The following is a 57,671-nucleotide window of genomic DNA, read 5'->3' on the forward strand; positions in this document are numbered from 1 at the left end:
CCGCCAGCGTTCGTCCTGAGCCAGGATCAAACTCTCTTTAAAAGTTCGTTTGAATACTTATTCAACACCGTGAATAAGATCCTTGCGTCAAATTGACTTCGCTAGCAAATAATTTTACTAGTTGTTTGTTTGGAAATAGCTTTCTATTTCCGCCCTGCGATTCTTACCTGAAAACATTGCTGTTTTCTTAGTTTTATCTTTGTTTTTTGTTCAGTTTTCAAAGGTCGACAGATGCTGTTCAACACAACTTTTATATCATATCATACTAGAAGTTAGCGTGTCAACAACATATTTCAAATTATTTTTTGTGCTCTCAAGCGAGAACTTTCTAAGTATATAACACTTATCTTTAAAAAAGCAACCATTTTGTTTTAATTCATTAAAATTGTATATTGCATTCATTTTCAAGTTCTTTTAAATAGCTTTCTAGCACCTTATGTCTTCTGATTGCTATCTTCTTTGCTGCGCTTGTTTGTATTTTATCTTTTATTTGTAGGAGTTTATCATGGAAGTGTTGTATCGTTGTACCTTCTTTGTGGTTAGGATTGTATATGGGCCTTTGCATAGCTGCGCCGTATGTTAAGCATCTAGCTATCCCAATTGCTCCTATTGCATCCAAACGATCTGCATCTTGCACAATTTGCATTTCTATATTTAATGGGACTTTTTTGCCTTTACTAAATGAGACGCAATCAATGACATCTATGATTCGCTTTACATCCTCTTCTAATACTCCGTATTGGTATAGGCAATCTTTCATTTGTAACTCAGCTTCATCTGGATTTACTTTAAGTTTGCTATCTGTAAAATCATGAAACAAGGCCGCAAGCTGTATAATGCCTTTATTACCACCTTCAATACTTTGAAGCTCCATAGCCATTTTATATACTCTTTCAATATGGTACCAGTCGTGACCGGTTTTCTCGTCTTTGAAATGTTCTTGAATAAACAATTCTGCCTTATCAACAATCGCTTGGCTTATCAACAGGATTGCCTCCTTTATGTTTTCAAATTTTCTAACTTTTGTGTAAAATAGTATTAAGTTCATCAGCTAGGAGGAGATTCTTTTGTTTGAATTCGAAAATGTTTCATTGAATCGTAATGGTAACTTATTGCTACAGAATATTGATTGGAAAGTTAACGATAAAGAGAACTGGGCTGTGCTCGGATTGAATGGGTCCGGGAAAACTACCTTACTGAAATTATTAAATGGCTATCTTTGGCCCTCTTCTGGTTCGCTTTCTGTGCTAGGGCATCGATTTGGTCAAACTTCATTGCCTGAGCTCAGAAAATCTATTGGTTGGGTCAGTTCTTCCTTGCAACAGCAATTAAAAGAATATGATTTAGCAGAGAGCATTGTTGTAAGCGGAAAGTTTGCGAGCATTGGTTTGTATCAAAAAACCACATTAGAAGAACGGGAATTAGCCAAGTCTATTTTATCAGAATGTGGTGGAACTAACTTGATAGGCAGACCATATCATATCTTATCTCAAGGGGAGCGACAAATTGTACTTATCGCAAGAGCGCTTATGGCCAAACCACAGTTGCTGATTCTCGATGAACCATGTAATGGGCTTGATATATTTGCTAAAAAACGCTTATTAGAGCGGATTGATATTATATCCAATAGGCCTGACGCACCAACCATGCTATACGTTACACACCATACTGAAGAGATATTGCCTTGCTTTGGACGCACCCTGCTACTTAAAGACGGGAAGAAATACGCGGACGGAAAAACGGAAGATATGTTAACCGAGGAAATACTCTCGCCTTTCTATAGTCATCCTATTGAAGTTGTGACTTTGGAGAACGGGCAATTATCTATCTTTCCGAAATAAGAATCACGCGCTTGTAGCATTTTGAGAACCATAATGTTTCAAGCGCGTTTCTGTATGCTTATGCTTCTTCTTCAAATAAGCGAGCAATCTCTATAATAACTTGTGTCGCCTTTATCATACTATCAACAGATACATATTCAAATTTGCCATGGTAATTCTCGCCACCAGTAAAAATGTTAGGTGTTGGTAAGCCTTTAAATGATAGTTGTGATCCATCAGTTCCACCACGAATTGGTCGAATGTCTGGCTCGATATCAAGATTCTTCATTGCTTTATAAGCCATATCGACAATTTCTTTCACTGGTTCAATCTTTTCACGCATATTGTAGTACTGATCGGTCAAGTCTAGAATGATCTTATCCTCGCCATATTTCTTTTGCAGATTTCTTACAATCATAGAAACTGTTTCTTTTCTTGCTATAAAAGCATCGTGGTCGAAATCACGAATAATATAATATGCTTCTGATTGTTCGACTTCACCTTGTAATGAGATTAAGTGATAAAAGCCTTCATAGCCATCTGTGAGCTCTGGAACTTCCGTTTCTGGAAGCTGTGCGTGAAACTCCATCGCCATTTTGTTGGCATTCACCATTTTATCTTTAGCAGTGCCAGGGTGTACGCTGTTTCCTTTGAATGTGATGCGTGCGGCGGCCGCATTAAAGCTTTCGTATTCTAATTCTCCAAGTGGTCCACCATCCATTGTATAAGCAAAATCTGCACCGAATGCTGGTACATCAAAATGATGCGGCCCACGCCCTATTTCTTCATCTGGTGTGAATGCTACTCTGACTCGGCCATGTTTTATTTCTGGATGAGTAATCAAATGGTGCATGGCTACCATGATTTCGGTCATCCCTGCCTTGTCGTCTGCACCTAACAGCGTTGTACCATCGGTCGTAATGATTGTCTGACCTTTGTATGTAGGGAGTTCTGGAAATGCTTCTGGTGAGAGAACTACATCTAGTTCTTTATTTAATACAATGGCATTACCATCAAAGTTCTCATGAATTTGTGGTGATACATTCTTGCCAGTTAAATCTGTTGCTGTGTCTATATGTGCTAAGAAACCGATTGTAGGTACTGCTTTACTTGTATTGCTTGGGAGTGTTGCCATTACATATCCGTTGTCATCCATCGTTACTTCTTCCATACCTATTGCTTTTAGTTCCTCTACTAACACCTTGCCCAATTCTAATTGTCCAGGAGTTGTTGGAACTGTTTGGCTTGCTTCGCTTGATTGTGTATCGATTTTGACGTATTTGATAAAACGTTCGATTAGCTCATTTCTCATTGGATACTTACCTCCGTGTTTTATTTGCTTTTCTCTTGCATTGCCGTTATTGTTCGCCAGTTTCTGGCAGTTGCTTTAACGTGTAATACTCGTTCTACTAGTTTATTTGAATAGATGCTATCAGAAACACCTGCTGACAAAAAAACATATAAAAACCGGCCCGTAATCTCACATTTATCCTGTTGATCCTTGCCGAGCTCTTTTAAGATGCCTAAATCTACCGCTTCTGGGACTTGGTTTAAGAAATGAACCATTATCTTCTCCCCTTCGAAAGGCTTCTGCAAAACACCTTGGACATATTCATCCAACGGGAAAACAATTGCTGGTACGTTAAAACCAAAAGCCTCTCCAATAAGTGTCGCTATATTCTCTTGAACCCATTCATAACTAGTATCAGCATGTTCTGCGATGATATTACCTGATTGAATGTAGGTCGTAACATTCTTATAAGCATTCGCCGTAAGAATTTCTCTTAAATCAAGCATCTTTATTTTGCGATTACCGCCAACATTGATTGCACGTAAGAAAATAATATATTTCATAGGCTTCCTCCTCCTTCATATTATACCTAATAATTATTGTAAGGTATAATAATACTAATTAAAGGAGTGATAAAATTGAAATTAATCTCGTGGAACGTGAATGGACTTAGAGCTGCTGAAAAGAAGGGCTTCATGGAGTATTTCCAAACTGTAAATGCTGATATATTCTGTGTACAAGAGACTAAACTACAGGAAGGCCAAATTGACTTAGACCTGTCCGGGTATCATGATTACTGGAATTATGCCGTAAAAAAGGGCTACTCTGGCACAGCCATATTCTCAAAAATTGAACCCCTCATGGTAACTTATGGGTTAGATATCGAAGAACATGACCAAGAAGGCCGCATCATTACACTAGAATTTCCAGCATTCTATATGGTAACGGTTTATACGCCAAATTCTCAAAATGAATTAAAACGTCTTGATTACCGAATGAGTTGGGAAGATGCATTCTTAAATCATTTAGAGGAATTAGATGCTGTAAAGCCGGTTGTGGTATGTGGCGACCTTAATGTTGCGCATCAAGAAATCGACTTAAAAAATCCTAAAACGAATCGTAAAAATGCTGGATTCTCTGATGAAGAGCGAGGGAGATTCTCTGATCTACTAGCCGCTGGATTTACAGACTCGTTCCGCCATTTGTATCCCGAACTAGAAGGTGCCTATTCCTGGTGGTCTTATCGGATGAACGCACGTGCCAGAAATACCGGATGGCGGATTGATTATTTCGTCGTCTCTAATCGAATTGCGCCGAAAATAACAGAAGCGGCTATTCATGCAGATGTTCTTGGTTCCGATCACTGCCCTGTAGAACTTGATATAACATTTTAATCGCTTATAGTATATATATTCGACAAAGTTTTGAAAAATCCTCTAAATAAAAAAATCTCGCGGCTCATTTTTTAAGCGCGCGAGATTTTTTCTATTTTATTTTAACATTGGTGCTTCGACCCAACCTAGTCGTTGTGTTCCGTCATTTACGCGATACCAGATTTTATCGTTTACAACTGCTTGGCTGTCAACGTGGACTTCGTTTAGTCCTGCAAGCGTTCCTTTGAACGTGCTAGTATCAATGACTGGGAATGCATAAATTTGACCGTTTGAATTTTCTACACCTCTGATTAAGTTTACTTCTTGTTCCATGGACGTTTTGTAAATAAGGTTTAGGTTCTCTTCGTTCATCCAGCCAATGTTTTGACCGTTAATGGACGCTTCATACCATGTGGAGCCATTACTTACTTTCACGCGATTCATCAATCGTAAATCTTTACCTTTGTAATGGTTTAAAGAAGCTTTTTTAGTTGCGCCTTTTAAGGTGTCTGGTGTGCTCCAAACCGTACCAGTTGCTCCGCCTCGTATTTCGCCGTATGCGTAGATTTTTGTTTTCTCGGTGATTTTGTCATAGACTTGATCGTACTTCGCTAAACCGTAAGTTTCTACTGTACTGATGAGTTCTTGGGCATAATTGGGTGCTGTTGCGTAGCCGCCGTCCTCAATTATTTTTGCTGCTTGTCGGTAATCTTCCTCACCAATAAGATTTGCATAGTTATTTCCACCCCATGAAGGACCGTTGACGAACAATAGTGCATGATCTTCTAGTGACTCGTAGTAGCTTGGATACGCACGGAATCTAGCATCTATTGTTGTCCAGTTGTTGTCATAGAACTCTTTAGTGTTCATCGTGACGGACTGACCTTCATAACTACCTTTCATACCGAATAAATTATTAGCTTGTTGTGTTAAACCACTGTTTCCCCAACCTGATTCTAAAATGGCTTGAGCAATCGTGACACTTGTTAAAATACCATGTTCGCGTTGTAATTTCTGGGCATCAGGGACTATTTTATTAAGAAAATTCTGCTGAGAATCGGTGTAGCTTACATGTGTATTCATTTCGCTCTCTGCGGCAAATGCGCTAACAGGAAGTACCATCGAGCCCATCATCATTCCGATAGTTCCTAGTATAGCCAAATTGCGCTTGACTGATTTTTTCATACGACTTTTTCTACACTTCTTTCTGATTTTTTTATAGTTTTTTTACTTTCTAGTCTCTTCTTCAAATCAACAGGGTTCATTCTAGCAAAATTAGTGTTGCATTTAGGTTACAGGAACGTGTCATTTCTGTTTATAATGTTACAGAAATTGTATAGACCGCTATCTTATGCGTGTTGACAAACGTGAATTTTTTTTTGACCACATCAAAAAAAAACGCTATATTTTCATAGCGTTTTAATCTGAATTATATTATTTTTTACCCAACCTAATGTCTTTTTATCTTGTTTTATTTGGTACCATATTCCATTTCCAACTTGCATTTCTTGCACTATTTTTAATTTTTCAGCGCCGTATTTTGCTAAATCATCAATAGGTTTGGCATTTTTTGTTCTTGGCGGGCTAGACCAAATTCTCGTATCTTTTGCCAATTTTGCTGTTCCCATATCGTCAACTTGCTTGACATAGCGAATCGGGTCGTAAATTTGATCATATGCTTGCAAATTTCTTTGTTCAATTAGCTCGATTAATTTCTCAGCATATCCAGGATCTGTTGCATAGCCTGCTTTTTGTAATGCATTGGCCGCCGTTTTATAATCTTTCGCTTTGATGACATCTTTGTATTTTGTTTTATCCCAAGAAGTGCCTTTTAAAAATAGCGCTGCGTGGTCATCTAGTGATTCAAACCAAGTAGGATATTTTCTGAAAGCTGCGTCAATCGTAATCCATTCGTTGTTCTCGAATTCTTGTGTTGGCATCGTAACGGAGTCTTTCTGGTATTCACCTTTTATCCCGAACAAATTGCGGCCTTCTGTGGCTAGCTTACTTTCTCCCCAATTGGACTCCAAAATCGCTTGCGCCAATGTAATACTTGTTAAAATGCCTTTCTGGTCTTGTATTTGTTGGGCGTGGTCTGCTAATAAATTAATGAACTCTTGTTGTGGATCAACGCGTGTGATTTCGACAGGCTCTTCTTGTTGAAAAAATAGTTTATCGATGGCAATGAAAGCTATTGTGCCCAGCACGATAGCCGATAGCAAAATCCCGATAAGTAGTGTTGACTTCTTTTTATGCATTTAATTGTAACCTACTTTCTGTCATCTGATTGCCCTTTTTATCCCATATCCTTTATTGTAACCGACATGTATCACAGCTTACAACCAACTTAAGACTGAGTTATGATTGCAATTCCCTCTTTTGTATCTTTTATTTTTGCTCTTTTGGGCGCTCCAGCAACAATTTTCATCGCGTATAAGTCTGACATGCAAAAGCCTGAATGGGCTGCGATTAATGCGTATATAGCGACGAGATACACTGGAAATTCTAATGCTAAAATAACTAGAATGAGTGTTAACAAAATACATGGCCCGATATTGATTATTTGAAACTGCCATTTTGAAAATAGTTGCTTCGGACAGTTAACATAGAGAAATCCCTTTTTAAAGCCAAAATGCAGCTTGGTGTTGCCAAATACCCAGAAAAGTAATCCGTGAATTAATTCATGTAAGGCAAATAAAATGTAAAATGCTACACAAAATAAAACAATTCCTTCTATTGTAAAGTTGATTGGCACTGATTCTCGTAATGCTAAAACAAGTCCTACAATTAACATCACTGTCATGAGAACAGTTGCCATGATTTTAATAGTTTGCATGCTTTTTTTTGTCGTTAAGAATATTATACTTTTTCGACAATGCTTCTGTTTTCATAACGAATTACGACCTCATTTCTTTTAACACTTGCTAACATACCACGAAGTCTTTTCCCTTGCTCCATTATAGTATGAAATTTAGGCGGAATACAATTATTTTGTAGAAATAGGGTTAAAAAATTCTTCTTTCTTCTATATAAAAAACCTTTCTCATCAACAGGTCATTAACGGGAAAAGTTTTTTAAAATTATTTATATTTTATTTCGAATCGTAGTGTTGTTTTTAATTTATCTGGTGCAACTTTGTTCACGTCACTTAAGTAGATTTCTTTGTGGCTTTTGCTAAGACGAATTAAGTTATTTTGTCCGCAGAAGGTTTCCATTTGAGCGAAGGTTGCCGGCTCATCATCAAAGCTACCAATATGTAGCATCTGCAAGTTGAGCCCTTCTGTAATTTCTTCTAATTTTAATAGGTCGCGATTTTCGGGTGATACTTTTTTGATGATAGTTTCTTTGGCGTAATCAAACAATTCTGGAGTGATAAAATCGGGTTGGCGAATCATAATTTTGAAGATTAGTCGCTCTTTGTCTAATGCTTTGCTACCTGGTTCTAGTGTCCAGAAACCTTCTAAAGGGAACACGGTGTAATCGTAATAGCCTTCTGGTGCCGCTACTTTTTTAGGCATCATTTTCACTGCGTAAGATGCGGCATACAATGTTTTGATCAGTTCTGAAAACGCCGGGGAATTGGGGTTTCCTTTGCCGCTAATTGTGAAGTATTTCATAGTCGGTACGTCGATGATTTCGGGTGCTTGTTTTGGTAAGTAGATTGATTTGTCTTGTTTGCGCCATTCATATTTCACTGGTCTGCTCCTTTATTGGGAAACAGGCTTCGGTTACCCAGTTTTGTGGATTTGATTCGGTCGCGATGGACACGTGATACATATTGAACATCGGGCCGTTTAGCTGATAATGATGATTTTCTAGCCACATGGCTATGGTCTCGGTCACGGCTGTCATTTGTTCATAATTTCCTGTGATAATGACAGATGCGACTTGGACTGCGGGTGCTTCTTTAAAAGTAATTTCGGTATTTGGATGACTCATTTGAACTGCGACTTGCACTTCAACATCTACATTGCTTTCTTGGTAAGAATCATCATGAAAAATAGCCAAGTTATACGGTTCTTTAGCAAAAGTAATGTTATTCATCATCAGAATTTGATAAAGCTTCTCCCATAATACCCCTTCATTAGAATAGTTCGGGATGACATCGCGAATGCTTGCTACATAGCGCTTTGGTATTTCTTTTTGAATGACATGGTAGTTTAGTTTCTTGCTATCTTCTTTTAAAAAGAGACGCGAATTCTCTAAAATTTGGTTTTGTTGCTTGATTTTTTGAAGCTCTTCGTTGAGTTCTAGTTCGCGAATGGCTAAGTGTGATTGAATTGTTGTAGCTTCGTCGTTTGATGTGAGAATTTCTTTGATAACAGTTAAACTAAGACCGACTTCTTTTAATTTTTGGATTTTGTTGATGGTTTGTAGTTGTTGTGCCGAGTAGTTGCGGTAATTGGTTTCTTTGTTGATTTGTTCTGGGATGAGCAGGCCGATTTTATCGTAATGTCGCAATGCTCGGATGCTAACGTTTGCAAGTTTAGAAAATTCACCGATTTTGAACATGTACGTTCCTCCTTCTTTTGTCTTATTAGCTTTAGTTTAAACGATGACGTAGGTGGAGAGTCAAGCGGAACCAAGGTACGTCTAGTAATCTTTAAAATGGCTATTTTTCTATTGGGAATTTTTGCGGAAAGCTTGGTAAGACAACTATCGCAATTGTACAAAGCCGTTCAAAAAAGGAATGATTCCACATTATGGAATTTATCAAAAAAATAGTAAAGGTCCAGATTACTGTGAAAACCGTTGATTATTAGGCCAGACAAAAAGAGGTCTTCGTTTTCAAGATCCCCTTTGCTTGTTCAATATCCAGTTGCCTAGTGCCCCGACTAGTAAAATTGCGAGCGACGGAATGGAGTAATCAGTAAATATGGTTGTGAATGGAATATTTAAGGCGTGTAACCCGAATGATACGAGCCGTGCTGCTAGTAAAATAAGCCCTATAACAACAAGTGCATCAAAAAATATTTTTAGAAAACGCATGTATTATCCTCCTCTTACGTACCATGTTATAATTTAATAGAAGAAAGTTCAAGTTTAGGAGTGATAATATGACGTATCCGCGTGAATTGATTGACCCGATTATTGCTAAAAACAACGAATTTAACTTGGAAGGGTTTGTGTTTGGAAATGGGGATTTCTCGCCTGAAATTATGTTGATTGGGGAGGCTCCGGGCGAGGTGGAAATTCGGACTGGGGTTCCGTTTACCGGTCGTGCTGGGAAAGAACTCGATAAAACGCTTGCTATCGCGGGTTTGACGCGGGATCAAGTCTACATTACGAGCGTCGTTCGCAGTCGCCCTTTTGGTCATAAAACAAAGATTGATAGAGCCGGGCACACGGTTCAAAAATACCCAAATCGCTTGCCAAAACCTCAAGAAATTCTGTTGCATGCGCCGCTACTTGACTATGAAATTTCTCAAGTGAAGCCAAAACTAATTGTCGCACTTGGCGGTTGTGCATTAAAACGGCTGATTGATAATAAAATGACGATTTCGGCGTCTCACGGAAGGCTTTGGCGAGGCCCGATTAAACAATTGGGTGTTGCTGGGAAATATGAAGCGTCTCCGCAAGACTATACGATTTTTCCGACGTTCCATCCCGCCGCAATTTTTTATAATCGTAAAATTGAATCTGAGCTCATTGCGGACTGGGAACAACTCAAAGAAATTCTTGCGTCAAAGTCATATTGAAGGACTTCTGGTCGTTTTTCTTCTATAATAAGACTATTGTTGAAAAGGGGGACGTTTTGGAATGACTTTATTGCTTATGTTAGCTGGGCTGATGGCGGGCATGACGATTCCTGTGCAAACAGCTGTGAACTCGCGACTGCGCGGCTATACGAAATCACCATTTATCGCCTCATGGGTGTCTTTTTTAATTGGGACACTAATTTTAATTGTGTTGGCACTTGTTTTAGAACATGGTTGGACATTTGATTTACATACGCTAGCTGTGAATCCTTGGTGGATTTGGTTTGGCGGCGGCGCACTTGGGGTGTTCTTTTTGACATCCAATATTTTATTGATGCCGCGACTCGGTTCTGCTTTGACCGTTGTGATTACGCTATGCGGGCAAATGTCGATGGCACTTTTGATTGATAATTTCGGTTGGTTTGGTGTTCCAATTCATGAATTTAATATACCGCGATTGATTGGTATTGCACTGATGTTTTTCGGGGTTATTTTGATGCAACGATTTTAGGGAGGGATTTGTATGACTACTAAAAGATCTAAGTCTATGATTGCGTTTATGTGTATGGGGCTTATGGCTGGAATGATGTCGCCGATTCAGACATCGATCAACAGTCGGCTTCGGATTGCGGTAGATTCACCGATTATCGCTTCGCTGATTTCGTTTTCAGTCGGCATGTTATTGCTATTGCTGATTTCGCTTGTTGTCGAGCGTCGCTTAACGTTCCAATTACGAGGTGTCGGCAAAATTCCTTGGTGGATCTTCACGGGCGGTGCGCTTGGCGTTATTTTCGTCACATCGAATATTTTGTTATTGCCACTACTTGGTTCTGCAATGACCGTCGTGCTAGCACTATGCGGGCAAATGATTATTGCACTTACGATTGACCACTTTGGTTGGTTCGGCATTGTGAAACACCCAATCAACCGCTACCGCTTACTTGGTGTGTTATCCATGGTTGCTGGTGTTTTGTTGATTCAATGGTTTTAACGCGTCGTCCTACTTTTTCTATGATGAGAGAGTAGGACGATTTTTTGTTGGGCATCAATTCTCTCGTTCTGATAACACCATTATTCCCTCCTTTTGCCCAAAAGTATATATACTAAAACATCATTTTCAATTACTTCGTGCTTTGTTCACAACTTCCGCCTATCTTTATTAATCTCTAAAGACAAGAAAAAACAGCCAGACAATGTCTCACTGTTCACGCAAACTATTTAAAATCTATCATTTAGTCCGATTCCGTCCAAAATACGATCTGTGTATTTGTCGATTCTTGCTACGCGTGTTTTCGATTGCTTTGGTGCGGCAAAATAGAGCAAGTACGCGCGCTGACGACCTGGTGTTAATTTCTTAAAGGCTTCTTTTAAGGCTGGCATTTCTGCAAATTTCTGGTCTAGTTCTTCTGGAACTGGAAATTCTTCTTCTTTTTTGAAGCTACTTGTGCGCCTGATTTTTCGACTTCAACGGCTTCTTTAATATATGCTTTAATGATGTCTTCCATTTCAATGATTTCTTCCAGGTTTTTGAAGCGAATCTGTCTTGCAGCTTGCACATTTGCGGTTTGTTGTACGAGAATACCGTTCGGATCTTTCATTAGTACACCTTTCATAAATAAAAGTGCGCAATACTCTTTAAAACCGTGGGCTAACACAATGTTACTATCCTCGTACATGAAGCATGGATGTTTCCATTTAATATCTTCACTTAAGTCACAATCAAGGGCGTAGGCTCTTAGCTGCTTGTATTCCGCTTGCCATCTTTTTGCTTTATTTACGTACTCTTCTACTTTGGGATTCGTTTTCTGCTCTGCCATCCAAAACACCTCTTTCGTTTCATGTCACGTGTTATTTTAACTTAATTTAAGGCTTAGCGCAAATTTAGAAAGGAGTTTATATTAACTTCACCTTCTGAAAAGGGCTATAATTTCAAATTTTTCTCGTTGTAGTATATATTTATAAGTATAGGTTACATGACTTATTTAGTGTGCCATGCTAAAAGGAGTGAATAAATATGTATTCCAAAGAAACATTAGAGTCCTACGCCACGTTTTCCAACATCTTAAAAATTTTAAAAAGAGACCCCCGCTTCAATGAATACTGCTCACAGGCTAGAGTCCCTGCAGGAACGAGTATACCTCTTAGTAAGGAGCGGAATACTTGTTATTTATTAGAAAGCGGCTATGTAAAATATAATTTTTCTGGCGAAGATGGGATGCGCAATTATTATATTGTCTACCCAGGGAAGTTCATTGTATTACCTATTGTGCAGGAGTATGTGCCTAACACGGGTGAAATTGTCTTTTTGAGTGAATCGGTTTACTGGACAATTGATTTTGAGTTTCTACGAAAAATGTTATTTAATGAAGATCCTAGAAATTATATTATGCTTCAATTTTCTGTTGAAACGCGCTATAAGCTATATGTTTTAGCAACGATGCGTAACATTACGGCAGAAGAGCGTGTTCTTTTCACACTAATTCGGCTGGCGAACTTTGGTATGCATGTTAGTGCTAATCAGATTGATTTACCAAATTTCGTTACTTATAATATGGTCGCTGAGCTTGCAGGTACTTCTAAAAGCTTCGCTACACTCACACTTAAAAATCTGCGCAATAAAGGGATTCTCGATTCGTCTAAAAGACCATGGGTTATTGAGGATATGGCATCTTTGCAGGAAGCATTAAATATTTCGGATAGTCCTTCTTTTTAAATGTGTGTTTTTAAAGGTTAGTAATGGTATCATTTTTCTTTTTGATACCACTACTAGCCTTTTTTTTATTTGTTTGCTTCACTTTATAAAGTTCACAAAAAATTCATAAACAGGCATTTTTAATGTTTTATGCGTGTTTTGAAAAAGCTATATATTTCGATTCGTACCATTGCTAGCCTATTTTCCTTTTTATTGGTTGATAGAAGCACTTAGCCTCAAAAGCACAACTTAATTGAGCGTTGTATAATAAATGATGTCAAAAGAAAGGAACGTATAGCTCACTTTAACTATAAAAGAAGGTGGTTGAAATGAAAAAAAAGATGTTAGCGCTGATGCTACTGTTTATGATATCCTCACCAATGTTCACAGATGCTGTGAAAGCTACTGCACCAACTTCTGAAGAAACGGTATCAGAATCACAAAATGCATTAGAACCTACAAAAAAACGGCAAAACCTAAAAGCAACCAAATCAGATACTGATATTGTCTCTTCTGCTGATTTAGGGAACCAAGCATGGCTTATCAATGAAGTAAAACGGCAAATTCCTTCCAAAACCATTGATGCTACGTTAACGTTCGGGGATTTAAAAACAATCACGACCATTTCACTGAACAATAATCCTAATTTGACGGGTTCTATCCCACCAGGCATCCAGTATTTCCCTAATCTAACGCTACTCTTTCTGTATAACGATAGTTTAAGTGGGGAGATCCCACCTGAGCTTGGCAGTCTATCCAAACTGGAGCGGCTCAGTATTCGGGATAATAAGTTGACGGGCCAAATTCCCAAAGAGTTAGGCAATCTGACAAGCTTACGTTCCGAATTAAATGTCGCCAACAATCAACTCACTGGCTCTATCCCTAGTGAAATTGGCAATTTGACTGCTTTTAATGGGGCTATGGCTTTCTACGGCAACCCATTAACCGGCGCCATTCCGGATAGTTTTAAGCAGCTCACCAAAACAAATAACTTCCAATTCCAAAACACCCGAATGACTGGTGTTATTCCAATTGAACTGGTGCAGTCTCCCGTCATCACGAATTTTAATGTCAGTTATACGCAACTCGTTTCTCCCGTACAAACACCACCAAAGGGGAATTTTACGCAAACGGTTAGTAGTAACCAGTTAGAAGTAGCGGTGAAGCCCACGATTTATAATGCAACCAAGCAGACAACTTTTCAACCGTTCAACACGTCTTCTCCGATGCATAGCGCGTTTAAACTAATTAACAAGCAAGCTCAAGGCGCAGAAGTGGCACTCTATGATACGCATACCGTGCAAATCGTCGACAATGCCACAAATCAAATCGTATATGACGGTCCTATCTCCCCCTCTGTTACGCTTGATTTAAACGATACTTCCAATCTGTTTACTTTTTATCTCGATGGCGCTAGACAAAATACAGCAGCCATTGGTCACGTAGAGGTTATTTCCAATATCGTGCAACCGTCTGATTTCGATAACCAAACCTGGCTAATGGATGAGATTGAGCGGCAAATCCCGGATAAAAAGATTGGCTCTACGATGACGTTTGATGATTTGAAGCAGATTACAAAAATTAAACTATATAGTACCCCCTACACAGGACATATCCCAAGCGGCATTCAGTATTTAACAGAGTTAACAGAATTAACTGTATCTAATACAAATTTGACAGGTAGTATCCCAGAATCTATAGGCACTTTGCAACATTTAACTTTACTTGCTTTGACCTCTAATAAGTTACAAGGAGAGATTCCTGCCTCTATTGGCAATTTAGCAAATTTAGAAGGTTTGCAGTTAACCAATAATCAACTAACTGGAGAGATTCCTGAATCCATTGGTAATCTGGAGAATTTAATTGCTCTTTACCTTGATAGAAATCAACTTTCTGGGGAACTTCCTACCTCTATGGGTAATCTAACGTCATTGTACAACCTCTTGCTTAATAATAATAATTTATCTGGTGAACTTCCTGAAGAACTCGGTAATCTTACAGAGCTGAGAGTGGCTTTTCTACACGATAATCATTTTTCTGGGCAAATACCAGCTAGTTTTGCCAGCTCTGCATATATCCAAACTGTCTATATCAACAATAATGATTTTGTCGGTATTCTTCCAGCACATCTGTGTAATGTCCGTAGTTTGACACTAAAGAATAATCAAATAACCATCAATAGCGCATCGCCTTTGGATACTTTAACAAATCCATTAGAAAACACGCGTTATGAAAACACGTTTCTGACCAATTATAAATTAGCTGGAGCTTCTTCTACTATTACTGATGCGAAAACAATCAGACCATTTGACCAATCTTCGGACACTTATTTTGACCTTCATTACACAAATGATGGTTCCACTCGGCAAGAGCTCAATACGGCTCACCAAGTAACTATTATGAACACCGCAACTAACGAAGTCGTTTATGAAGGTACGATGGATCCAAATGCATCCTTCACGCAACTTGGCACAGCGCATTATCAAGTCATCCTGGATAACGCGCCAGAAAATCCGAATAATACTATCAATATAACCGTGCAGCAAAACGATTTAACCTTGACAAGCGTACCAGATGTTCTAAATTTTGGAACGCAGAAAATTGCAAGTAGTACGCAAACGTATCAGCGGTCAGATGCGAACTGGGAAATCGTAGTGGATGACAATCGTAAAGCGAAACACGACTGGTCACTTACAGCCTCGCTCATAGCACCGATGAAAGGGACGAATGGCCAAGTTTTAACGGATGGACTAATTTATAAGGACAGTAGCGGGGCGGAAACACCATTAACGCAACAAGCGCTCGCTGTGTATAACTATCATCCAACAGAAGACACGCCGGACACTACTAAAATAAAGTGGGCAGATGATGAAGGCCTTTTATTAAAAGTAAAGGCCGGTGAAGCCTATGCCCAAGAATACCAAGGCCAAATTGAATGGAGTCTCGTCGACGCGCCTTAAATATAGTCCACTTGAAAGGAGTGATGTTCCGACAACGCTTTTTCGTCTTATAACTCTAAGCCCTACGAAAAAAAAACAAATGAAATGAGGAAATATCATATGAAAAATTTAACCAAAGTAATCACAGTCGGAGCTATCACAGTCGCAACATTATTCGGAGCAAGCACATTCGCGCATGCCGATACGACAACCTCCACTGGTAAAATAAAAATAGAAGCAGACGACAGTGCTGTAACACCACTAAACCCAACAAATCCTGATAGCCCAACCCCAGCAACTCCAGATCCTGCTGATCCAGATAATACAGGTACTGGAAACACTGGTGCATTGACGATTGATTTCTTATCCAACATTGATTTTGGAACACAAAAAGTCTCTGGTCAATCAGAAAAGTACTATGCAGAGAATCAAAATCCTTACATTCAGGTAACAGATAAACGTGGAACTGGTGATGGATGGACATTAACAGCTGCTGCAACAGATTTTAAAGATGGTAGCAAAACGTTAAAAGGCGCTGAAATGAGCTTCATAGATGGTGACGTTCGGACACAAAGTGATAATCAATCTGCAGCACCGACAGCATCTGACGTTACACTAAATGGGAGTGCGCAAACGGTACTATCCGCTGAAGCCAATGCTGGAATGGGAACTTGGCTTGATGTTTACGCCGGAGCAGAAGGAAATAATGAAAATGTTGCCTTATACGTACCAGCTGGTAATCTCGCTGGCGACTACAGCTCTGACATTACATGGACACTAGAAGATTCGCCAAGTGCGGAATAAGGTTATAACAAAGCAAGAGTGGTTGGTAGTCCGCTCTTGCTTTGGATTACATATTGAGAAAAGTCACGGTTTGCTTTCTCCTTTATTCCTGCTATAATTGGAAGGCATATACTAGGAAAAGGGAGCCATTCGAATGATTACTAAAATAGCCTTTCACGCGGGGAAGTACGACTGGATTAATATTGACATTGATAATGCGGATGAGCTGGAGCAGTTCTACAAGGAAAACGATATCGATGATGAAGTTGTTGCTTATTCGCTGGATAGAAATGAGCGCGCGCACATTGAATACGAGCCTTCTACCCAAACATTCGTCCTCTTCTTCAACGTTCCAAATCAGGAAAAAATTGATGACCACTACGAAACAATTCCAATGACATTTCTGGTTAAAAATCAACAAATCATCACGGTAACGAACGGCAAAAACCAATATGCTGCCGATAAAATGAAGAAGTATCTGGAAAACAATGATACCATTACTATTTTTGAGTTTCTGTTTAGCTCGTTATTTATGGTTTCCGACGCGTTTTTCCCGTTGGTGGAAGAAATGGATGCAGATCGGAAAACAATTAATGATAAGTTGAAGGAAAAAACTACGAAGCAAAACTTGTTGTCGCTGTCTGATTTAGAGACGGGAATTGTGTATTTCGTATCCGCATCGAAGCAAAATATGGTTTTGCTAGAACAGGTCAAGACGCATTTGATTTATCGGACGTTGAATGCCAGTGAGAAAGAACAGTTGGAAGATGCACTGATTGAGGCTCGGCAGCTGGTTGAAATGACGCAATTGTCTTCGCAGATTTTGACGCAGTTGTCAGGGACATATAATAATATTTTGAATAATAATCTAAATGATACGATTAAAATATTGACGATACTTTCCATTTTGCTCACGGTACCAACGATTGTGACTGGATTTTTCGGAATGAACATGCCACTGCCATTAGAGCATAATGCGTCGGGATGGATTACGACGATTGTGATAAGTGCGGTATTGTGGTTTGGCCTTGCATATATTTTACGCCGCCTGATGCGCTAACTTAAAGCCCTTTTTTAGGGCTTTTTGTATATTCGCTAAATGGGGCAGTATGTGTCGCATAAACGTATCACCTCACTCTTTACTTTACCGAAACTATTTGATACACTCAAACAAAAAAGGAGGTCTACACATGTCAAAGGCAAGCTTCATCGCTTCTTTACTACAACAAGGTCAGTTCATCGAAAAGTATAAAGAAGCAGGAAATTCGATGCTGCCAATTATAAAATCGAACCAACCTGTAAGCCTAGTTCCCGTCACTGCGGACATGATTCTCGAAGTAAAAGATATCGTTTTCTGCAATGTCAAAGGCAACTATTACACACACCTGATTTCTGCTACTCGCGTAAGAAATAATCAAACCGAGTATCAAATTTCGAACAATCATGGATTTGTAAACGGCTGGGTGAAGAAACGAAATATATTTGGTAAAGTCGTAAAAATTTGGTGATAAGCCAAGTTTTATTTTTTTTGCCTTAATTCCCGTCATTGACTTTGTAAAATCATAGATATCCTAGCAAAAAAAAAGGAAGGATCTTGTATGTCAGATAAAACAGCCCAATTTACAAATATGTCTCCCAATATTATAAAATTTCAGAATGACATCCGCGCCAAGTATGCAACAGCAAATCAAGCCGCCAAAAAAGGACAGATTCTTTTTGTTGGTTCCTCATTAATGGAAATTTTCCCGATTGAGAAGTTTCAGCAAGAACAAGACCTTGGTTTGGATAAAATTATTTATAACCGCGGAGTCCGGGCCACAACAACGGCTGACTTGTTAGAACATATGGATACTCTGATTTTTGATTTAATGCCAAGTAAGATTTTTATGAATATCGGTTCGAATGATATTGGATTTAATGTCCCAGAAAAACTTTTTTCTTGCAAACTATGAGACGATTTTGCAACAGATTAAAGAGAAACTGCCTGATACTGTTGTTTATGTCATGGCCTACTACCCGATTAATACAGTGGATGATTTCAGCGAAAAGAAGTCCGAGCATAGTCAACTTTATGAACATCGGTCGAATGAATTAAATGTAGCGGCAAGTGCTAAAGTCGGAAAACTGGCGCAAAAGAATGGCTACGAATTCATCAATGTTAATGCTGGATTAATGGATAGTAGCGGAAACCTGCGTAAAGAATTGACATTTGACGGCGCGCACATGTTGCCGAATGGTTACGAGATTGTACTTGAGAATATGAAGAGATATTTAGAGTGAGAAATAAACTGTGTAGGTAGTGGAGTATTGTTCATTATTTATATAGTTTTTCTTGAGATAGTTACTCTGCCTAAAATTCTACTGTTCTGGTATATTTACTAAGAAATCAATTCTCAGACATATCTCTTATTCGTTCCTCTAGAAAAGAGAAGAAATCCAAAGCTACAATTTCACCCATTCCATCTATATTATCCCAAAAATACACCTTACTATCGTCCGTATTTAAGCAATAATAAAATTCATCGCAATCCTCAATCACAATTAAATTGTTCAGTAAGTCAAATTGTTCTCTTAGCTGTTTGGTTATTTTGGAAACACCATACGTATTATTTTTTCCAATTCCAATAATATCGATTCCAAGTACTCCTCCACTACCATATCTCTCAATAAACCATCTATATGCAGCTGGAAATTGAGTGTCCGTAAGCTCCTCTGCTTGCTTAATAGCTATCGATGAAGCACCACCCGTAAAGTCATTCTCTTCTCCGTATTGTTCTATAAGTTTTTGGACAGTATATTTGTCACTCATTCAGAAACATCCTCTCATCATTATATTTGGCTAGCTCGCCATTTCCAGTCTCGATTTGAATTGTATGATGTAGCTCAATTTTACTTCTATCATGACAATACGGTACTCTACCTTTTTGCATAAGTTCTAAATTCGTTAACCCTGTTGCCTCATCAACTCTGTTAAAATTAAGATCTTCTAACTGATGATTTGTGGAGTATAGGCCTTACTCTTAAAGCGCTACTGGCCAATACTAGCAAATCAAATGCTAATCTCGAGTCCGTCACCCACTGACCTGTTACCGCATCAATACCATACACCACGCGATACGAAGATTCTATCAAGAAAAGCTCTCAGAAAAAGGAGGCATGAGCCATTGATTCTCTAGCTCGCACCTCGATTTTTGACCCCAACAATTGACATAGAGCCTAATTCTTTTTATTTGTTTTGTTGTAAAAATGCCTCCAAAATTCGCTTTACTGGTAAACTAGCATTTTTCTGTAAAATTTCTGCTTTTTTGATGACAGCCTTGTCTGAAGCAATCAAATTTTTATATGGCTCCTGATCAAATGAACGTAGTGAATCTAAAGCGTATTCAGCTACCTCATCATTTTCATTGAGCAATTCTAATAATATATTAAAACCATACATACCAGTGTCTTCATCAATACAGTAAGCTAACCTAATTTTATATTTATCTTCCTTACTCCTTAAATAGCGAATTAAATACTTCCAATCATCTTCAGTAAAGTCATTTAGCAATTCTCGCACATACATGAATTCATCATCAAAAAAGTAATTGTCTGAACTATTCTCAGATAAAACTTCGTCTACTTTTTTATACATGATTTTCTCCTCCTCTATCTCGTAAACCCTCCTGGAAATGGTGCATTTACCTTCCCTGTTGGATAACCACTAACAATATTATCACCCAATTTAATTACATCTATCTCTACACCATCCACAATTGCTCTATGGAATGTTGCCCCATCTCTTCCTCTAACACTTATTGGAGAAGAATTTCCAATATCCTTTATACTATCTAAAATTTTAGTATCGCTCCATCCATCTGGAAAAACCGTACTATTTTTTATTTTAGCTAGATTTCCATCTGGAAATTGGGTAGTAAACTTGATATCTCTTGTACGCTCAGAATTAATTTTGATAGTTTCGGTTGCATAGTTTGGATTACTATTATTAATAGTTGACGAATGCCCACCGATTATTTCATTTTTATTAGGGTTTTTCCTTTGTCCCCAAAGAATTTTTTCTTCCATTTCTGAAGTAATAATTGATTTAGATTCGCTTGCTTTCTCAGTTCCGTATATTCTTCCCTCTACATCTCTTAACACCGCTTTTTCTTTCGATGCATATACATTAAAGTTAGAACTGGCACGCGCAGCCTTGCTTGCCTCGATATTTTTCAACACAACGTTCTTATCAAATGATGCCGTCTTAGCCGCTCCAAAACGTGTCGCAAAACTGCAAACACCAAAAGCGCTACTTGCCAATACTAACAAATCAAATGCTAATCTCGAGTCCGTCACATGCTGACCTGTTACCACATCAATACCATATAACACGCGATACGAGGAGCCTACGAAGAAAAGCTCTTTGAAAGTCGATTCATTCTGCCAATAGATCATCTGCTCATTCACAAATCCAAGCGTAGCCGTCGTATTCAGTTGCCCATCATGCATCATAAATCCAGCACTGTTCCCATTCGGAATCACAGGCGTCAAACCGATGTCCTCGATTTCTTTTATTTTATCATCAATTGCTTGCTGACTAGCGTATAATCTAGAAAGTTCTTTAAAATTTGTTCGATTTAATTTATCCACACCATACGTTCCTGTCGCTCTATCAAAACGAATGTTTTTCTGTATATCCTGCAAAGCTTGCTTAATATAATGCGCTAGTTCTCCTAACTCATTGAAAAAATTAGCATGGCTCCACTCAAAATCAAGATACTTCGCCAAAATCTCCTCTTTTTTATGCGCTTCAAATATCTGTGTTGCGAGATAATTTAGCTCAGATGCTTTTTGCGTGCCATTAATCGCGCTAATCTCTGCGGTTAAATTCTCCATCCGATTCTCAAAACTATTAATTTTTTGATTTAAGTCGTAAATACCGTCCGCGTCAAGCCTTGCATTATGGGAAGAATCTACTTGACTATGAAAATCTTGAATATATTGCTGTAACTTGTCTTCACTCATTTTCAGCGCTTGTTTCATCGATCCACATAACTGGATATACGCGCCTGCATAATATTCTTTCGATGCCTGAATTGCTTCACCTGTTATTGACCTATCATTCAAATAGTCCGTTACCACTTGTTTGACAGCCTCAATACGCGGTGTAATTTCTTGATTTGTTGCTCGGAGTTGGCTTCTGAAGTGGGTTACTTCCGCAATGTCAATACGCGTCATAGCAACAACTCCTTATGTATCCGTTTCTGTTCTTCCTCTAGTTGATAGACATTCTTTTGTAGCCTTTTTTGTTCGTCCTGCAAGGCTTCTCGTGAGTCCTCCACCGTCCGCCGAAGTTGGCGCCAATTCTGATGCGCTATATCTCCACTGCATGTGCTACGCTTCTTCCGTGATTTCCTTGCCAAACTTCATGCGCTTGCGCGACCAAATTCGATTTCTCTCGTTCCATATGGAATAATTCCGATCCCACCGATTCTAACCGCACCTGTTTTTGCCGTATCGCATACAACGCATCTTCCTGTAATTCTTTCTCCCGCCTCATCTTTTGTAATTGCTGATGCAGTGCCTCCATTTTTCGATCCATTCTAGCGCACCTCCAACTGTAGCTTCTGCCCAACTTCTCTGTCTTTTTGCGAATAGGCCTCACCAATTTGTTTCATACGCTTCGCATCCTCTTGCACAACGCTTTCAAAAATCTCCACGCCATCCAATAATTCCAGCAAACATTGCCGATATTGCGAAATAGAATTACTCTGTGTGTAACTCATATTCCCATTTTTCATAGGATGATACGCCATCCCCTGTACACTCGAACTCAAATCAGCGGCATGATTCATCATGGTATCTCTATTTACACTAATTTTAGCCATTCACTATCGTCCTCCCATTATGTAACATGTAAAAATATAGCTACTTCCATTATAGCTAAAAATAAATGAGTTGTCAGGTAAATTTTATTAAATCATGTAAACAATTTCTCGGTATCAGCACTTAATCTCTGCCCCATTTCTGCCCCAATTTGCTAAAACACGCAAAAAAGGATTCCAAAGATCTGAATCATCTTTGAAACCCATTGATACTACTTATGCGGCCGAGAGGACTTGAACCTCCACGGGTTTTACCCCACTTGGCCCTCAACCAAGCGCGTCTGCCATTCCGCCACGACCGCGTATTTGTGCAAAAATTACGTGCATTGCTATTATACCTAACGTGATGTTTAGCTGTCAAGCAGATTCTTGCTGTTTATAAGCAAAAAACATGCTCCAAAGAACATGTTTTAAAGAAGTAACCCGTACGGGATTCGAACCCGTGTTACCGCCGTGAAAGGGCGGTGTCTTAACCGCTTGACCAACGGGCCATGATGCTAGCTCTCAAGGCAATTTTTTATTATAGCATACTTATTTGAAGATGCAATACTTTTTTCGGATTTTAATGAAATACCTCGCGCCGTTGCTGACACGAGGTTATTTTTTAGGCTTGTTTTCTTTTCCAGCGAAGGAGTAATAGGATTCCTACTAGAGTTGTTACTAAGCCCATTACGATTAATTGATTGCTAGTTTCATCTCCAGTTGCTGGTAGGTCGTCTTTCTTGTTTACTTTTGTTGCAACTGGGGCCGCGTCTAGCTCTGTTAGTGTTTCTTTGACTTCTGGCGCTTGGCTCGGTTGTGTTGGTGTTACTTCTGGTTTTGGCTCTAATTCTGGGGTTGTTGGGTCAACGATAGGCGTTTCTGGTTCTTCTGGCGCCACTTCTTCTGGGTCTTTTGTGTACGTAATCGTGAAGGCTTGCGCTTGATCTGTGAAGGTGCCTGAAATTGCGGTTTGTGCTGTTGTGTAGCCTTCTATTTCCAAAATTGGTACTTCAAAATTCTCATCAATATTTCCTGTTAAAACTTGTGGCTCGGCAATTTCTGCGCCAGTTTCATCTTGGTACGAAATAGTGATGTCTCCGCCTGGAATTGACGCGATGATGGGCGATGATTCATTGCTCGCTGCGTCAAGTGTGGTGACAACGTAGGTTCCGGCTTCTGTGATTGGTTGGCTGAATGTGGTCGCGCCGCCTGCCCAGATTCGTGCAACGATGTTTGCTGGGTTTGCTACGATTTGTTCTGCGGTACCAGAACCTTTGTAAACGATGTAGTAGCGCGCTTTATTAGCGGTTGTGTCGGTCCAGCTTAACGTGTCGCTTGTTTGTTTCACGTTTTGCGGGGCCGCGATTTGTTGGTGTGCTAGCCATGGTTTGCTCGGTATTAGTGCAGGTAATTGGAAATAGGTTTGTTGTAGCAAATCAATTGATTCGTTTTTGGCTTGATTGACGGGTTTTTGTGCGTCTGGTATTGTTGCGAGATTGCTTTTTTTAATGTCGTTATAGCTGAACAGGACGCTGCCGGAGACATTGTCTAGTTGCTGATTGAAACGCATTTGATTTGGAATTTCTTCGGGGTTCATCCAAGCTGCTTCCCAACCTCCGTTTCCAAGGTGTTTATAGTTCGCATGCCCTACATAAATTTGTACGTGTGTCCCTTCTGCTGCATTGTTCCACCATCTCGCGAGATCACCATATGGCGCCGCGCCTTGGTCAAAACTCCAATAAATTTGCGGAACCATATAGTCTACTTTTTCATCTTTAATCCATTGATACGTATCGGCAAAAATGCTCTGAGAGTAAGATTGTGAGGAGCCCGTCGGTGTATTAGAACCTAACGAATTATTTGCTTTATGCTCCCAAATGCCAAAAGGACTAATGCCAAATTGTACGGCGGTTTGCTTTGTTTGGTTGTGCGTGTCAATAGTTTGTTTTACTTTGTCAATTAGCGTCGTAATGTTGCTGCGTCGCCAATCATCAATGCCTGCTTTCGTGTCTGGATAGCCTTTTGGAATACCGTATTTCGCGAATGTTGTGGCATCTTCTTGTTGATCTCCGAACAAAACATTTTTGCCATCGACTGTGATGCGATATGGGTAAAAATAATCATCGAAATGGATTGCGTCTACATCATAGTTCGTCACTACTTCTTCTATCGTTGCTGCTACGTAATCTTGCACTTCTGGAATGCCTGGATTGAGGAACAACTTCTCGTCGAAACGCAAAACAGATTCTGGATGTTGTACAGCGTAGTTATTATCGGCTAGAATGCCTGCTTTATTCCATGCTGCGATTTGTTCTGGCACAGTCATCGCAAGCGCTTCCTCTTTTGTCGCACCAATTTTGTTTAAGATGCTTTGTGTGGTTAATTTCGTATTGGTCACACGATACGGATTGAACCATGCGTGATATTCCATGCCGCGTTTATGTGTTTCTTCGACCATGATAGCGAGCGGATCATAGCCTGGGTCTTTTCCTTGTGTGCCATTAACAATAAATTCAGACCAAGGATTGAGCGCAGATGGATAGTAGGCGTCGAGCAAAGGCCGCACTTGAAAAATAACCGCATTCATGTTCCACGATTCGAAATCATTTAGTACTGTTTCATATTGCGCACGAAAATCGGCTTCGGTTCCTACCTTTCCAAAATTAAGATTAGCGATTGTTGCTACCCACGAGCTTTTAAATTGTTCTTTTGGTTGGGTGTAAGTCGTTGGAATTTGGACTTGTTCGGTCGAGCCATTGTAGTAGTAAACTGGTGTGCTTACATTGTAGCCATAGGTGCCATCAGCGTTTTTAATAAATTTCGTTAAGCCTGCCGTCTCCCCTTCTGCTTTCACGGCTAGCCCGAATACCGAGCAACTTAGTACAACTATGAGTATCATGGATGCCCATTTTTTCATCTTTCATCCCCCTTTTTTATCGCCTAATTTATAATATTTTCCAGATGGCGATTAAGGGTTCAATATATCATCTTCCTACATCAATTTCAACTAAAAGTGTTCGGAAAAATTAATTATATATATATAAATTACAGATGTTAAAGCAAAGCAAATATGTTGATACGCAAAGCTTTTCGAGTTTCAAAGTGACTGAAATAAATTTTTAATTATAATTTGGAAGCGTTGACATTTTATTTCAAATGAACTAGAATGAGTGGTGAACAATTTATACGAAAAGGAGGGTTATTCTAAAAAATGGAAGTCTTGTGCAGCCAGAGCATACATACTATTTTAAAAATAAGGGAGAATAGTTATGCAAAGATTTATGGACTTTTTAGAAAAGTATTTATCGATACCTATGGCTAAACTATCCGAACAGCGTCATTTGCGCGCGATTCGTGATGGTGTTGTGTCTTCGCTACCGTTCATTATTGTGGGAAGTATGTTTTTGATTGTGGCGTTTCCACCGGTTCCGGAGAGTACTGCACTGTTTAAATGGTCACAGGAACATGCTGCTGAAATCTTAATTCCTTATCGGATGACCATGTTTATTATGTCTTTATACATCACTTTTGGAATCGGTTACAATTTGGCGAAAAGTTACAAGCTTGACGCACTTTCTGGTGCGCAAATTGCTGTTGCTTCGTTCTTATTAACATTGACGCCTTTAGCACTGGATGATGTTGGATTTGTGCTACCAATGGCGAATCTTGGCGGACATGGTTTATTTATGGCAATGATTGTTTCTATTTTTTCGGTCGAAGTTATGCGGTTTTGTAAGAAGCGTAATATTACGATTAAGATGCCGGATCAAGTTCCGCCTAGTGTGGCGCGTTCTTTTGAGGCTTTGATTCCTGTTGCGATTGTTATTTTGATTATGACTATGATCACAGTTGTACTCGGAATCGATGTCCATTCGCTTGTTGATAAAGCGGTTGCACCGATTGTTAAAACGGGAGATAGTCTTTTTGGAGTGCTGTTGCCGGTTTTCTTAATTACGTTCTTCTGGTCGTTTGGAATTCACGGAGTTTCTGTTGTTGGTGCGATTGCGCGGCCTGTGTGGGAAGTTTATCTCGGTGGGAATGCCGCCGCGGTTGCTGATGGGAATCCGATGCCTTATGTGGCTCCTGAAACGTTTTTCCAATGGTTTGTTTGGATTGGTGGGTCTGGTGCGACGCTTGGGTTGGTGCTAGCGATGTTGTTCTTCTCGAAGTCGAGTTATTCGAAGGCACTTGGTAAGACGACGCTGATTCCGAGTATTTTTAATATTAATGAGCCGGTTATTTTTGGGGTGCCGATTGTCCTTAACCCGATGTTGATTATTCCGTTTATTATTATTCCGCTGATTACGACGACGATTTCGTATTTTGCGACGACGCTCGGCTTTATTTCGCCTACGTATGTCATGGCGCCGTGGACGTTGCCTGCACCGATTGGGGCTTACTTGGCAACGGGTGGTGATTGGCGAGCGATTGTTCTCGTCGTGGTGAACATCTTTATTTCATTCCTCATCTACACGCCGTTCTTTAAAATGTACGATCAGAAACTGTTGGATGAAGAGCAGGCGCAAGCAGAGGAGAATAAAGAAACGCATAGTAGTGAACCAAACATGGCTTAAATTTTGGGGCGAATTCGTTCGTCCCTTTTAGAGGTGATAGATATGGAAACGAGTAAATGGATTAAATTTAATTATAAAAGTGCTATCATTTTCTTTGCGATTATGATTTTGACGAACTTGATTTTCTTGCCGGTTCTTACTGGGTTTGGCGTGGATCGGGCTTTTGGGCTGTTCTTGTTGTCGAGTCTTGGGAGCTGGATTGGGCTTTCATATGTGTTGCTAGTGAAGCATGGATTTTATAAATCGAAGAAACAGGCGGCAGTTTTCGTTGCGGTTGTTGGGTTTGTTTGTATGGCGAGTTGTTACTTTTTAGTTTATTTGAACTAATGGGAGGTTAGGAAATGGCGTATGTGGTTGGTTTGATGTCGGGGACTTCGCTTGACGGGGTCGATGTGGCGCTGCTTGATTTACAGGAAACGGAGAATGGCTTGGATACTACGTTGCTTGATTTTAAAACGGTGCCTTTTCAGGCGTCGCTTGTGGCGGAAATTCGGAAAAGCTTAAGTATTGAACACTCGGATTCGCAGTTGATTTGTAGCTTGAATTTCAAATTAGGCGTGCTTTTTGCGGAGAGTGTGAAAATGATTTGTAGCAAAAATGGGATTGCGGCGTCGCAACTTGAAGTGATTGGCTCGCACGGTCAGACGATTTTTCATCAGCCGGAACAGGTCGGGGATTTTGCGGCTTCGACATTGCAGATTGGGGAGCCTGCTGTGATTGCGTATGAGACGGGAGCAACAGTTGTATCGAATTTTCGGACGATGGATATGGCGGCTGGTGGTCAAGGTGCCCCGCTTGTGCCGTATACGGAGTTATTGCTTTATCGGGATGCACACAAAAATCGGTTGTTGCAAAACATTGGTGGTATTGGGAATGTGACGGTGTTGCCTCAGGCGGCGACGCTGGATCAAGTTTTTGCGTTTGATACGGGGCCTGGGAATATGATTATTGATGATTTGATGCAGCGTTTGTTTCAGCGTGGTTATGATTCGGGTGGTGAGATTGCAGCGCAGGGCTCGGTGAATGAAGCGATGCTTGCGGATTGTATGAACGATGATTTTATTACGGCTGCAATTCCGAAGTCAACGGGACGCGAGCTTTATGGAAAAGAATATACGGATCACTTGCTTACTACATACAATCATTTGGCACCAAAGGATTTGATTGCGACGGCAACGATGTTTACGGCAAAAACGATTGTGTCGAACTATGAACAATTTGTTTTTCCAAAAATGAGGATTGATGAGGTTGTTGTGAGTGGTGGCGGGAGTTATAATGAAACGCTGCTTCGGTTTATGGCAGAGCTTTTGGACGGGAAATGTGTGGTGTTGACGCAAGAGGATATTGGTTATTCTTCGGATGCGAAAGAAGCTGTGGCATTTGGATTGCTGGCTTATGAAACATTGCATCGTCGCCCTTCTAATGTACCAAATGCGACTGGCGCGCGGGAACATGTGATTCTTGGGAATATTACGTATCCCCCACTCGGTTATAAGAAAGAAGGTGCCAATTTTGCATAAATTAGGAATTTCGATTTATCCGGAACATTCTACGCCGGAAAAGGATATGTCTTATATTAGTTTGGCGCATCGATATGGTTTTACGCGGGTTTTTACGTGCTTATTATCGGTGAATGGTGATAAGGAGCAGATTTTGCGGGAATTTAAGGAGACGATTAGTCACGCGAATGCGCTTGGAATGGAAGTTATGGTCGATATTTCACCGCGGATTTTTGCTGCGCTTGGAATTTCCTATGATGATTTGTCATTTTTTGATGCGTTGGGTGCGTATGGGATTCGTCTGGATATGGGCTTTACTGGTAGTGAGGAAGCTACGATGACGTTTAATCCGTATGGTCTGAAAATCGAGATTAATATGAGTAATGATACGAATTACTTGAATAATATTATAGATTTTCAGCCAAAACGGGAAAATTTGATTGGGTCTCATAATTTTTATCCGCATCGTTATGCTGGGCTTTCGTACGATTATTTTGTGAAGTGCAGTGAGCGTTTTCGCGGTTTTCAAATTCGGACGGCGGCGTTTGTGCATTCGAATGATGCGACGTATGGTCCTTGGCCGATAATGGAAGGCTTGTGTACGCTTGAGATGCATCGGGAGTTGCCGATTGAAACGCAGGCGAAGCATTTGTTAGCAACGAAGTTAATCGATGACATTATTGTAGCGAACGCGTACGCTTCGGAAAAGGAATTGGCGAGCTTGAGTGACGTATTGGTTGCTGAAAAATTTGGTTTGCGAATGACGCTACATGATACGGTCACCCCACTGGAACGGAAAATTGTTTTAGAGGAGCCTCACTTTTATCGTGGGGATGTGTCGGACTATTTTATTCGGTCGACGCAATCACGTGTGAAATATCGAGAGGAGACCTTTAAGCCGACCTATACGCCGAATATTAAGCGCGGGGATATTTTGATTGAGAATGAGCTTTATGGGCAGTATAAAGGGGAATTACAGATTGCGCTAAAAGATATGGAGAATCGCGGGAAAACGAATGTTGTTGGACGGATTCATGAGGATGAAATCTTCTTGCTCGATTACATGGAACCTTGGACAAAGTTTGAATTTATTCTGGAATAAATAAAAATACTAGGAGTCGCTATAAAACTACGATTCCTAGTATTTTCTTTGCTTCTATGAACGGAGAAGGAGGGATTTGAACCCTCGCGCCGCGTTAGCGACCTACACCCTTAGCAGGGGCGCCTCTTCAGCCACTTGAGTACTTCCCCAGTTGACGCTTATTGTACGAAAAGGCATAAAAGAACTCCACAGGCAAGACTCGAACTTGCGACCGATCGGTTAACAGCCGATTGCTCTACCAACTGAGCTACTGTGGAATAGTCATAAATGCTTCCGACTCTTTACATTATAAGCAGGTATCATGAAAAAATCAAGTTTTAATTGCCAAGTAGCAGAAATTATTGCGATACTTGCACGATTTCTTCTTTTACATACTTCAAATGCCCGTTACAACGTCCACAACGGTACTTTTTCACATCAAAACGACGCTTGCGTAAAAAGGCCGTGTTGCATGCTAAACATGTGTAGCGATGCATCTTTTGCTCTGTGGGGATAGCTTGGCAAAATCGTGGTGCATCCACCTTGGCAAGTAAAGCCCGAAAATCGGTGTCACGGTGCTGATAGCCTTTGCCTGCGATGTGTAAATGATAGTGACAAAGCTCGTGTTTCATAATGCCAATAAAATAATCCAAGCCAAAGCTTTCCAAGTAACGTGGATTCATCTCGATATCGTGACTTTGCAATAAATAACGCCCGCCTGTTGTTCGCAAGCGGGTATTGAACGTGGCCCGATGCAAAAATGGCTCTTGGAAAAATTGCAACGACACTGTCTCCATGTGCCGCTGCAGTTCTTGTTCTGTCATCATGGCTTATTTTCCTTGTTCTGGAGCTAACATCGTGAGTGAAATCCGACCTTTTTTCTGATCGACATCGTCTACCCATACCGTCACGACATCGCCGACAGATACAACATCCATTGGCTTTTGAACGAAGGATCTGCTCAGTTTCGAAATATGCACGAGTCCGTCTTGTTTCACGCCGATGTCAACGAATGCGCCGAAATCAACGACATTCCGCACCGTTCCTTGCAGCTCCATCCCTGCTTTTAAATCTTCCATGGAGATAACATCTTGTTTCAAAAGTGGTGCATCGAGTTCGTCCCGCAAGTCACGACCTGGTGCTACGAGCGAGTCAACGATGTCTTGCAATGTTTCTTTACCGACTTCAAGCTCGGCGGCCATTTCTGTAAGGCTGAACTTTTGCAGCGCTTGTTTTAGTTCTGGCGTTCCTAAGTCGCTGAGTTGGAATCCTGCGGAATTCACGATTTTTTCTGCGATCGCGTAGCTTTCCGGGTGAATTGCGGTTTGGTCAAGCGGATGTTTCCCTTCTAAAATTCGCAAAAAGCCAATGCTTTGTTCATAGGATTTCGCGCCAAGACGAGGCACTTTTTTCAGTTCTTTGCGGGATGTGAATGGGCCGTTTTCTTCGCGGTATTTACGAATGTTACCAGCCACCGTTTTGTTTAGACCTGCGACGTATTGCAATAAGGAGGCTGAGGCCGTGTTTACGTTGACGCCGACTTGGTTTACTGCGGTTTCGACGACGAACGTTAAGGTGTCATTGAGTTGTTTTTGCGCGACGTCATGTTGGTATTGACCGACGCCGACGGATTTTGGATCGATTTTAACGAGCTCAGCAAGTGGATCTTGTAAGCGACGACCGATGGAGACCGCGCTTCGTTGTTCGACTTGGAAATCTGGGAATTCTTCGCGGGCAATATCACTTGCGGAATAGACGCTGGCCCCTGCTTCGTTGACGATACAATAATACGCATTCAACTTTTCTTCTTTGATCAATTCGGCGATGAATTGTTCGGATTCACGCGACGCAGTACCGTTTCCGATAGCAACCACTTCGACACCGTATTGCTTCATCAAATGCAACACTTTTTGCTTCGCTTCTGCTTTTTTGTTTTGTGGTGGATGCGGATAAATAACATCAATCGTCAAAACTTTACCTGTTTGGTCAAGTAATGCAAGCTTGCAACCAGTTCGATACGCTGGATCAAGGCCTAGAATAATTTTTCCTTTTAGTGGCGGTTGTAGTAATAATTTACGTAAGTTTTCTGCAAAAATATGAATGGCTTGTTCTTCAGCGGCTTCAGTAAGTTCTGCGCGAATTTCTCGTTCGATTGCTGGGCCGATGAAACGTTTATACGCATCTTCTAAGCCTGCCATCACATAACTCTCAGCTACGGAGTCTGACTGCGTAATGACTTGCTTTTTCAAATACTCATGTATTTTCGTAGGATCAATGACAACAGCTACGCGCAAAATGCCTTCTTTTTCGCCGCGGTTAAATGCTAGCACGCGATGGCTAGCAACTTTTGCAATTAATTCTTGATACTCGTAATACATTTCATAAACCGATTTCTCGTCTAATTCGGTCTTTTTACCAACAGATTGAATCATGCCAAACTTGCGTGTGAATTCACGAATCCATTTGCGATATGCTGGTTCATCTGAGATTACTTCGGCGATAATTTCATGTGCGCCAAGCAATACGTCTTCTACTGTAGCTACTTCTTTGTCTGCCGAAATGTATTTCGTAGCTTCTGCTGTCACATCGCCGGATTGCGGCAAAGCTAATAGCCATAAAGCGAACGGCTCCAATCCTTTTTCTTTGGCAATAGTTGCTTTGGTACGTTTTTTCTGTTTGTACGGACGATATAAGTCTTCTAGTGCTTGATGTTTCTCCGCTTTTTTAATGGCAGCCGTGAGTTCTTCGGTCAGCTTGCCTTGTTCTTCAATAAGGCGCAGAATTTCTTCTTTTCGCTGTTCCAATTTCTCCACATACGTATAGCGCTCCTCGATATTGCGAATCTCTACCTCGTCCAAGCTACCGGTCATTTCTTTACGATAACGCGCGATAAACGGCACTGTATTACCCTCGCTGAGTAATTCAATCACCGCATTAATCTGGTTTGGACGATAAGATAAAGATTTATGTACTAATTTCAAAATTTCTTCCATATTTTCTGCCTCCAAATAATTCATCTCTTGGACTAGTGTACCATAAAACAAGCGCTAAAACCAAGATGAATAAGCGGCTTTACCAAGATGCTACCAGGTTTAAAACCGCTTATTTATAAATGACTGGCAATCTCTTTCCTAATCTACTAAGTATTTCATTCGTAATCGTCTCTGCTTTCTCTGCTAAAATTTCTGCTGAAAAATGAGCATCTTGACTATCTATAATCGCGACTTCTGTTCCGACATTCACTTCATGTATATCACTGATGTCTAACATCATCATGTCCATGCAAATTCTACCGATGACTGGTGCGGCAACACCGTTCACACTTACCTTTAAGTTTGCATAAGACAGGTTTCGCGGGATTCCGTCAGCATAACCAACTGGAATCATCGCAATTTTCATTTTGTGTGGTGCCATGACATCATTGCCATAACCGATAAAATCATCTTCTGCGACGTATTCAATGAGAGCGATCCGACTTTTCAATGACAATACTGGCTGTAGTGGCAACGTCAGTTCTGAGTAATCACTTTGACAGCCGTATAATGAGATGCCAATTCTAACATAGTCATACTGCAATTTATTGTAATTTTGCATGCCATAACTACTTTGTAAATGTGTTTTTCGAGGGTTGATTCCGGCTTTTCGTAAAGCGACAAGTAATCTGTCATAGGCATCGATTTGTGCTCGCGTTCTTTCAATCGCCTCATCATCCAAATTATCGGCCGAACCAAGATGACTATAAATCCCTTCCACCGCCAAAATAGTTGACTTATAAAAATGGATGATGGCATTTATTTGCTCTTGCGGAATCCCTGTTCGGTGCATCCCTGTATCAATTTTCAAATGGCATCGAATACGCATCCCAGCCTCTTCTAAAGCAAAGCCGTGCTGTTCACTAATAACTGTCTGGATCAAATCAAAATATTGTATTTTATCTACGTCGCTCGGTGCTGTGTATCCAAAGATCAAAATATCACTTCGAATGCCTGATTTACGTAGTTCTATTGCTTCATCTAATGTTGCTACTGCGAAGATTTTAACACCATTTTTTTTCTAACAATTGACTACAATACGCAGCCCCATGACCATATGCATCCGCTTTGACGACAGCCATTAGTGCTGTTTTTTCAGGGAGATTTTTTTGAATCGTTCTGGCATTATGAATTAGTGCATCTCGTGAGCATTCTCTCCACGCACGGCGCGGTTTATGATATTGTTGTACCATCCTAAGAAAAGAGTTGATCCATAAGTAGCATGGAGCGAGACTTTGATATGATTGTATTTTCCACATCAGTAATACTTCCTTTCATTTAATCAGTTCGGTAAGTAATGATAAGTTCCCCGCAGTTGTTATCACTCATTTCACAAATCACAACTTTATCTGGGACTTGTATTTTTTCTAAAAACCAATCCTCCATCGGTACAGTGACGATATAGTAGGAATAATCACTATTTTGCCAATGAAATGGTTCGTAAAAAGAGGTGAAATTTCGTAAATAATCGATATATTCTTCTAACACATATTCTCGCTCTTTAATAATTTGGCTATGTGGCAAGCCGACATACCGGAAATGCCACGGTTCATAAGCAATTCCGGTAATCTGTGTTTTTCCTTCAGGATATCTTAAAATAAAACCAAAAGTAGCCATTTGTTCGCGAAAAATTCGAGCAATCCCATAATTCGGAAACTCTGGACAAATAAAGTCGATGTCGTCTTGTTTTAGTGCAACGTCAATTGCTAAGCCTGCTTGGTGTTCGCTACTGCCTGGTTTTGCGATATATTTCTGTGTGTAGTTTTTACCGTTTTTAGTGAGACTATGTTGATAAATTTGAGATTGCTCCTCATAGCTTCGGTATCCACTGACTGGGACAATGTCTTCTCTTGCATCGATATTTGTTACCAGTGCATATATATTTTCTGCAGCTTGTTTAGTCAGTTGATGATCTGCACATAGTGTCACAAGCGAACTTGGCACATAATTTTTGCTTAATGTATGGCTGTTATTAATCAATAATAAATTATCCTTTAGTTGTTTCATGGCCTGTCACTCCGTTTCGCTTTTCTGCTGCAAGTTCGATTAATGTTTGAATCAGCGTCTCGTAAGAATAGCCTGCCTCCTTCATCAATGTAGGAAAACGCGAATGCTCTGTAAATCCTGGCATCGTGTTGACTTCGTTAAAAATCAACTGACCGTCTTCTTGTAAGAAAAAATCAATACGCGCTAAGCCTTCACAATGAATCGCCATATAAATCGCTCTTGCAGCTTTTTGAATGTATCGCTTGGTTTTTAATGGGATTCGTGCTGGCATATGAATTTGCGCAGAAAGCAATTCATATTTCTCTGTGAAGTTGAAAAAGTCGCCATTCAACTCTATTTCATCAACGCCACCAACGATTGGCTTACTATTACCAATAATACCGCATCCAACTTCAGAGCCTTGAATTGCTTTTTCGACCGTGACTTCGGTATCGAATTGTGCAGCATGCTTTATTGCTGGCATGAGTGCGTCTTTGTGAGAAACCATCGATATACCAATCGATGATCCAGCTCGAACTGGCTTGACGAATACTGGAAAATCGTGTTGTGCTATAAAGTCTTGAATGCGAATGTTTGGAATTTGTTCGCTGTAAAAATGAATGGAAGGTGCGACTTGAATACCTAAATTATGCACTAATTTCTGGACTTGTACTTTATCGCTACCTAATGCTGATGTAAAGACACCGCATCCAACATAATTTATCCCAGCTAAATCAAGCACTCCTTGTATCGTGCCATCCTCTCCATTTTGTCCATGTAACACAGGAATGGCAACATCAATTCGACATGTTTCGATGGAAATAGCCCGATGAACATATACGCCACTTTCTGATTTATCCATAATAGGTGAGACAATTGTACAAGAGCTATGTTGTTCCCATTTATTACTGGAAATCGCCTCAACTGGACCTTCGTATAAATACCATTTTCCTTTTTTTGGTGATACCAATTAAAATGACATCGTTTTTTGTTTTGTCAATAGCTCGGATTACGGCAGTTGCGGATTGCAAGGAGACTTCATATTCAGGCGATTCTCCTCCAAAAAAGACGGCGATTTGTTTTTTTCATTGTTTTTCCTCCTTAATTCTTGAATCCGTAAGCCATGAGGGTTTTCGTATCTTGGAAACGGGCGTCTATTGTGCTTGTTTTTAATACGATGGAAATCAATCGCTTACCGTTTTGCTTCGCTGTTCCAACAAAACAATAACCCGCACCATCTGTGAATCCTGTTTTCAAGCCATCCAATCCGTCGATTTCTTTATTTGCTAAAAGTGCGTCTGTAGACTCAACGGTGTAGCCAGTGCTTGTCTTATAGCTTGCCTTTGATGTCATATCAAGCACTTCTGGATATTTTGTAATAAGTGATGAGGCTAGTAGGTACAAGTCTTTGCTCGTAGATACGTTTTCTTGACCATCGGCATCTAAACCGCTTGCGCTAACAAAGTTACTTTTGCTAGAGAGCCCTATTTTCTTAGCTTCTTTATTCATTTTAGCTGGAAAATCTGTTTTGTCTAATCGTTTTCCAAGTGCTTCTGCGGCATCATTTGCTGACATGACGAGCATCGCTGCGTAAAGATCTTTCACGGTCCAGTCTCTTTTGTTTGTGATCATATATAAAGATACTGCCGCTTTATCATTCAGTGGTTCCAATTGCAAAGTTTCATCCCACGACAGCGTTTTATTATGTATGGCTTGTAAAACCAAATACGTTGTCATCAGCTTGGTAATGCTTGCGATTGGTGTTACCATTTCTGGACTTTTCTCATATAGTGGCTTTGTATCATCGACGTTATAAAGTGCAGCCGATTCTGCTGAGATGTTAAGATCAGGTGATGGCGTCGTGTCCACTGGTTGTTCTACTTTCTTTTGTGCTGTTTCTGCTGTAGCTGTGACTTTTTGTTTTGTTTCTGTAGCTTGATCCTCATTATCCGTACATGCAGCAAGCGATAAACTCGATACTGCTAAAACTGCGATAAGGCAACTATGTTTAATATTCAATTCATTCTCCTCCTTTGGTATAACTTAAGTATAGAGGAGTTAAATAAATGCGAGGCTAAGAAAATATAAGGAAAGTTTAAAGAAATCATCCGAATTATGATAAGGAAAAATGACTCACCTATACTTTTATGAAATTTAAGTAAAAAAAATGACCTTCAATGAATTTTTATTTAAAATAATCCATTGAAAGTCCTTTTTTTTATTAGTGTTCCTTTTGTTTATCTCAAAAGCTTGTTATGGCAAAATTGTCGCTGTGGCTTGTGCAATAACTCCATTGGAATTCAATGCCCTCACTATAAAGCTATCTCCAACGACTTGCATAGCAGCAAAACCGGAAACATAGATTCGGAAAGTTCCATCTGCATTTATTTGACCATAACGTAGTATCGTCCCAGCTTTATCGTAAACCGCAATTCGCTCTACATTTTTTTCTACAGCTCCAGTAATGTTCGCTTGACCTGCTCGATAAGGATTTATCATTAAGGTTGATAATCCTTTTACAGTACCAGTTGCCACTTCACTGCGTTGCCCATGAACATCCGTTACAAATATTTCAAAATTAGTACCTGCGACTTTGAGTGCTGCAATATCATTCGCATAAATTGCATATTTACCGTCTGCACTAATAGTTCCAATTTTAGTGACTTTACCATCAATTACCAACGTAACTCTCATTGCTCCTGCTGGTACAGTACCTCGGATATAGGTACCATTCGCAAAGTAATCATCAATCGTTGGTTTTGTTAGTTGGGCACTGATAACTGTTACAACTACGGAGCACTCTCATCCTCTCCTTCTTTTTGAGTAATGGAAAGTTTCGTTCCCTCCACTTGAGATGGAATAGTTACTTCAAAATTCCCATCATTGTTCACTTGACCTGTTCCAATTTCTTGTCCTTTTACTTTTACGCTCACCGTAGCTCCAGGTTTACCTTTTCCGCTCACTTTCGTACTGTTGGCTGTCACAATGTCAATATTACTTGGTGCGTCTAGGCCTTTTAATACCTGCGTTTCACTCACTACGCTATCCATTCCATTTTTAGTTTGACTAACAGCTAGTTTTTCACCTTCGACAGTTCTCATAATGAGCAATTCGAACTTCCCTGCATCGTTTATGGTTGTTGTTCCTACCAGATTTCCTCCTGCTTTCACATGAAGCGTAGCTCCTGGGCTCCCATTTCCAGTTACTTTGACTCTCTCTCCAGAAATAATCGCTCGAAGTTCTGTAATTTTACCTAACTCAATCCCGTATCGTATACTGTCCTTGGTTTGATTTAAGCCAAGCGATGCGCGTACTTGTACGGTGTTCCCACCAATTAGTGCAGGCACATTCGCTGTCCATTGGCCTGTGAGTGGATCTGATTTCACATTAGCAACAGGTGCTACTGCTCCTGTCCAAATAGCTATATCAGCACCTGGTGACGCTGTTCCAGATATAGTATTCATGCCTTCCTTCAATTCAGAAGTGACTTCTGGTACTTCTTGTCCCACAATAATCGTCGTGCTTTCACTGACGTCTTTCCCCTCTTCTTGCGTGACTTGTAATTCATTCCTCATTTTCTGTGCAGGTACCGTTACTTCGAAAGTGCCATTCTGAGCAACTGTCGCTGTTCCAATTTCCTGTCCACTTGATTGTACTCGTACTTTCGCTCCTTGTTTACCTGTTCCAGTTACTTTTGTTTCCTTACCTGAAACGGCGTTAACGGCTGGTTTTCCTATCCCTTCCACAACTTTTACGTAGAAATTCATAGCCCCTGTTGAACCGTTTATTCCAAATATTCTGCCATTCCATTTTTGTTGTACGCTAATAGAGTAACCTGGTGCTTGATTTACTATTGGCATTTCAAAATTTCCATCTTGGTCAACAATCGCTGATGATTTCATCGGTCTGACTTGATTCCCAAGTTTTACTGCAAATGTCACTTCTACTTCAACGCCAGGGTATCCTCCTGTACCAGTTATAGTAGTCGTATTTGTTGTTGTTAGGTCAATGTTACTTTCTGTAAGTTTCGAAGGCCATAGTTCATAAATAGAAAAAGCGGGTCTTCCACCATTTGCTGAGGAAATTGCATAATCTTCCAGCATTAAAATATGTCCCACCTCAAGCTCTGGAATAATAGCTTGCCATCTTCCATTCTCATCAACTGGTACTTTAGCAATATATCCTGAATCCAGCCCGTATTTGATAGTGACTTCCCCATCTGGTGTACTAATTCCTGAGATAGACGTACTCCCTAAACGAAATCCCTCAGTAATTTGTAAAGATTTATCGTCAGACATAGTAACATCTACAGACTCGATGAATGGAGCTTTGCTTGAGAATTTGTTCACCCCTGTAGATTTATTAGTGCTTTGGCTCATAATTTCGTTTTCTGCAGCTCGTACTTCTATTTCATTGTCTGTAAGGCCTAATGCTCCGCCTGTTGTAGCAGCTAATCCAGCCGCCCATAATAATGCTTTTTTCTTCACTTTTGTTCCTCCTCTTTTAACCTGAATATTCCTAATTATTCATTTAATTACCTGCAACCAGTTTTGACACATCATTCCCTTCCAACAGTCAATATATATTGTAGTTTTCATTATAAGCTGTATTCTTTCATTTGCATGTAGATAAATTTTAGACTTTTTTTTATAATCCAGTATAAGCAAACGCTTACTATGCCATATTTTTAAAATTAGCCGAGATCACTAGCAATGAACTGCTTTTTTTACATAAAAATAGCCTCGATCCGAATACTAATCTCGGACCAAAGCTATTCTAACCACTTATAGGAAATTCTCCGACGATAAACGTCACGTCATCTTCTGGTACATCAGCCACATTGCTTTCAATGCAATGTCCTGTCGCTTCAATTGAACCGCTTGCAAATAAATATTTCTTTACACCGCCAAGCACTAACCCGTCGGAATGCATTAAAAATTTCGAACCTGGCTTGTAATCAAATTTCTGCGTCCGAATTTTTTGCTTTCGACCAGAAAGAAATCCTGTCGATGAGATTGGAAACAATAATCTATCGTCATCACCCAATAAATAAAATCGGATATTGCCGATGCCACAATACGTCAGTTGTTTTTTGGCGAAATTCGCGTACCATATTGCTATCGCTGCGCCGCGAAGACCGCTAATCGCTTTGTTTGCTTCTGCCACAATATCTCTTAAATGCATCGAACTATGTGCATCAATTACTTCCGTCACTGCTTTAGCTGCCTTTTCCGCTTCTTTCCCGCTTCCAAGACCATCCACGAGCACACATAAAAGCCCTGATGCATCCTCTTTTATCAAAATCTGATCGCCACAATGTTTTTGCAAATGTTTCGCACGCTGGAAGACATACAAATCCACACCTACATTCGATTGTCCCGTCACATCCATTTATTCTAAATCCTCATCTTGTAGTGCTGCTCGCAACTTCTTAATTGCCTGACGTTGAATGCGAGATACATGCATTTGCGAAATATCCAATAAATCCCCAGTCTCTTTCTGACTGCGATTTTCAATAAACGTATACTGCAAAATTTTCTGTTCGCGTTCATCCAGAGCTGGCAAAACTTTCTCCAAAAGCATCCGTTGATTTACGCGTTCAAAGCCATCATCCTCACCACCAACAACATCCAGTAGCGTAATAGTACTTCCATCCGTATCTGCTTCGATGGAATGGTCTACAGACAGAGCTTGATAGCTTTTCCCCATCTCCATTGCTTCTAAAATTTCTTCTTCGGTAGCCCCAATGAAATTAGCGATATCACTGATTTGCGGCGAACGTTGTAACTCCCGTGTCAACTCTTCTACCGCGTTTTTAATTTTTGGTCCAAGTTCTTTAATACGGCGAGGCACGTGTACGCTCCACGTTTTATCGCGTAAGAAACGCTTGATTTCGCCAACAATCGTCGGAACCGCAAATGCTTCGAAACTCTTACCGAATGATGCATCATAACGACGAATAGCTCCGAGCAACCCGATATTGCCAACTTGAACTAAATCTTCATGAAATGATTTTCCTTGAGAATACTTGCGTGCAATAGATTCCACCAGGTTCTTATAGTGAACAACAAGTTCATACTGTGCGTCTTCATCTCCGTTTTCTTGATAATCACTAATCCATTTATAGACTTTTTCCTTTGCTTTTTCACGGGCTTCTTCTCTTGCCGCGAGCTCCTCAGGTCGAGATAATTTTGGCATTCCCCTCCACCTGCTTTTCCTCTATATATTTAGTCATAACTACCGAAACACCACCATCATAGTGTAACTCTACGTCATCCATCAAAGCTTCAATTAAAAACAAACCTAAACCACCGACGCGCAACATGTCCGCATCTTCGTCTTCCTCATATGGCCCAATTTCCATTTTGCGTTTCTCCGCATCAAAGCTCTTGCCTTCATCCGTTACTGTCACTTCCAGCTTATCTTCATAAACTGCAAATGCAATTCGAATTTCACCAATATCATCTTCGTTAAACGCGTGCTTCACCGCATTTGTAATTGCTTCGCTAATCGCGATTTTCAAATCTTCAATTGCTTCAAACGAAAAACCAATTCGGCTCGCAATGCCAGAAACCGTCAATCTTCCTAAACTCACAAACTCAGGCCTGGCTGGAATTTTTAGTTCAATCGTGTCATACGTTGTTGCCATTCATTTCACCCTCTACATTTTTGATTTCGATAATATCTGTTAAACCAGTAATTTCGAATAATCGATAAATCCGATCTGACAACCCAACAAGCTCCAATTCACTCTTTTTTGCTCGTAAACTTTTAAATACGCCTACAAAAACACCCAAGCCAGTACTATCCATATAGGTTACACCTGCCAAATCAATCTGTACGTATATGCCCTCGCGTTTGTCAAAACTCCCTAACGCCTCTTTTAATTTCGGTGCCGTGTATGCATCAATCTCGCCGGCCACAACAACTTTCGCATGATTACTATCAGTCTCTCTAATCTCTACCTTGATATTCATCATTCCACCTCGTCCCATTTTTATATACCCAGAGTGTATTCCCTGAATATCTTTATTCTAAACGCGCTTTAAGCAAATTAATGTGAAATCATCGCGCAGTTCGTATTCCTGCATCTTGCATAAATACTCGTATACTTCTTTGACTAGTTTCTGTGGTGGCAAATCAATCCGCTCTTCAAAGACAGTTATCAAATCCTCACGTTCAATGAAACCGTCCAGAGTACGTGTTTCAGTAACGCCGTCTGACATAATGAAAATCATATCGTCTTTAGCAACAGCTTTCTCAAATCCACGATAGGTCGCGTCTGGATCGATACCAAGCGGTAAACCACGTGCATACAAGTCGGTAAAACTTCTCGTTTTTGCATCGAAATAAAGTCCTACTTCATGACCTGCTGATGCGAATTCAAACAGATGATTTGATGTGTCGTATAGACCGTAAAACATTGTGATAAACATATTGTCATCAATGTTTGTCTCAGCTACCGCGTTTAGGTTTTGCAACATTTCGCTTGGTGTCTTTGCGGAACCACTGTAATTATCGGAGGCATATTTTAGCATCGACATACTGAATGCAGCTGGAATTCCTTTTCCGATAACATCGGCTAGTGTAACGCTAATTTTGTCATCGCCTTCTTGCATAAAGCTGTAGTAATCCCCACTCATTTGACGCATTGGTACACTTACTGCACCGACTTCAAGCCCTGCTACTTTTGGCAATTCTGATTTCATCATCATTTTTTGCATATCTTCTGCTTGAGCAATTTCGCGGCGTAATGCTTGTTGCTCTGTTCGCAAGCTAAGATGTTCCATATAAGCCAGACCGTAGCCGACCATCATTTCTAGCAATACATCGAATGAAGACGAAATATATTCTGGTAAGTCCGAGTCATATTCTTCCAAAATCGCTCGATGCAAATTCACAATTTCTTCTGGCGATATTTGTTTTTCCATCGCCTCGCGTGTCAGTTTTTCGCAATTGTATAAAACACCTTCATCCTGTTGCTTCAAATACGTCAAAACAATTTCGCGATATTTCTCCCTAAACAGCAAACTCTCTCTACTTTCCATCTTGTGTCCTCCCTAGCGGACCCACTTTTGTGTTGTAATGATTGTCCCCTTTGTGCCTTCTTCGATACTTGATACAAGGTCAAACGTGTCCATTAGGCGTTTTACACCTGGTAATCCTGCACCTAGTCCTCCAGAAGTTGTATAACCATCTTGCATCACTTGCCTTACATCATGGATACCCGGACCTTGGTCCTTCGCAATAATTTTCAGTCCATCTTTTCCTGTTTCTGTCATCTTTTCAATACAAATCTCCCCAGTTCCCGCATAAAGAAAAATATTTCGAGCAAGTTCGCTAATTGCAGTCGTTATTCTTGCTTGATCTACTGTGCCAAAGCCGATTTCTTTAGATACTTTCCTTCCTAACTGGCGAGCAGCGACTATGTCCCACTCATTGATAATCTTGACACAGGATTGGAATTCCATCTCTATTCCCCCAATTCCTGTTTTAATTTATCCAAACCACTTTCTAGGTCCATCGCGGAAAGGACACCTTCAAATGTAATACCTAATTCTACTAATGTAATCGCGACTGCTGGTTGGATTCCCGTCACAACCACCATCGCCCCCATAAGACGAGACATACTGACAACATCACCTAAAATTTTGGCAATGAAAGAGTCGATAAAATCTATAGATGTAATATCAATCACTACGCCTCTTGCGGATGTCGCATGAATTTTGGCAAGCAAATCTTCTTGAAATTCAACTGCCGTTTGATCATCAAGCTCACTCTGGATGGAAATTAATAGACATTCTCCCAATTTCAGAATCGGAATTCCCATTCTCTCACTCCTCTTTTTCTACTATCTCTCTATGAGTCATCGCGAGTGCTTTCTCCATGCCTTTTTTCATCGTGCTAGTAGTAATGACTTGATCAAGTTCAATTCCTAAGTTCACAATAGTTTGCGCAATCTCTGGCCTTATACCCACGAGCATTGCTTGGCAACCTACAAGTCGGACTGCATCGGATGCTTGAATAATGTGATGCGCTACCATCGTGTCAACGATTGGAACACCCGTGATGTCAATTAATACAACATCGGATCTATGTTTCACAACACCAATTAATAAGTTTTCCATAATTAGCTTTGCGCGCTCCGTATCAATCGTACCAATTAGTGGCATCACAGAAATACCATCAAAAATTGGTAGTAACGGGGCCGATAACTCTTGTAATGCTGTTTTTTGAACGGATACCGTCTTTTCCCAAGAATCCGCGTACGCATTTACTACGACGCTGTACATGGCAGATAGCCAATTCTCAAAATGATAATAAGCATCATCGTCAGCATTCGCCATATTGAAAACGCCCTGCTTTTTCATTTCGGTGTAAACAATCAACCCAAAATTCCGAAGTCCTTTTGTCACAAAATGAACAGACCATCCAAGATCCACTACTTTCTGAGCAAAACCATCTAGTTTTTCATTGAAAGAACCATCTTTAGAGCCTAGTACGTTAGCTACAATTAAATCTAAAAACTCCCTACTTGTATCTTCATATAATAAATCACTCGTCACTAGCAAAATCGCTGGGTCGGCTTGCACTGTCATTTCTTCCATCCATCTGCTCAGTAACAAATCTTTATTTGTATGAATAAAATTCGCAAAATCTCTATACATCTTTATTCTTCCAACCTTTCGTCTTGATTGAAACGTAACAAGTACGATTGCAACGGCCTCTTTCGTAAAAAAAGAGACACGAGAAAAGCAATGGGGAAAGAGCAATGGGGTTTGCCACAGCCTAAGAAGCTTTTCTCATGTCGGTTACTTAAAAGCCAGACATTTCTATTCTAAACTCAAGTATCGTATAATATGTAATCCTTATTCTATTCAATTTTTTTTTGCGAAACTTTATACTTGCCTAACTCATCATTTTAGTAAAGCTTCTTTTATAATATTATGTAAGAGACATGTTAGCTTTACCAACAAATATTTGCAATTTTAAAAAATCTACTAAACCCATACTGATTTCTAACGCACGATTCACTTGATTCATCAACTGACTGTCTAAATGTGTAATCTTATCCGTTAGACGCTGCTTATCAATTGTTCTAACTTGTTCCAGCAAAATAACGGAATCGCGATCGAAACCATGTTTCTGAGCTGCCTCAACGTGGGTCGGCAATTTGGCTTTAGAAATCTTTGCCGTAATTGCCGCCACGATGACAGTAGGACTAAATCGATTGCCAATATCGTTTTGAATGATGAGAACTGGCCGTATTCCCCCTTGTTCACTTCCAACAACAGGAGATAAGTCCGCGTAGTATACATCTCCACGCTTCACCATTAGCTCATTCACCCTCCTAAAACTTGTAAATTTTTATCTTCGGCTTCCGATTCCACATGTGTGCATTCACATGCAATCGAAAAGTTGATAGAAGCCATCTCAGTATATCCACGTTCCATTTCGTCACGCAAATCGCGTGCTTTCTTTTGACGTAAAAACTGTTGTGTTGCCTCCATAATCATTTCACTCCGCCCCATTTTTTCTTTTGCCCGAGCCTCGTCTAGCTCCTCCAATAATTGCTGCGTCATTTCTACCCAGATTTCTGTCGTGTCTTGTTTTTCTAACACGCGTCACACCCCCAGCTGTGCATTACTCTATAACATATATATCGTAACACTATCAGGACGCAATGGAAAGGCTTTTCGGAGTGATTTTCTTCAAAAATACGCTATTAGACCCGATTCCCTAAAAAGCAAGTTAGACTGAATACCTAACAGTTAGGAAATATGATGTGTACTTTTTCATTATAATTCTTAATTTAAAACTATGCACGTAAAAAACCTCAAAGAATGTATTTTTTTGGAACGCGTTCCGAAATTAAGCATGTTACTTCATAATTAATCGTCCCTAAATGGCTTGCTGCCTCATCTGCCGTGTTTGGTTCGCCGATTAAGGTCACTTTCGTACCAGTCGGATAATATCGCGGTAAACGAATTATACATTGGTCCATACAAACTCGGCCAATCACTGGCATCCGCTCGCCATCGATGGATACTTCAAACCCTGAATAAGCACGAATAAAACCATCCGCGTAGCCAACTGGCAATGTAGCGACCCATTCCTGAGACTTGCGTTCATAGGTGGCGCCGTAACTTACACAATCGCCAGCCGCAAGCTCTTTCACCTGCACAATTTCGGTATAAAAAGATAACGCCGGGCGTAACGCAAATGGCAAAACTGGCGCAATTTCTAGTGAAGGTGTCAATCCGTACATCGAAATGCCAAACCGAACCGCGTCAAAGTCATGCTGATTTTGTAACAATGCCGCTGCACTATTCGCACAATGTATAATCGCTGGACGTTCTTTAAGCGAAGCAACCACTTCCTTAAAACAGCCTAGCTGCTTCTCAAAATACGACGTCTCCAGCTGGTCCGCCGTTGCAAAATGCGTAAATATACCTTCAAAAACGAGATCCTGACGCTTCGCAATCTCGTCCTCCACATCACGTACCGCATCAAACGACCTGACGCCAAGCCGCCCCATTCCCGTATCTACTTTCAAATGAATTCGTAAAGGTATTTTTAGTTCTGGCAATTGGCGCAACCAATCCACATCAAAAACCGTCACCGAAATCTGCTTTTCTGCAGCTAGCTTCGCGTATTCTAAAGGAACTGCTCCCATCACCAAAACTAGCTCATCAAACCCAGCTTCCCGAAGTGCCAACGCCTCATCCAAAATGGCGACACAAAAGCCTCTTGCTCCAGCATCTTTGGCTATATGAGCAACTTCAAGCATACCATGGCCATACGCATCGGCCTTCACAACCGCCAACAAATCCACCTTCTCTGGCAAATGGCGCCGTTCATTCTCAATATTAGCACGAATATTAGCACGATTAATTTCCACCCATGTTGGCCGGTGCCATCCCGTTACCGCCATTCTTTCTGCCCCCTGTCCACTTCCTCAATAATAACCTGCGCCGCAGCACTCCGTCCTGTATGTGTAATACTTACAAACACTCGCTCATCCAAGCGTTTTGGTTGCGTTAAAACTGGGCGCCCGTTAGGTAATGTCAGCACTTCCACATCTGTAAAATTTAACTCTTTCCCAAAACCAGTCCCATTCGCCTTCGCATATGCTTCCTTCGCAGAAAACCGTCCTGCCAAAAACTCAACTTGACGCGAACCACTATATTTGGCAAACAGTTTCTGTTCCTCCGTCGTTAAAACCCGTTCTACAAATCGCGGATTCTTTTCTAACACTTGCTTTACACGGTCCAAATCAATCATATCTAACCCCACGCCCTTAATCATGGCTGGCTCCCATTCATTACAAACTGGCTCGCATCATTCGCCGCCGTTCTCCCAGCGTGAATACAATCTGGAATTCCAACACCTCGGTAAGACATGCCCGCTAAGAAAATATTCGGGTGTTGCTGCTTCAAATCATGTTCTACCATCTCTAGGCGTTCCTGGTGCCCAACCGTATATTGTGGCATCGCTTCTTTCATTCGACTTATCTCATAAAACAATGGCTCACCTTCTAGCCCAATCATTTCTTTCAAGTCTTCCTGCACATGTCGTACCATTTCCGCATCTGTCTGTTCTAACAGACCAACTTGTCCAGCCTTACCTAAAAAGCCTCGCAGTAACAATTTGCCATCAGGAACCATATGTGGCCATTTCTCCTGTACCCACGTACATGCCGTAATATGATAATCTCCAGTCCTAGCGACTAAAAAACCAGTCCCTTCAGGTAAATGAGACACAGCATCTTGATTATAAGCTAACGAAATAGTTGCCAAGCTTGTCATCGGCTGCTCCATCAAAGGCTTCACAGCAGGAACATCTAGTAAAGACAGGACCACATCATGCGTCGTAGCAATAATAATCGCATCTGCAACAATTCGTTCTCCATTTTCCAAAACAACCGTTGTGTTCTCAATACACTTCACAGCCGTATTTGCGTGAAGCCTTTCTGCTGGTAACGCCTTTACGAGCGCATCCGTCAACGTCGATAAGCCACCAGCAAGTGTCCGAAACGCGCCAATTGTTTTCGCCGTTCCCGTCGTATTCACAGTCTCCGGGCGATGACTTTTCAACCCATACATCAAGCTTCGATATTGTTTCGCCGTACTTTCGAATTGAGGAAAAGTCGCGCGCAGACTCATCTCATAAATATTTCCCGCATAAATCCCAGCCAGCAAAGGTTCAATCAAGCGTACTACCATCTCTTTACCAAAGCGATACTCAAAGAAATCCCCAATCGACTGATCGGCTTCCGTCACATTCGACTCCAACATCAGCTCTTCCAGCGCGCGAACCTTCCCATCCTCCGTCAATAAATCACTTTCTAATAACGCACGAATATCCGTCGGAATTCCCATCACAGACCCTTCTGGAATCGGGTGGAGCGCCTTATCATGATAAATATAAGACTTACCAGTCGCATTCGTAATTAACTGATCCGTCAAGCCCAAATCCTCCACTAATGCCAGTCCAGCAGGCTTGCGCGCCAAGAAAGAATCTGGCCCTTTCTCAATAATAAAGCCCTCGCGCAACACCGTGTTAAATTTCCCACCAAAATGACCGTCCGCTTCAAAAAGATGCCAATCCACTTCTTCTTGATTCATCTGGCTATTCAAATAATATGCCGCCGACAACCCTGTCAAGCCTCCACCAATAATTATGATTTTCTTCATTTGAATCCTTCTTTCTGCATCGTAGACTTATCTCTTCGACGGCTGATACCAATGATACAGCCGGTTCGCATCCGCACTTCCCATATAACGAACAGACGACTCTAAATGCGTCTGTCCTGATTTTAATAACACGGAAAAATGCGCCACATTTCCCTTACGCATCCAAATACTCTGGGAACGCTTCGCTGACTGCACGCGCTGCTTCAACATGAAATCTGTCCTTCTAGCAATAAACGGTCGTCCTCGCAAAACAAGCTCTGTATCCGTAGCATAAAAACCTGTCGCTCGATATTCCGCAATCGCTCGCCATCCAAGAAGTGGCAACAGCAATAGACTAAACAGTCCCCATGGGAAAAATAAAATGCCCAGAATCAGAATCACCGGAATTGCCCAAATCGTATTAATAAAGAAGAACCGCCGTAAACTTGACTTCGGCACACGCTCCAAATGCTCCATCGGAAAAGTATACCCCTCCAAAATTTGCGGCAAGACTTCCAAAGCCTTCGCTTTCTTCACGATGGGCAAAATCACAATGTCTCCTGAATTCTTCTCATCCCCAGAGCTCCCAGCCGTCACCACTCGCACCGTAGCCAGTTTTAACATTTGACGTAGCGGTGATTCAATAAATTTAATCGACTGAATCCGTTCCAAAGAAATGGATGTATGTTGACGCTGCAATAATCCTTTCTCAACAACAAGATGATCTTCAAAACGCATCAGCTTAAATTGGAAGTATTTAAATAATGTCGTCACAATCGAAATACCCCATAAAACAAGAATAACCAAGACAGCGATTAGAATAAGAATCACAATCCCAAATCGAATCAACATCTTAAACTGCTCTTCAACAAAATCATCTGGAATCAAATCCCGAAACTGCTGTCCAATTGCTAAAATAACCAAGAAAGCCCCAAAGACACCGCCCGACGTAACTGCCATCAGCAATAACTCTTTTGTCTCTAAGCCAAATGTGAACAACGGCTTCTCCTCATTTTTTTCTTCCACAACCGCATCAGCCGATTCTTGCAAAGGAGCATCTTCCTCCGCTAATTCCGCAATTTTGCCCGCACGTAAATCTTTCAATTCTTGCGCGACACTCGCTGGCACGGCACTCAAATCGGCTTCCGCTTTCCCCCCACCAGCAGTTTCAATTAAAATCTGCACGACATGAAAAGGCATGTAAAAAAACCACTGCTTCTGCTGCACAGTCTGAATCCGTTCATACGGAATGAAGATATTTTTCTTAAAAAACAGCCCATATTTCACTCGGATTCCCTTATCATCCATGCGATAGCGATATGTAAAATACTTAATCAAAGCAGGGGCGAGCAGCAAAATAATAAGCGCAATAACAAGCAACGGATACATCCACCAAGACAAAATCCCCTTCCCGCTAAAATTACGAAACAGAGTAAAAATAACCACTGCAATCGGAATAATACTCTGGCGAACGCTAACAATTAATTCCTTAATAAGTGCAATCGGATGCAGTCGTCTATCCTCATACATCTTCCTTCGCCACCTTTACCAGTTCTAAAATATGATGCCGCAGCGTATCAGACTCTTGCGCACGAACAGCCTCAATATGATGCACCGTTGCAGCCGTTGAAATCGATACCCGAACTAACTTTTGACGACGTAAAAGCGGTCCTTGCTCCGTTTCTACATGTTGCACACGAATCATCGGAATCAATACCCGACTTCTAAAAATAATGCCATGCTGAATCTCTATCTCATCGTGCCTAATCTGATAACTCCAACGCGCCCAACGAAACGGCACGATTACAAACAACGTCAACACAAAATAAAGTGCAGTAACAGCATAACCAATCAAACTCCACCAAAAAGAAATATCTATTGCACGAAACAATATACTAAGACCGATAGAGACTACTAAGAAAATCCCAATCGTAATGAAATACGTCTGTCGCCAGACTTTCTTAATCTCCTCAGGCAATTTCTGCGCCAAATTATCAAGCTCCATAAAAACGCCTCCTCTTTTTCTTTTTATCATACTTGAAAACCCCTGAAAAATAAAGCTTTATCCTCTGATATCTTGCAAGCCTTCCGAGCATTTTTCTACCCTTATTTCTATTTTTCATGTATCATTTCATCATGACACAAAACTTCTTCTTTTGTTCATAATTTGTTCATTTCTTGTGTTTATACTTAAAGTTAGAAAGGTGGTAGTGACGTATGAGAAATTCTTTTTTTAAAGTACTTTTATTTATTTTATTCTTTTCGACTAGTATACATATTCCTGTTCAGGCGGCCACTGCTAGCCCGACGACTTCTAGCTTAAATGCTGATGCCTTTGTTGATATGTTTGAAATAGATGATTATACTGCAGCTAACCCTTATATCGTGGTTTCTGGACACAGCGCTTCCATCACGTTCACCACAGATGAAGCCTCTAAAATCAGCCTGCACAACGATGTGACAACTATCAAAACGAAAGATTACGTGCAAGACCAAGAAATCACGGTCTCCCTTTTACAAGAAACCAATACATTTTTACTTACCATAACAACCAAATCAGGTACAACAACAACGTACCCCATTACGATAAAAACAGCGGCTAAGCCCAAGCACAAAGTCATGCCAAAGTTTGCAGAAACATCCATCACATCACCAAGAAGAAGTCATTATTAGAAAACTCTCTCATTATTTTCATTTTCGCTTCACCTTAATCCTGTAGAATAGAAGTATCAACAGCTACAGGAAGGATGAAATCACCTTGAAAAAGAAAATTGGATTTGGGCTCTTATGTTTCGTCATTGCACTAGGCGCCAGCATCCTACTCACACAACCAAGTGTGAAAGATACGGCGAATGATATAAAAACCAATTATATCGAAGCTACATCGACTGAAAAGATGAGTAATCAGCTAGACACGTTGATTCAAGAACAAAAAGATTGGTTCATCGAAAAATTAAGTGGATCATAAAAAGCATGATAACAGCCACCTCAATGGTATGTCATCATGCTTTTTTGCTTGTTAATTAATAATTTTCTTGAAATCGATGCGTTTATTGATATAGTACATAATTGGCGCACCTACTGCTAAAACGATGCATTCGCTGATAGCCAGTGTCAACCATGTGTAGAAAAATGGTAAGGAAGCCACTAACGCAAGTTCCCATGCAATAATAAACATCGTTGCCGAGAATACAAGTGTTGTAAGCACCATTCGTATCTTCACGTTCTTCACATACTTACTCAGTAAAATAACGATTAAGAGTGAAATAGCCGATTGCCCGACGCCAAACACTAAATCATACCATCCGAGCGGTGAAAAGAAATTCGCAATCAACACACCTACCACAATTCCAAAAAAATACTTCTTATCAAACACGATTAAGTGGTTAAACATTTCAGACAAGCGAAATTGTATATTCGTAAATCCAAAAGGCGCCACAACCAACGTCACGACAACATAAAGCGCCGCAACAATCGCATTGATTGTCAACGTTTTTATTTTCATTTTATAACTACTCCCTTAGTTTTTTTACGTAGGATGGTTTCGAACTACGTTTTCTCATCTATGTTACATTAAAAGCCCTGCTACATCAAGGTTTATTTTCACGTAAATGATTTTTTCAAAAACGTAAGCGCATACTTAGGAAAAAACACTTGCTTTTTTTCGCAAATGGGTGTAAATTCAATTATAGACTTTTTTTATCCACGATGAAAAGCCTTTTCTTCACGCTTAATCAGGGATAAATAATATCCACAATGAAATCGAGGTGAATCTCATGCAATTGACCAAAGGCGTAGAACAAGCGATTTGTATCATTGTTTTGCTATCGACGCAAGATAATCATAATCCGCTCGCATCCGACACGATTAGCGAACATTTACAAGTATCGCCTTCGTACTTAAAGAAAATCATGCGTAAGCTCGTTGTCCAGAATATTATTCGTTCTGTACCAGGCAATAACGGTGGTTTTTCCTTAGCGAAAAGCCCAGAGCAAATCACACTTTTGGAAGTCGTCGAGTCCATGGAAGGCGAAATTTCAATTTATCCGGACACAGGGTTGATCAACAAAGTTTTCCGCGATGGTGTGCACACTTCTAAAGGGGAAGCAGTGCTGCATGACGTCTTTAACGGCGCCAATAGCTTACTTCGCGATTACTTAGCCAAACAAACAGCCGCAGACCTACTCAAACGCACGATGGAGCAGTCAGAAATACCAGTTCTGAACTGGAACATAACGAACCTAAGCAATCAAAACAAGAAAGAGTGATTTTTTTATGAACATGTTAAAACAAGAATGGAAACGGCTATTAAATAACAAAATCTTGCTCGTTTCGACAATCGTCATTTTATTTATCCCAATCTTATACGGCGGTGTTTTTCTAAAATCCGTCTGGGACCCTTATGGCAAAACTAACGCCCTTCCTGTTGCGGTCGTCAATGAAGACCAAGCCGCGAGTTATGAAGGCGAGAAGCTCGATGTCGGGAACGAACTTGTCAAAGAACTAAAGAAAAACGATGACCTGGACTGGAATTTCATCGACGCAAAAGCAGCACAAAAAGGTCTCGAAAACGGTGACTATTACATGGTCATCACAATCCCGAAAGACTTTTCCAAAAACGCATCTACCGTTCTTGATGACACGCCTAAAAAAATGAATCTTTCCTATGAAATCAACCCAGCGCAGAATTACATCGGTGAAGTTGTCACAGGACAAGGCGCATCAGCAGTCAATGCTAAAATTTCCAAAAAAGTAACAGAGAGCTACGCCAAAGCGATTTTCTCACAAATTTCTAAAGTTGGCGATGGCTTCCAAACGGCCGCAGATGGCTCGAAGAAATTAGATGAGGGTACTATAAAACTAAAAGATGGCAGCAAAGAACTAACAAAACAGCTGAACAACTTGGCTAGTAGCACGCCAGAATTAGCGAATGGTGTCACAAAATTAGATAATGGTGCAGTCAAACTAAACGCTGCCCTATCCCAATACACCGCTGGAACGAGCCAACTACAAGCTGGTTTAGGCGACTTGCAATCAGGAACGAGTCAATTAGCAGGCAAATCATCTGAACTCGTAGCAGGTAGCATGAAACTTGCCGACGGTCTGAATACGCTAAACAACAGCACGGAGACACTAGCCGCTAAAGTTCCTGAACTAAACAACGGCCAACAACAATTAAACGATGGCCTCAAACAACTACAAACCGGTAGCCAAAAACTAAATGCCGGCTTACAAAAAATGAACAACGGCCTACCATCCAACGAAGATATCACGCAACTTTCCAACGGCCTAAAAGCAATGCAAAGCGGTATTGCCCAAATCAACAGTAAACTTGGCAATTCCGATGCTAGCGCTACAATGAAAACCATCACAACCGAGATGGAAAACATGTCCACAGCCATTAAAGCGCTCGGCGGAACGATTCAAAACAACGGCAAAAACACGACAGCCGCGATTACAAACACAGCCGCTTTTAAAAAGCTAACACCTGCAGAACAGCAAGAAATCGCAGGCGCATTGCAAACCGAACTGACAAAACAAGCAGGCGAACAAGCACAAATCGCCTCACAACTAGGAAAAAGTTTGACAACAACTGCTACGACATTACAAACACAATTAAAACCAATGGCAGACAACATCGGCACACTAAAAGCCGCGATTGGCGAATTAAACAATAAAGCAGGCATCTTGTTACCAGCAGCAGACCAAGCAGTCAACGGTTTTACAGCTGTTCGTACTGGTTTAACAATGAACAATGGCTTACTCGATGGCTCTAATCAACTAACTGCAGGCCTTGCACAAGTGACGAAAGGAAGCAACCAACTAGTAGCCGGAACATCACAACTAAGCGCCAACATTCCAGCACTTACAAGCGGTGTTTCCCAACTCGCAGACGGTTCGAACAGCCTAAACAGCGGCTTAACAGCTTACACAAATGGCGTGAACCAAGTAAATAGCGGTGTCGGCCAAGCAATCAACGGCGCTTCCAAACTAACACAAAACAATCCAGCCCTACTAGCCGGATCAGGCGCGCTAGCGGACGGAACGAACCAACTGACAGCGAAAGTTCCAACACTCGTAGATGGCTCTCAAAAACTAGCTGCTGGTTCCACAACACTAAGCAACGGTTTGCTAACATTGAACGACGGTACAAACGAACTCGCAACGAAATTACAAGACGGTGCCAAACAAGTTGGTGACATCAATCCATCTTCACAAACATACGACATGATTGCCCAACCAACAAAACTAACCGAAGAAAAACTAAGCAATGTACCAAACTACGGTCACGGTTTAGCACCTTACGTCTTATCTCTTGGTCTTTACGTTGGCGCACTTGTGTTCAACTTTATCTTCCCAATTCGCCGTCCATCCATGACACCAACATCTGGCGTTTCATGGTGGTTAAGTAAATTCTCTATCGGGTTTGTCGCTGCTATTTTGCAAGCATTAATTCTTGATTTTGTGATGTTAGCACTTGGTTTAGATGTCGCACACATGGGAGATTTCTTCTTGATTTCGATCTTGACGTCTCTCACATTTATGTATCTCGTAATGCTTTTAGCAACAGCGCTCGGCAATCCAGGACGCTTTATCGCGATGGTCATCCTTGTTCTACAACTTGGTGCCAGCGGAGGAACGTTCCCAATGCCATTAACAGACGGCTTCTTCAACGCAATCAATCCATATCTACCAATGACACACACGGTTTACGGCTTCCGCCAAGCGATTTCATCAGGCCTTGGAAATCATCTTTTTGTAGTGAGTGCATGGATTTTAGTAGGCTTAATCGTACTTTTCAATGCCCTGCTTATCCTAACGCTAACCATTCGCAAAAACAAACGTTTCCCAGTCACAACACTACACGAACAAACCGTGTAATCATAACAAAAATACCGCAAAATCTGACCTTGACGGGTTTCAGGTTTTGCGGTATTTTTTAGTTTACTTCACGAATCTTTCTTGTTTTCTTCTTCGATAAATAAAGCGGTACATTTTCGAGTTGGACGTCGCTATATTCTAGCCCAAACCAACTTTCTGGCGATGTTGTAAAGCGTTTGATTAACAGCTTCATTTTCATAATCGAACGTTGCCAGTTCGTTAAATCGGCTTCTGTGCTTAGCTCATCTCGAACGAGTACGAAGCAGAAATCACCGAGCGTACGATTAGTCGCCGTCGAATATTTTCGTTTCTGCTGAGCTAATTTCCCTTTGCTGATGAGGTCTTTGGCGATTTGATGTAGGAATACGTTGATATCTTGTTCAACGCGGAAACCTAATTTTAATTGGACGCGAATGACAAAATCTGTGTCAAAGTTCTCGACAGTATAATAGGCGGTGTGAGGTCCATCTACGACTTGCACATTGACAAACCAATAAACATCGGCGCGTTTAGGACGCTTATCCAAAATCGATGCCATGACTGCGTGTTCCACTCGTGCTGGATTTCTATTACTCGTTAAATAGACCAGATTATGCGCGAATTTAGGATAAGCGCCATCGTCTTTTAATTTTGTAAGACTCGGAATGAACTTCTTGATTGGCACGCTTTTAACGAGCTTCGACTTGATATAGTAACCAGTAAACCAAATGTACATGAGTGCCATGATAATTACTGCAAGGATTACTGCGACAAAACCACCATGCATGAATTTAGCAGCACTAGAGATAAAGAATGCGAGCTCAAGTACGCCAAATGTCATTAAAATTGCGGTTGTCGTAATAACAGAAAAGCCTTTTTGCAATAGGAATTGGAATAGTAATATCGTCGTCATAAGCATGGTCACTGTGATGGAGAGTCCGTATGCAGCCTCCATATGACTAGAATCTTGGAAGTACAGCACTACCCCTAAGCAAGCAATCCAGAGCACACTGGTGACAGCTGGAATATAGACTTGCCCTTTTGTTTCAGATGGATAGCGAATGCTTAATCTTGGTAAAAGGTTAAGCGCAATGGCTTCCGAAACTAGCGTATAAGCTCCGGTGATTAATGATTGTGAGGCGATAATTGCTGCCAGTGTGGCGATAAGAACGCCATACATAATAAACGGTTCTGGCATACTTTGGAAAAACGGATTAACAAACGGATCATCGATTTTTTTGAGCGATAAAATCCAAGCACCTTGTCCAAAATAGTTAAGTATTAAACACACTTTTACAAACGGCCATGTAATATAAATATTTTTGCGACCAACATGGCCTAAATCAGAATATAAAGCCTCGGCCCCTGTCGTTGCTAGGAAAACACTACCAAGGATAAGAAATCCTGCCTTATTTTGATCACTAAAAAGTAACTCCACAGCATAATATGGTGAAAATGCGCGGAAAATCGATAAGTCTCCTAAAATATTAATAATCCCTAAAATACCCAAAGCGGAAAACCAAATTAGCATTGTTGGGCCAAAAATTCGCCCAATAAACATCGTACCATAGCGTTGCATGAAGAAAATACAGCTCAAAATGGTGATAACAATCATGACAATCAAAGTCGTGTTACCTGTAAACAATGTCTCAAAAGCTGGAATCTCCTCAAGTCCTTCAATAGCGGAAGTAACAGTCACAGCCGGCGTCAAGACACCGTCAGCAAGCAAAGCCGCGCCACCTATCATCGCAGGTATAATCAACCATTTACCACGTTTACGAACTAAAGCATAAAGTGAGAAAATCCCACCTTCGCCATGATTATCAGCGCGCAAGGCGATGATGACGTATTTAATTGTTGTAAGAAGTGTCAATGTCCAAAAAATTAGTGATAATGAGCCAATAATATAATCTTCCGAAACATGGTTTAAGCCACCATTACTTGCAACAATCGACTTCATAACATACAACGGAGACGTTCCAATATCGCCATACACAATACCTAATGTCCCTATTGCAAGCCCCAACCTTATTTTATTCTTTTTCTCCACCAGTCACGCACCCCCCCCAAAAAAATTTCTTTGCATCGTATTATACCACCAATACCCTAAAAAAACGAGCATATTCCTAATCTAAATTCATAAGACTAGAAATATACTCGTATTATGCGCCATAAGTGTCCTCAAATAACAGGCCTGGATTAGCATTCATCGCTAAATCGCTGAAAATGCCTTGTTCATACATAATCGTTCCTGCGGCTGCAATCATCGCTGCGTTGTCACCACATAAAGATAGCGGTGGAATAATCAATGTTATATCGGGAAGCTCTGATGCGACTTGTTCTGTTAACCGTTCTCTTAACCCGCGATTGGCTGCGACGCCTCCTGCTAGAAGTAATTGCTTCACATCGTACTCTTTTGCAGCCCGAATCGTTTTCGCTACAAGTACATCTACAACGCTTGCTTGAAAACTTGCTGCTAAATCTGCCTCGTTTAGCGCCATCTCTTTTTGCCGGAGGTT

General features: G+C 40.6%; 61 protein-coding genes, 4 tRNA genes, 4 pseudogenes and 1 riboswitch (1 of these 70 running past the window's edge). Of the genes and pseudogenes, 20 read left to right on the forward strand and 49 right to left on the reverse strand.

Going from position 1 to position 57,671, the window contains the following annotated elements:
* Positions 1-379: 379 nt before the first annotated feature.
* Positions 380-985 carry an HD domain-containing protein gene (locus PRIP_RS04715; RefSeq protein WP_052008717.1) on the reverse strand — a complete coding sequence of 202 codons (606 nt, stop codon included), beginning with the start codon at positions 983-985 and terminating at the stop codon, positions 380-382.
* An 82-nt stretch (positions 986-1,067) separates the two neighbouring features.
* Here PRIP_RS04715 and PRIP_RS04720 point away from each other — a divergent pair, with 82 nt between their 5' ends.
* Positions 1,068-1,841 (forward strand): ABC transporter ATP-binding protein, encoded by a 774-nt coding sequence (locus PRIP_RS04720; protein WP_036099828.1) that lies wholly within the window; start codon positions 1,068-1,070, stop codon positions 1,839-1,841.
* A gap of 58 nt (positions 1,842-1,899) precedes the next feature.
* On the opposite strand, the gene pepT is transcribed toward PRIP_RS04720, so the two are convergent.
* Positions 1,900-3,132: a peptidase T gene (gene pepT, locus PRIP_RS04725; RefSeq protein ID WP_036099829.1), complete on the reverse strand. Its 1,233-nt coding sequence runs from the start codon at positions 3,130-3,132 to the stop codon at positions 1,900-1,902.
* 20 nt (positions 3,133-3,152) lie between these two features.
* Complete coding sequence (locus PRIP_RS04730; protein ID WP_036099831.1) at positions 3,153-3,674, reverse strand: DUF1697 domain-containing protein; 522 nt, start codon at positions 3,672-3,674, stop codon at positions 3,153-3,155.
* A 75-nt stretch (positions 3,675-3,749) separates the two neighbouring features.
* On the opposite strand from PRIP_RS04730, the gene PRIP_RS04735 reads away from it, so the two are divergent.
* Complete coding sequence (locus tag PRIP_RS04735) at positions 3,750-4,505, forward strand: exodeoxyribonuclease III (protein WP_036099832.1); 756 nt, start codon at positions 3,750-3,752, stop codon at positions 4,503-4,505.
* 96 nt (positions 4,506-4,601) lie between these two features.
* On the opposite strand, the gene PRIP_RS04740 is transcribed toward PRIP_RS04735, so the two are convergent.
* The 6 genes from PRIP_RS04740 to PRIP_RS04765 all read right to left on the reverse strand — a co-directional run bounded on the left by PRIP_RS04740 (position 4,602) and on the right by PRIP_RS04765 (position 9,473).
* Positions 4,602-5,669 (reverse strand): glucosaminidase domain-containing protein, encoded by a 1,068-nt coding sequence (locus tag PRIP_RS04740; RefSeq protein WP_052008718.1) that lies wholly within the window; start codon positions 5,667-5,669, stop codon positions 4,602-4,604.
* 224 nt (positions 5,670-5,893) lie between these two features.
* Complete coding sequence (locus tag PRIP_RS04745) at positions 5,894-6,742, reverse strand: glucosaminidase domain-containing protein (RefSeq protein WP_036099833.1); 849 nt, start codon at positions 6,740-6,742, stop codon at positions 5,894-5,896.
* 89 nt (positions 6,743-6,831) lie between these two features.
* The gene (locus PRIP_RS04750; RefSeq protein ID WP_036099835.1) at positions 6,832-7,320 is read right to left on the reverse strand and encodes a DUF3267 domain-containing protein; all 489 of its coding nucleotides are present in this window, start codon (positions 7,318-7,320) and stop codon (positions 6,832-6,834) included.
* A gap of 244 nt (positions 7,321-7,564) precedes the next feature.
* Positions 7,565-8,179: a GyrI-like domain-containing protein gene (locus tag PRIP_RS04755; RefSeq protein ID WP_036099837.1), complete on the reverse strand. Its 615-nt coding sequence runs from the start codon at positions 8,177-8,179 to the stop codon at positions 7,565-7,567.
* A complete protein-coding gene (locus tag PRIP_RS04760) occupies positions 8,169-8,996 on the reverse strand; it encodes a MerR family transcriptional regulator (RefSeq protein ID WP_036099839.1) in 828 nt (275 codons plus the stop codon). The genes PRIP_RS04755 and PRIP_RS04760 overlap by 11 nt, the downstream gene beginning before the upstream one ends.
* Positions 8,997-9,272: 276 nt before the next feature.
* Positions 9,273-9,473 (reverse strand): hypothetical protein, encoded by a 201-nt coding sequence (locus PRIP_RS04765; RefSeq protein WP_036099840.1) that lies wholly within the window; start codon positions 9,471-9,473, stop codon positions 9,273-9,275.
* Between the two features lie 68 nt (positions 9,474-9,541).
* On the opposite strand from PRIP_RS04765, the gene PRIP_RS04770 reads away from it, so the two are divergent.
* The 3 genes from PRIP_RS04770 to PRIP_RS04780 all read left to right on the forward strand — a co-directional run bounded on the left by PRIP_RS04770 (position 9,542) and on the right by PRIP_RS04780 (position 11,174).
* Entirely contained in the window at positions 9,542-10,183 is a 642-nt protein-coding gene (locus tag PRIP_RS04770; RefSeq protein WP_036099841.1) for a uracil-DNA glycosylase, read from the forward strand.
* A 61-nt stretch (positions 10,184-10,244) separates the two neighbouring features.
* Positions 10,245-10,694, forward strand: a complete 450-nt coding sequence (locus PRIP_RS04775; protein WP_036099843.1) for a DMT family transporter — start codon at positions 10,245-10,247, stop codon at positions 10,692-10,694.
* Positions 10,695-10,706: 12 nt separating this feature from the next.
* Entirely contained in the window at positions 10,707-11,174 is a 468-nt protein-coding gene (locus tag PRIP_RS04780) for a DMT family transporter (RefSeq protein ID WP_036099845.1), read from the forward strand.
* Positions 11,175-11,401: 227 nt separating this feature from the next.
* Here the strand turns inward: PRIP_RS04780 and PRIP_RS04785 are convergent.
* A pseudogene (locus PRIP_RS04785) lies at positions 11,402-12,000 on the reverse strand (YdeI/OmpD-associated family protein).
* Between the two features lie 197 nt (positions 12,001-12,197).
* Here PRIP_RS04785 and PRIP_RS04790 point away from each other — a divergent pair.
* The 7 genes from PRIP_RS04790 to PRIP_RS17385 all read left to right on the forward strand — a co-directional run bounded on the left by PRIP_RS04790 (position 12,198) and on the right by PRIP_RS17385 (position 18,877).
* Positions 12,198-12,896 (forward strand): Crp/Fnr family transcriptional regulator, encoded by a 699-nt coding sequence (locus PRIP_RS04790; RefSeq protein WP_036099847.1) that lies wholly within the window; start codon positions 12,198-12,200, stop codon positions 12,894-12,896.
* 308 nt (positions 12,897-13,204) lie between these two features.
* Positions 13,205-15,835, forward strand: a complete 2,631-nt coding sequence (locus tag PRIP_RS16135) for a leucine-rich repeat domain-containing protein (protein WP_052008719.1) — start codon at positions 13,205-13,207, stop codon at positions 15,833-15,835.
* Between the two features lie 99 nt (positions 15,836-15,934).
* Positions 15,935-16,618, forward strand: a complete 684-nt coding sequence (locus PRIP_RS04800) for a WxL domain-containing protein (protein ID WP_052008720.1) — start codon at positions 15,935-15,937, stop codon at positions 16,616-16,618.
* A gap of 133 nt (positions 16,619-16,751) precedes the next feature.
* Positions 16,752-17,657 (forward strand): magnesium transporter CorA family protein, encoded by a 906-nt coding sequence (locus PRIP_RS04805; protein WP_036099850.1) that lies wholly within the window; start codon positions 16,752-16,754, stop codon positions 17,655-17,657.
* 130 nt (positions 17,658-17,787) lie between these two features.
* Positions 17,788-18,105 carry a hypothetical protein gene (locus PRIP_RS04810; RefSeq protein ID WP_036099851.1) on the forward strand — a complete coding sequence of 106 codons (318 nt, stop codon included), beginning with the start codon at positions 17,788-17,790 and terminating at the stop codon, positions 18,103-18,105.
* A 90-nt stretch (positions 18,106-18,195) separates the two neighbouring features.
* Positions 18,196-18,549, forward strand: a complete 354-nt coding sequence (locus PRIP_RS17380; protein ID WP_149023756.1) for an SGNH/GDSL hydrolase family protein — start codon at positions 18,196-18,198, stop codon at positions 18,547-18,549.
* 7 nt (positions 18,550-18,556) lie between these two features.
* Positions 18,557-18,877: an SGNH/GDSL hydrolase family protein gene (locus PRIP_RS17385; RefSeq protein ID WP_206538184.1), complete on the forward strand. Its 321-nt coding sequence runs from the start codon at positions 18,557-18,559 to the stop codon at positions 18,875-18,877.
* A 106-nt stretch (positions 18,878-18,983) separates the two neighbouring features.
* Here the strand turns inward: PRIP_RS17385 and PRIP_RS04820 are convergent, their stop codons facing one another.
* The 9 genes and pseudogenes from PRIP_RS04820 to PRIP_RS04855 all read right to left on the reverse strand — a co-directional run bounded on the left by PRIP_RS04820 (position 18,984) and on the right by PRIP_RS04855 (position 25,360).
* Positions 18,984-19,406 (reverse strand): SMI1/KNR4 family protein, encoded by a 423-nt coding sequence (locus tag PRIP_RS04820; RefSeq protein WP_036099853.1) that lies wholly within the window; start codon positions 19,404-19,406, stop codon positions 18,984-18,986.
* Positions 19,399-19,530, reverse strand: a pseudogene (locus tag PRIP_RS18185) (HNH/ENDO VII family nuclease); the annotation flags it as partial. The pseudogene PRIP_RS18185 and the gene PRIP_RS04820, both read right to left, overlap by 8 nt.
* A 293-nt stretch (positions 19,531-19,823) precedes the next feature.
* Entirely contained in the window at positions 19,824-20,231 is a 408-nt protein-coding gene (locus tag PRIP_RS04825) for a hypothetical protein (RefSeq protein WP_036099855.1), read from the reverse strand.
* 14 nt (positions 20,232-20,245) lie between these two features.
* The gene (locus tag PRIP_RS16645; protein ID WP_036099857.1) at positions 20,246-21,814 is read right to left on the reverse strand and encodes a T7SS effector LXG polymorphic toxin; all 1,569 of its coding nucleotides are present in this window, start codon (positions 21,812-21,814) and stop codon (positions 20,246-20,248) included.
* A 136-nt stretch (positions 21,815-21,950) separates the two neighbouring features.
* Positions 21,951-22,178: a hypothetical protein gene (locus PRIP_RS04835; protein ID WP_036099859.1), complete on the reverse strand. Its 228-nt coding sequence runs from the start codon at positions 22,176-22,178 to the stop codon at positions 21,951-21,953.
* Between the two features lies 1 nt (position 22,179).
* A complete protein-coding gene (locus PRIP_RS04840; RefSeq protein WP_036099861.1) occupies positions 22,180-22,464 on the reverse strand; it encodes a DUF3130 family protein in 285 nt (94 codons plus the stop codon).
* Positions 22,465-22,680: 216 nt separating this feature from the next.
* Positions 22,681-22,763 (reverse strand) — tRNA-Leu (locus tag PRIP_RS04845).
* A 117-nt stretch (positions 22,764-22,880) separates the two neighbouring features.
* A tRNA-Glu gene (locus tag PRIP_RS04850) sits at positions 22,881-22,952 on the reverse strand.
* Between the two features lie 113 nt (positions 22,953-23,065).
* Positions 23,066-25,360: a family 10 glycosylhydrolase gene (locus PRIP_RS04855; RefSeq protein ID WP_036099863.1), complete on the reverse strand. Its 2,295-nt coding sequence runs from the start codon at positions 25,358-25,360 to the stop codon at positions 23,066-23,068.
* Between the two features lie 352 nt (positions 25,361-25,712).
* Between PRIP_RS04855 and PRIP_RS04860 the strand changes: the two genes are divergently transcribed.
* The 4 genes from PRIP_RS04860 to PRIP_RS04875 are packed head-to-tail and all read left to right on the forward strand — an operon-like array spanning position 25,713 to position 29,618.
* On the forward strand, positions 25,713-27,017 hold the full coding sequence (locus PRIP_RS04860) for a PTS sugar transporter subunit IIC (protein WP_036099864.1): 1,305 nt from the start codon (positions 25,713-25,715) through the stop codon (positions 27,015-27,017).
* Positions 27,018-27,059: 42 nt separating this feature from the next.
* Positions 27,060-27,344 carry a hypothetical protein gene (locus tag PRIP_RS04865; RefSeq protein WP_036099866.1) on the forward strand — a complete coding sequence of 95 codons (285 nt, stop codon included), beginning with the start codon at positions 27,060-27,062 and terminating at the stop codon, positions 27,342-27,344.
* A gap of 14 nt (positions 27,345-27,358) precedes the next feature.
* Positions 27,359-28,537, forward strand: coding sequence for an anhydro-N-acetylmuramic acid kinase AnmK (gene anmK, locus PRIP_RS04870; protein ID WP_036099868.1), 1,179 nt, complete (start codon positions 27,359-27,361; stop codon positions 28,535-28,537).
* Complete coding sequence (locus tag PRIP_RS04875) at positions 28,530-29,618, forward strand: DUF871 domain-containing protein (RefSeq protein ID WP_036099870.1); 1,089 nt, start codon at positions 28,530-28,532, stop codon at positions 29,616-29,618. The genes anmK and PRIP_RS04875 overlap by 8 nt, the downstream gene beginning before the upstream one ends.
* A gap of 61 nt (positions 29,619-29,679) precedes the next feature.
* Here the strand turns inward: PRIP_RS04875 and PRIP_RS04880 are convergent.
* The 27 genes and pseudogenes from PRIP_RS04880 to PRIP_RS05000 form a co-directional block, all read right to left on the reverse strand.
* Positions 29,680-29,767, reverse strand: a tRNA-Ser gene (locus PRIP_RS04880).
* Between the two features lie 35 nt (positions 29,768-29,802).
* A tRNA-Asn gene (locus PRIP_RS04885) sits at positions 29,803-29,875 on the reverse strand.
* An 81-nt stretch (positions 29,876-29,956) separates the two neighbouring features.
* A complete protein-coding gene (locus tag PRIP_RS04890; RefSeq protein WP_036100473.1) occupies positions 29,957-30,421 on the reverse strand; it encodes a SprT family protein in 465 nt (154 codons plus the stop codon).
* Between the two features lie 6 nt (positions 30,422-30,427).
* On the reverse strand, positions 30,428-32,590 hold the full coding sequence (locus tag PRIP_RS04895; RefSeq protein ID WP_149023758.1) for a Tex family protein: 2,163 nt from the start codon (positions 32,588-32,590) through the stop codon (positions 30,428-30,430).
* Positions 32,591-32,699: 109 nt separating this feature from the next.
* A pseudogene (gene alr, locus PRIP_RS04900) lies at positions 32,700-33,635 on the reverse strand (alanine racemase); the annotation flags it as partial.
* On the reverse strand, positions 33,634-33,888 hold the full coding sequence (locus PRIP_RS18190; RefSeq protein ID WP_052008722.1) for an alanine racemase: 255 nt from the start codon (positions 33,886-33,888) through the stop codon (positions 33,634-33,636). The pseudogene alr (PRIP_RS04900) and the gene PRIP_RS18190, both read right to left, overlap by 2 nt.
* Before the next feature lie 202 nt (positions 33,889-34,090).
* Positions 34,091-34,636: pseudogene (locus PRIP_RS04905) on the reverse strand (D-alanyl-D-alanine carboxypeptidase family protein); the annotation flags it as partial.
* On the reverse strand, positions 34,617-35,585 hold the full coding sequence (locus PRIP_RS04910) for a D-alanine--D-alanine ligase (protein WP_052008723.1): 969 nt from the start codon (positions 35,583-35,585) through the stop codon (positions 34,617-34,619). The pseudogene PRIP_RS04905 and the gene PRIP_RS04910, both read right to left, overlap by 20 nt.
* A complete protein-coding gene (locus tag PRIP_RS18195; protein WP_277620078.1) occupies positions 35,536-35,646 on the reverse strand; it encodes a hypothetical protein in 111 nt (36 codons plus the stop codon). The genes PRIP_RS04910 and PRIP_RS18195 overlap by 50 nt, the downstream gene beginning before the upstream one ends.
* 70 nt (positions 35,647-35,716) lie before the next feature.
* Complete coding sequence (locus PRIP_RS04915; RefSeq protein WP_052008794.1) at positions 35,717-36,484, reverse strand: D-alanyl-D-alanine carboxypeptidase family protein; 768 nt, start codon at positions 36,482-36,484, stop codon at positions 35,717-35,719.
* Positions 36,485-36,868: 384 nt separating this feature from the next.
* Positions 36,869-37,309: a hypothetical protein gene (locus PRIP_RS04920; protein ID WP_149023759.1), complete on the reverse strand. Its 441-nt coding sequence runs from the start codon at positions 37,307-37,309 to the stop codon at positions 36,869-36,871.
* Between the two features lie 95 nt (positions 37,310-37,404).
* Complete coding sequence (locus tag PRIP_RS04925) at positions 37,405-39,102, reverse strand: Ig-like domain-containing protein (protein WP_036099876.1); 1,698 nt, start codon at positions 39,100-39,102, stop codon at positions 37,405-37,407.
* A 289-nt stretch (positions 39,103-39,391) separates the two neighbouring features.
* On the reverse strand, positions 39,392-40,006 hold the full coding sequence (locus tag PRIP_RS04930; protein ID WP_036099878.1) for a PP2C family serine/threonine-protein phosphatase: 615 nt from the start codon (positions 40,004-40,006) through the stop codon (positions 39,392-39,394).
* A complete protein-coding gene (sigB, locus tag PRIP_RS04935) occupies positions 40,007-40,813 on the reverse strand; it encodes an RNA polymerase sigma factor SigB (RefSeq protein WP_036099879.1) in 807 nt (268 codons plus the stop codon).
* Positions 40,791-41,264: an anti-sigma B factor RsbW gene (gene rsbW, locus PRIP_RS04940; protein WP_036099881.1), complete on the reverse strand. Its 474-nt coding sequence runs from the start codon at positions 41,262-41,264 to the stop codon at positions 40,791-40,793. Before rsbW ends, sigB begins: the two co-directional genes overlap by 23 nt.
* On the reverse strand, positions 41,248-41,592 hold the full coding sequence (locus tag PRIP_RS04945; protein ID WP_036099883.1) for an STAS domain-containing protein: 345 nt from the start codon (positions 41,590-41,592) through the stop codon (positions 41,248-41,250). Before PRIP_RS04945 ends, rsbW begins: the two co-directional genes overlap by 17 nt.
* 57 nt (positions 41,593-41,649) lie before the next feature.
* Positions 41,650-42,663 (reverse strand): PP2C family protein-serine/threonine phosphatase, encoded by a 1,014-nt coding sequence (locus PRIP_RS04950; protein ID WP_036099885.1) that lies wholly within the window; start codon positions 42,661-42,663, stop codon positions 41,650-41,652.
* A gap of 12 nt (positions 42,664-42,675) precedes the next feature.
* On the reverse strand, positions 42,676-43,086 hold the full coding sequence (locus PRIP_RS04955; protein WP_036099887.1) for an anti-sigma regulatory factor: 411 nt from the start codon (positions 43,084-43,086) through the stop codon (positions 42,676-42,678).
* A 2-nt stretch (positions 43,087-43,088) separates the two neighbouring features.
* Complete coding sequence (locus tag PRIP_RS04960) at positions 43,089-43,445, reverse strand: STAS domain-containing protein (protein WP_036083339.1); 357 nt, start codon at positions 43,443-43,445, stop codon at positions 43,089-43,091.
* 4 nt (positions 43,446-43,449) lie between these two features.
* Positions 43,450-44,283: an STAS domain-containing protein gene (locus PRIP_RS04965; RefSeq protein ID WP_036099888.1), complete on the reverse strand. Its 834-nt coding sequence runs from the start codon at positions 44,281-44,283 to the stop codon at positions 43,450-43,452.
* A 277-nt stretch (positions 44,284-44,560) separates the two neighbouring features.
* Positions 44,561-44,950 carry a type II toxin-antitoxin system PemK/MazF family toxin gene (locus tag PRIP_RS04970; RefSeq protein ID WP_052008724.1) on the reverse strand — a complete coding sequence of 130 codons (390 nt, stop codon included), beginning with the start codon at positions 44,948-44,950 and terminating at the stop codon, positions 44,561-44,563.
* A gap of 8 nt (positions 44,951-44,958) precedes the next feature.
* Positions 44,959-45,237 carry a ribbon-helix-helix protein, CopG family gene (locus tag PRIP_RS04975; RefSeq protein ID WP_036099889.1) on the reverse strand — a complete coding sequence of 93 codons (279 nt, stop codon included), beginning with the start codon at positions 45,235-45,237 and terminating at the stop codon, positions 44,959-44,961.
* 215 nt (positions 45,238-45,452) lie between these two features.
* Positions 45,453-46,550: an alanine racemase gene (alr, locus tag PRIP_RS04980; RefSeq protein WP_036099890.1), complete on the reverse strand. Its 1,098-nt coding sequence runs from the start codon at positions 46,548-46,550 to the stop codon at positions 45,453-45,455.
* Positions 46,541-46,924: a holo-ACP synthase gene (acpS, locus tag PRIP_RS04985; protein ID WP_036099891.1), complete on the reverse strand. Its 384-nt coding sequence runs from the start codon at positions 46,922-46,924 to the stop codon at positions 46,541-46,543. Before acpS ends, alr (PRIP_RS04980) begins: the two co-directional genes overlap by 10 nt.
* A complete protein-coding gene (gene hemG / locus PRIP_RS04990; RefSeq protein ID WP_036099892.1) occupies positions 46,921-48,312 on the reverse strand; it encodes a protoporphyrinogen oxidase in 1,392 nt (463 codons plus the stop codon). The genes acpS and hemG overlap by 4 nt, the downstream gene beginning before the upstream one ends.
* A 27-nt stretch (positions 48,313-48,339) precedes the next feature.
* The gene (locus PRIP_RS04995; protein WP_036099893.1) at positions 48,340-49,821 is read right to left on the reverse strand and encodes a PH domain-containing protein; all 1,482 of its coding nucleotides are present in this window, start codon (positions 49,819-49,821) and stop codon (positions 48,340-48,342) included.
* Positions 49,814-50,296, reverse strand: a complete 483-nt coding sequence (locus tag PRIP_RS05000) for a PH domain-containing protein (protein ID WP_036099894.1) — start codon at positions 50,294-50,296, stop codon at positions 49,814-49,816. Before PRIP_RS05000 ends, PRIP_RS04995 begins: the two co-directional genes overlap by 8 nt.
* Positions 50,297-50,508: 212 nt before the next feature.
* Here PRIP_RS05000 and PRIP_RS05005 point away from each other — a divergent pair, with 212 nt between their 5' ends.
* The gene (locus tag PRIP_RS05005; RefSeq protein WP_036099895.1) at positions 50,509-50,964 is read left to right on the forward strand and encodes a hypothetical protein; all 456 of its coding nucleotides are present in this window, start codon (positions 50,509-50,511) and stop codon (positions 50,962-50,964) included.
* 85 nt (positions 50,965-51,049) lie between these two features.
* Positions 51,050-51,259: a hypothetical protein gene (locus PRIP_RS05010; RefSeq protein WP_036099896.1), complete on the forward strand. Its 210-nt coding sequence runs from the start codon at positions 51,050-51,052 to the stop codon at positions 51,257-51,259.
* Between the two features lie 51 nt (positions 51,260-51,310).
* On the opposite strand, the gene PRIP_RS05015 is transcribed toward PRIP_RS05010, so the two are convergent.
* Positions 51,311-51,796, reverse strand: coding sequence for a QueT transporter family protein (locus PRIP_RS05015; RefSeq protein ID WP_036099898.1), 486 nt, complete (start codon positions 51,794-51,796; stop codon positions 51,311-51,313).
* 9 nt (positions 51,797-51,805) lie between these two features.
* Positions 51,806-51,850: riboswitch (PreQ1 riboswitch) on the reverse strand.
* 217 nt (positions 51,851-52,067) lie between these two features.
* On the opposite strand from PRIP_RS05015, the gene PRIP_RS05020 reads away from it, so the two are divergent.
* Together PRIP_RS05020 and PRIP_RS05025 are read left to right on the forward strand one after the other, a co-directional pair.
* On the forward strand, positions 52,068-52,559 hold the full coding sequence (locus tag PRIP_RS05020) for an RrF2 family transcriptional regulator (RefSeq protein ID WP_036099899.1): 492 nt from the start codon (positions 52,068-52,070) through the stop codon (positions 52,557-52,559).
* 7 nt (positions 52,560-52,566) lie between these two features.
* Entirely contained in the window at positions 52,567-55,173 is a 2,607-nt protein-coding gene (locus tag PRIP_RS05025) for a YhgE/Pip domain-containing protein (protein WP_036099901.1), read from the forward strand.
* 58 nt (positions 55,174-55,231) lie between these two features.
* Here PRIP_RS05025 and PRIP_RS05030 read toward each other — a convergent pair whose 3' ends face one another.
* Both PRIP_RS05030 and tsaD read right to left on the reverse strand, forming a co-directional pair.
* A complete protein-coding gene (locus PRIP_RS05030) occupies positions 55,232-57,202 on the reverse strand; it encodes a KUP/HAK/KT family potassium transporter (protein ID WP_036099903.1) in 1,971 nt (656 codons plus the stop codon).
* Between the two features lie 112 nt (positions 57,203-57,314).
* Positions 57,315-57,671 carry the 3' end of a tRNA (adenosine(37)-N6)-threonylcarbamoyltransferase complex transferase subunit TsaD gene (gene tsaD / locus PRIP_RS05035; protein ID WP_036099904.1) on the reverse strand. 675 nt of this gene lie beyond the right edge of the window, so the window shows 357 of its 1,032 coding nt (coding positions 676-1,032); the start codon falls outside the window, past its right edge — the gene reads right to left on this strand; it ends in the stop codon at positions 57,315-57,317.

It is taken from the genome of Paenilisteria riparia FSL S10-1204, from assembly GCF_000525995.1.
GTDB classification, from domain to species: domain Bacteria; phylum Bacillota; class Bacilli; order Lactobacillales; family Listeriaceae; genus Listeria_A; species Listeria_A riparia.

Bases quoted from the DNA above. Each gene is read 5' to 3' on its own strand.
- pepT (WP_036099829.1), bottom strand. From the start codon at position 3,132: ATGAGAAATGAGCTAATCGAACGTTTTATCAAATACGTCAAAATCGAT.
- PRIP_RS04730 (WP_036099831.1), bottom strand. From the start codon at position 3,674: ATGAAATATATTATTTTCTTACGTGCAATCAATGTTGGCGGTAATCGC.
- PRIP_RS04740 (WP_052008718.1), bottom strand. From the start codon at position 5,669: ATGAAAAAATCAGTCAAGCGCAATTTGGCTATACTAGGAACTATCGGA.
- PRIP_RS04745 (WP_036099833.1), bottom strand. From the start codon at position 6,742: ATGCATAAAAAGAAGTCAACACTACTTATCGGGATTTTGCTATCGGCT.
- PRIP_RS04750 (WP_036099835.1), bottom strand. From the start codon at position 7,320: ATGCAAACTATTAAAATCATGGCAACTGTTCTCATGACAGTGATGTTA.
- PRIP_RS04760 (WP_036099839.1), bottom strand. From the start codon at position 8,996: ATGTTCAAAATCGGTGAATTTTCTAAACTTGCAAACGTTAGCATCCGA.
- PRIP_RS04765 (WP_036099840.1), bottom strand. From the start codon at position 9,473: ATGCGTTTTCTAAAAATATTTTTTGATGCACTTGTTGTTATAGGGCTT.
- PRIP_RS04770 (WP_036099841.1), top strand. From the start codon at position 9,542: ATGACGTATCCGCGTGAATTGATTGACCCGATTATTGCTAAAAACAAC.
- PRIP_RS04775 (WP_036099843.1), top strand. From the start codon at position 10,245: ATGACTTTATTGCTTATGTTAGCTGGGCTGATGGCGGGCATGACGATT.
- PRIP_RS04780 (WP_036099845.1), top strand. From the start codon at position 10,707: ATGACTACTAAAAGATCTAAGTCTATGATTGCGTTTATGTGTATGGGG.
- PRIP_RS04790 (WP_036099847.1), top strand. From the start codon at position 12,198: ATGTATTCCAAAGAAACATTAGAGTCCTACGCCACGTTTTCCAACATC.
- PRIP_RS16135 (WP_052008719.1), top strand. From the start codon at position 13,205: ATGAAAAAAAAGATGTTAGCGCTGATGCTACTGTTTATGATATCCTCA.
- PRIP_RS04800 (WP_052008720.1), top strand. From the start codon at position 15,935: ATGAAAAATTTAACCAAAGTAATCACAGTCGGAGCTATCACAGTCGCA.
- PRIP_RS04805 (WP_036099850.1), top strand. From the start codon at position 16,752: ATGATTACTAAAATAGCCTTTCACGCGGGGAAGTACGACTGGATTAAT.
- PRIP_RS04810 (WP_036099851.1), top strand. From the start codon at position 17,788: ATGTCAAAGGCAAGCTTCATCGCTTCTTTACTACAACAAGGTCAGTTC.
- PRIP_RS17380 (WP_149023756.1), top strand. From the start codon at position 18,196: ATGTCAGATAAAACAGCCCAATTTACAAATATGTCTCCCAATATTATA.
- PRIP_RS04820 (WP_036099853.1), bottom strand. From the start codon at position 19,406: ATGAGTGACAAATATACTGTCCAAAAACTTATAGAACAATACGGAGAA.
- PRIP_RS04825 (WP_036099855.1), bottom strand. From the start codon at position 20,231: ATGTATAAAAAAGTAGACGAAGTTTTATCTGAGAATAGTTCAGACAAT.
- PRIP_RS16645 (WP_036099857.1), bottom strand. From the start codon at position 21,814: ATGACGCGTATTGACATTGCGGAAGTAACCCACTTCAGAAGCCAACTC.
- PRIP_RS04835 (WP_036099859.1), bottom strand. From the start codon at position 22,178: ATGGATCGAAAAATGGAGGCACTGCATCAGCAATTACAAAAGATGAGG.
- PRIP_RS04840 (WP_036099861.1), bottom strand. From the start codon at position 22,464: ATGGCTAAAATTAGTGTAAATAGAGATACCATGATGAATCATGCCGCT.
- PRIP_RS04855 (WP_036099863.1), bottom strand. From the start codon at position 25,360: ATGAAAAAATGGGCATCCATGATACTCATAGTTGTACTAAGTTGCTCG.
- PRIP_RS04860 (WP_036099864.1), top strand. From the start codon at position 25,713: ATGCAAAGATTTATGGACTTTTTAGAAAAGTATTTATCGATACCTATG.
- PRIP_RS04865 (WP_036099866.1), top strand. From the start codon at position 27,060: ATGGAAACGAGTAAATGGATTAAATTTAATTATAAAAGTGCTATCATT.
- anmK (WP_036099868.1), top strand. From the start codon at position 27,359: ATGGCGTATGTGGTTGGTTTGATGTCGGGGACTTCGCTTGACGGGGTC.
- PRIP_RS04890 (WP_036100473.1), bottom strand. From the start codon at position 30,421: ATGACAGAACAAGAACTGCAGCGGCACATGGAGACAGTGTCGTTGCAA.
- PRIP_RS04895 (WP_149023758.1), bottom strand. From the start codon at position 32,590: ATGGAAGAAATTTTGAAATTAGTACATAAATCTTTATCTTATCGTCCA.
- PRIP_RS18190 (WP_052008722.1), bottom strand. From the start codon at position 33,888: ATGTGGAAAATACAATCATATCAAAGTCTCGCTCCATGCTACTTATGG.
- PRIP_RS04920 (WP_149023759.1), bottom strand. From the start codon at position 37,309: ATGAGAGTTACGTTGGTAATTGATGGTAAAGTCACTAAAATTGGAACT.
- PRIP_RS04930 (WP_036099878.1), bottom strand. From the start codon at position 40,006: ATGGATGTGACGGGACAATCGAATGTAGGTGTGGATTTGTATGTCTTC.
- sigB (WP_036099879.1), bottom strand. From the start codon at position 40,813: ATGCCAAAATTATCTCGACCTGAGGAGCTCGCGGCAAGAGAAGAAGCC.
- rsbW (WP_036099881.1), bottom strand. From the start codon at position 41,264: ATGGCAACAACGTATGACACGATTGAACTAAAAATTCCAGCCAGGCCT.
- PRIP_RS04945 (WP_036099883.1), bottom strand. From the start codon at position 41,592: ATGAATATCAAGGTAGAGATTAGAGAGACTGATAGTAATCATGCGAAA.
- PRIP_RS04950 (WP_036099885.1), bottom strand. From the start codon at position 42,663: ATGGAAAGTAGAGAGAGTTTGCTGTTTAGGGAGAAATATCGCGAAATT.
- PRIP_RS04955 (WP_036099887.1), bottom strand. From the start codon at position 43,086: ATGGAATTCCAATCCTGTGTCAAGATTATCAATGAGTGGGACATAGTC.
- PRIP_RS04960 (WP_036083339.1), bottom strand. From the start codon at position 43,445: ATGGGAATTCCGATTCTGAAATTGGGAGAATGTCTATTAATTTCCATC.
- PRIP_RS04965 (WP_036099888.1), bottom strand. From the start codon at position 44,283: ATGTATAGAGATTTTGCGAATTTTATTCATACAAATAAAGATTTGTTA.
- PRIP_RS04970 (WP_052008724.1), bottom strand. From the start codon at position 44,950: ATGGTGAAGCGTGGAGATGTATACTACGCGGACTTATCTCCTGTTGTT.
- alr (WP_036099890.1), bottom strand. From the start codon at position 46,550: ATGGCGGTAACGGGATGGCACCGGCCAACATGGGTGGAAATTAATCGT.
- acpS (WP_036099891.1), bottom strand. From the start codon at position 46,924: ATGATTAAGGGCGTGGGGTTAGATATGATTGATTTGGACCGTGTAAAG.
- hemG (WP_036099892.1), bottom strand. From the start codon at position 48,312: ATGAAGAAAATCATAATTATTGGTGGAGGCTTGACAGGGTTGTCGGCG.
- PRIP_RS04995 (WP_036099893.1), bottom strand. From the start codon at position 49,821: ATGTATGAGGATAGACGACTGCATCCGATTGCACTTATTAAGGAATTA.
- PRIP_RS05000 (WP_036099894.1), bottom strand. From the start codon at position 50,296: ATGGAGCTTGATAATTTGGCGCAGAAATTGCCTGAGGAGATTAAGAAA.
- PRIP_RS05005 (WP_036099895.1), top strand. From the start codon at position 50,509: ATGAGAAATTCTTTTTTTAAAGTACTTTTATTTATTTTATTCTTTTCG.
- PRIP_RS05015 (WP_036099898.1), bottom strand. From the start codon at position 51,796: ATGAAAATAAAAACGTTGACAATCAATGCGATTGTTGCGGCGCTTTAT.
- PRIP_RS05020 (WP_036099899.1), top strand. From the start codon at position 52,068: ATGCAATTGACCAAAGGCGTAGAACAAGCGATTTGTATCATTGTTTTG.
- PRIP_RS05025 (WP_036099901.1), top strand. From the start codon at position 52,567: ATGAACATGTTAAAACAAGAATGGAAACGGCTATTAAATAACAAAATC.